Source organism: Gluconobacter kondonii (assembly GCF_002723995.1).
GTDB lineage: Bacteria > Pseudomonadota > Alphaproteobacteria > Acetobacterales > Acetobacteraceae > Gluconobacter > Gluconobacter kondonii.
Window position 1 is genome coordinate 115344 of sequence record NZ_BEWP01000004.1, and the last position, 57671, is coordinate 173014.

Below are 57671 nucleotides of genomic sequence, written 5' to 3' on the forward strand. Positions count from 1 at the left end.
CGCCGCCGCGCAGGAGCTCGGATATACCGGCCCCGATCCAGCCGCCAAACAGCTTGCCACCGGCCGCGCAGGCGCTCTGGGCTTCCTGTTCAGCGAAGACCTGCCCTACGCCTTCACCGACCCCGCAATCCTGAGCGTTCTCAACGGCGTCGCCCGGTCCTGTGACGATCTGGAAACCGATCTCGCCCTGATTTCCGCCGGCAGCAATCTGCGCAACCGCACCGCCCCCGTCTCGCTCGGCAACGCTGCCGTGGACGGCTATATCCTCTATTCCGTCGCTCCCGACAGTCGCTGCGTGCTCATGGCCCAGCAGCGCAATGTTCCGCTCGTCGTGGTGGACCAGCCCCGCCTCGATGGCGTGCCGTATGTCGGGATCGACGACCGCGGCTCCGCGTATCGCGCCGCCAAAACCCTCCTTGAGCTCGGACACCGGCATTTCGGCATTCTGTCGCTCAAAACAGCCCATGACGGCTATTTCGGCCCTCTGACGGCAAAGCGACGCGCCAATATCGCTCACAGCACGATCGCCATGCGCCTTGAAGGCTATCTTCTGGCGCTGCAAGAAGCGAAAATCGCTCCCGAAGACGTCCCCGCCTGGGAAATCCCGATTAATTCCGAAGACATGGGAGCGGAAGGCGTTCGCCACCTGCTGAACCGCGCCCAGCGTCCGACCGCCATTCTCGCCATGAGCGACCGCGTCGCCATCGGCGCCATGCAGACCATCCGTGCTCTGGGTCTGAACATCCCGCAGGACGTCTCGATCTTCGGCTTCGACGACATCCCTGCCGCCGAAGGCGCCGATCTGAGCACGATCCGCCAACCTCACGAACGCAAGGGAACGGAAGCCGTGCGTCTGCTGAGTGCAGCCAGCGGCAGCGAGAACGTCATCCTCGACACCGAACTGGTCCTGCGCGGCAGTATCGGCCCCGCCGCGCCCTGACCAGACGGCGGCGTTTCAGTTCCGAAGTGCAGCGGGTAGGTCGCTGAAAGACCTGATCCGCAGATCCGGGTCCAGTGCCGCGCACTGAGTGGCCGATCCGTGGCCGTAACTGGCCCAGCAGGATGCGATCCCGGCATTGCGGGCAAACTGAAGGTCGGCCACGGTATCGCCCACCATCAAAAAGTCCGAGCGCGGCTGCTTCGGAAACAGCGGCACAATGCGTTCATCCATCACGCGCGGATCAGGCTTGTGCGGAAAATGCGGTTCGGAGGCCACAACACCTGAAAAGAATGGCGTCAGGCCAAAGCGCGCGATGCTCGCACAGACGGTCGGCGCGTGTTTGTTGCTGAGAATGGTGAGGATGGTGCCCTGTTCTTTCAGCGCCGCCAGCGTGTCCACCACACCGTCAAACAGAACCGTCTCTTCCTCGTCCGCCGTCGGATAGAACGCCCGGTAATGACGTACGAACGCCGCCGCATCCTGTTCGTCACTTTCGGGAACAATCCCCTGAAACAGCGTCTGGAGCGTGCCGCCCCGCGTCAGTTCCTGTTTGAGCGCGTCCGACGTGGGCGCGGAAACGCCCACGGCATCGAATGCCTCTTTCAGGCTGCGAAGAATGGCCGGCTGCGTTTCCGCCAGCGTGCCATCATAATCGAGGAGGAGGATCGGAAAACGTGTCATGCTCCCCTTGTCCCCCGCCGCGCGCCGGAAATCCACCCCCAGAGGCGCAGATCCGAGACGCTTATCGCCCCCCTGCCGCAAGAAGTGCTTTGATTCCCGGCAGGATCGCAATCAGCAATCCTCCCGGCGGTTGCGGAGCATGGGCGGAGGCCAGCATACTGGCCGAATTCTCAAACGCCGCGTCCTGATCCTGAAGCAGACGGACCGCATCCATCCGCCATGCCGAGCCGCTCCGCCCGTTCAGAACATTCAACCCCGCGCGGGACAACTGCCCTACGGCATGCGAGACGGGCGCCACGGCCTCAAGCGCCGGAATTCCTTTCGCACTTGTCACGAACGCCGCGTCATTATCAGCCCAGCGCTGGAGTATCTGCCGCAGCGGGCCTGCCAGCGCCGTCTCGCCCTGCGCATAACGCTCCGCCATCGCATTGAACTGGGTCGCCACAAACGAATCAGGCTCCGCGACTGCCACAGGTGTCGACAGCATGGCCTCTCCGGTGGGGGCTGCAAGATGGTTGAGCGCATAATTGCGGACGGGAACTGTCACATCCGTCAGCACTGCCAGAGGCTCTGAACGTCCCGGCGCCATGGCTTCCCGCATGGCATGACGATGCTGCGTGGCCTGTAATCCCGTCGCTTCAAGCTCCGTCATCACGCCCGGCAAACGGCGCTCCAAATCAGGAACATCCCGCACGTCCTGCGCGGACCAGAACCGCTCGGCCAGTGCCGCCATCCGGGGCCAAAGCCGTGAATCGAGCATCGGTTCGGACACCATTTCCGCCCAGAGCGTCCCTTCCGCTCCCAGCACCAGCTTTTTCTGTGCGTCATCCAGAGGCGGGGCGTTCACGTCCAGTTCAAACGGCACGGAGAACTCGGGATGTTTGGGCGGGAACTTCGCCAGCTGCTCGGGCGTAATGCCGTCCGCCCGCGTATCGAACGGATCGACCGCATAATGCGTGGCGGCAGGACGCAGCAGATCGAGATAATATCCCGCCGACACCACGACCGGATGCCCGGCGCGCGTGGCCGATCCCGTCCATTTCGACGCACGCCACGGCTCGACGACCACGTTTTTCGGGATCGGGGCCTCGCTGACCTCGTCCCATCCCATCATCACATGACCTTGCGAGGCGATGATGGCCGCGACCTGCCCCGTGAAAGCAGCCTGAAGCGCTTCGGCGGTTTCGTAGCCATGCGCTTTCATATAGGCCGCGATCGCCGGATTTTTCGTCCACTGGGAGGACACAACTTCATCACCGCCCGCATGGATATAGCGGTCCGGGAAAAGACGCCCCATCTCGCCATACAGAACCCGTACGAAGCGCAGCGTCTGCGGATTGGTCGGGTCGAGGGCAGCATTGTTGAGGTTCAGCCCCTTGGCGCTCATATCCGGCAAAGGCTGTGCCGCCAGTTCCGGATAGGCGCGCACGATGGCCAACGCATGCCCCGGAACGTCGAATTCTGGCACAACACGAATACCGCGATCAGCCGCATAGGACACGACCTCGCGGATCTGCGCCTGCGTATAATACTGATCCGGGGCGGTCATGGCCTGAAGCTGCGGATATGTCCGGCTTTCGACCCGAAAGGCCGTTCCGTCACTCAGATGCCAGTGCAACACGTTAAGCTTGACCAGTTCCATCGCATCAAGCTGGCGCTCCACAGTTTCGACCGTATCGAAATGCCGCGACACGTCCAGCAGCAGACCGCGCCACGCAAACCGGGGCGCATCTTCGATATGGATCCGCTCGACAACCGCACCATCCGGGGTGGTGCGGACAAGCTGAAGAAGCGTCGCCAGACCGTGAATCACACCCGCCGGACCATCCGCCTCCAGCCGCGCGCCCTTGGCCGCCGTCGTGAGCGCGTAACGCTCCTTTTCATCCACACTCAGATAGGCCCGGTCCGGCCCAGCAGACACATGCAGCACATACGGATCACCCTGACCCGCAGGCCCGGCGATGGCCGCAAGACGTGTCGTGAACCGTGCAGCCGCCCGTTGCAGCAGGGGAGAGGGGCGTGTGTCCCACGCGATCTGCACCCCGCCACCGATCGGCGCCACACCATTGGGCACCGAAACGCTCTGCGGAACGGGCAGCAGACTCACTTCCGCTCGTGCTTTGCCGACAGAAATCCCCGCCAGAACGCTTCCCGCGAGAAGCAGCCCCACTGCGCCACGAACCCTGCGGCGAACGATCCGACCGCGTTGTGAAGCTGTCTGCGTCATCTGAAGCTGTCCCTGAGTATGAATTTCAGTGCGTATCGGACGCGGGAGGGCGCGCATCGAGCATCAGCTCCGCATCCCCGGCAGACAGCGCAATACCATAGAACTCATGATAGAAAGAGCGGATAGACCGGATCATCGCAGGCCGATCCACTTGTCCGGTCTGGACGATCTGCCGCGACCAGAGAACCTGAAGCAGAAGCTCCGGCCCGTAGCGATCCCAAGGAAACAGGCCGGTCGGATTGCGATAGACTCGCCCGGACTTTACGGCCTTGATTTTCGACCAGACCAGGTCCTGCGTCAGCGTCGCCGGATCGCCCGCATTGGCACCAATAATGACGATATCCGGGTTCCACGACAGGACCTGCTCGATCGAAACGGGCTGTTTGTTGCCATGAATGCCCTGTGCGGCGTTCCGTCCACCCGCACTGCGGATCCACTGGTCGATGATGCTGGCGTCACCATCCACCCTGAGCGGCTTGAGGGACTCCACATGCAGCACAAGCGGCCCCTGCGGATTGGTCGGGGCCTGCGAAACAGCCTGAAGAAACGCCAGACGATAGGCCTGCGCCCGCTTTGCTGCCAAAGGCGTCTGAAGCAGGGTCGCGGTTCCGTCCACGCAGTCGAGCATCGAATCAAACCGGTCGAACCCTTCAGGCACCACGTTCAGCCCGGCCCGCGTCAGGGCATCGGCGGAATGGCTCGAAGCCATCACGAATACCAGATCAGGATGAAGCGCCAGAAGCTCTTCCGCATTCAGATTGCCGGGGTCCAGCGTCTCGGCTCTGGACAGCGACGGCACCAGCTTGAACATCCAGGGCAGCATTGCCGGACGCGCCACGGTTCCCACGATCTGGTTCTGCGCCCCCAGCATGATGAGCATCGCATTATGGGCGTACCAGCCTTCCACAATCCGGGTGGGAGGGGCCGCGTAGGCGACCGGCCCCGTCAGCGCAATCGCACCCAGCAAAGCCGTCCCCAGAAATGTCAGGACCGAAAACCGCTTCAGAGTCCGTGACAATGTCAGTCCCAATGTCATTTCTCGTTCCTTTCCTGATGGAAAAAGCGGTTTCCGGCATGATCCATCTGCATCAGAGGCACCCCGTAAAGCGCTGACATCCGTTGTGCCGTCACGACGTCCTGTGGCGGCCCATCCGCTTCGATCCGGCCATGATCCAGAACCAGAACCCGGCTGGCATACGCATACAGCTCTTCCGGTCGGTGCGACGTGAGCATAACAAGCCGCCCCTCCCGCGCAAGTTCCGCCAGCAACGCCATCAGACGCAGCTGATACCCGTAATCCAGCCCCGTCATCGGCTCATCCAGCAACAGGCCCCGCGCATCCTGTGCGATGGCCCGTGCCAGAACGACCCGCTGACGCTCACCGCCGGACAGCTCCGTGACGGGACGATCGGCAAAACGCTCCAGCCCCATCCGCTCCAGCGCCGCCGCCACGGTCCTCCCGTCCTGCGGAGACAAACGCCCCATCAGGCCGGAATGCGGCACCCGCCCAAGCTCCACCATCCGCCGCACTGTATAAGGAAACGTCGCCACATGGCTTTGCGGCACATAGGCCAGATGCCGCGCAATGGCAGAGGCAGGCCACTCCCGCAGAGACCGCCCCTCAAGAAAGACCTCGCCGGTCGAGGGTGTGAGAAACCCCATCAGAAGCCGCAGCAGCGTACTTTTGCCCGCACCGTTCAGCCCCAGAAGCCCGACCAGTTCGCCTTCCCGCAACGAAAGATCGATATCCTCCAGCACAAACCCGGCCTGCCGTGGCTGGCGGAAGTCAAGATTGCGACACGACAGCAACGTCATGCCATCCCACCCCGCAGGCGCCGCAGAACCAGCACGAAAGCCAGAGCGCCGAACAACTGCGTGACGATCCCAAGCGGAACCTCGCCCGTTGTGAGGCTACGCGCGCAGGTATCGGCCAGCACCAGCCCCCCGGCCCCCAGCAGCGCCGTCACCGGCATCATGTTCCGGTGCTCTGCCCCGACGAGCAGGCGCGCCACATGCGGCACCAGAAGCCCGATCCAGCCGATGATCCCGGCCATTGAAATCGTCATGGCGCAGGCCAGCGTCGCCAGAACGATCAGCACCGGACGCATCACCCGCACGGAAACACCCAGACTCCGCGCCTCGTCATCGCCCAAAGACAGAACGTCCAGAACAGGCGCGCACAGAACAAGCGCCATTGTCAGGATAATGAGCGGGCCAGACACCCATGCCAGTTCGTGCCATCCGCTCGGCGCCAGACTGCCCAGAAGCCAGTCCACAATGGCCGGAAGCTGATCCATCGGATCGGCCAGATATTTCACCAGAGACAGCAAAGCCGTGAAAATCGCATTCCCGATCAGCCCCCCCAGAAGCAGGGCTAAAATCCCGCCCCCCGGCAAGGTTCTGCTGATCAGCAGCCCACACCCGACCGCCAGCAACCCGCCCCCGAAGGCGCCCATCTGCACCACGAACGCCGAGCCGCCACTCACGATCGCAAGCGCCGCCCCAAACGCCGCGCCACTTAGGACACCCAGCAGATCCGGCGAAACCAGCGGGTTACGGAACACCGCCTGATAGGTCGCGCCGCCACAGGACAATGCGCTTCCGACCAAGAGCGCCGCCAGAATACGCGGCAACCGCGCCTGCATCACCACCACCTGCGCAAGCGGGTCAACTCCGGCGGACAGATGCAGAAAATGCCCGAATACTCCCAACACCCGCAGCGGTGACAGCGGATAACGCCCCAGACAAAGCGCGCACAACACGCTCAGAACCACACCTGCCAGAGCAAGGGAACGGATCAGGGCAGGACGGACGAAAATGGCAGGTCCTCTCGGCAGAGCGACAGACGAAACCCGCCGCAGAAAAACCATAAGCCAAGCCTTCCTGCGCCGCCAGAACCCTCGCACAACGGCCTCAACCCAGTCTTCATATCTTTCACCGGCACCTGAAATGCCTCAAAAGCATAGGATTTTTTGGCACTCGGTGTCACAATAATTGTCATAAATCATACTTAAAATTGAAGACATTGTAACAATCTTTCAAACAATACCCTCAGTATCACCGTTATTGTCCGCAAGATCTTTATCCGGAAATACTCAAATCAGGACTGAAACAGTCCCGGATTTACGCTGCAACATCCGAAAACCTGTGTTATTTTCATGACTCTGATTGCATTTATTTTAGGAAACGCACGGTTTTGAGATAGCGCAATCTTCCCTTTCATGATCCGGTGCCTTAGGTTGCACGCAACAGCCGCCTTTTGTGGCAAATGATTTCAATCCTTCCGGGACAGTCCAACCATGCTCAAACGGATAGCTGCCGCTGTCATTGGCCTTGGTGCCGTGGGAGGCATCGGCTTTCTTGCCTATGCCTGGTACCCCGCCATCGCCCCGATCCCCCGGCCCGCCGCATCGTCGTTCTCCGCTGACGCCATCAGCCGTGGCGCCATCGTCGCGAATGGCGGCTATTGTGCGGAATGTCATACCCGCGTGGATGGCACCCCCGGCCCTGAACTGGCCGGTGACTTCAAAATGGCCACGCCGTTCGGCGATATCTTCTCGTCCAACATCACCCCGGACGAGCAGTGGGGAATCGGCAACTGGTCTCTGGCCGCCTTCAAGCGCGCCATGAACAAGGGCATCGCCCGCGACGGTTCCCAGCTCTATCCGGCGTTCCCGTTCGATCACTTTACGAAGGTCAACGATCAGGACGTCTCGGACCTCTACGCCTATCTGATGACGCGCCCGGCCATTCATCTCAAGCCTCGCGACAACACGGTTCCCTTCCCGATCAACATCCGCCTGATCGGACAGGGCTTCTGGAAACTGCTGTTCTTCACGCCGGGCCGCTACCAGAACGACCCCAAGCATGATGCCCAGTGGAACCGCGGCGCCTATCTCGCCGAGGGTAACGAACACTGCGGCGCCTGCCACACGCCGCGTAATCTTCTCGGTGCAGAGAAGATGAGCAAGGTCTATGACGGCGCAGTCATCGACGGCTGGATCGCGCCGCCCCTGAACGACCATAACCCGACGCCGGTCGTCTGGACCGAAGACGAATTGTTCCAGTATCTGCGCTTCGGCGTGGCTCCGCTGCACGGTTCGGCCGCTGGCCCGATGTCTCCCGTGCCGCATCGCTTCCTATCGAAAATCCCCGAGGAAGACGTGCGCGCCATCGCTCATTATTATGCAGATGTGGACAAAGCCGCACAGCGCAGCGGCGGCGATCAGACCGCGATTGCCCGCGCCATGCACATGTCCGGCATCAACCTGACCGGCCCGCTGACGCAGGATCCCGATGCCCGTCTGTATCAGGCCGCCTGTGGCGCCTGCCACTACAACTCCGGCCCGAACCCCGTGCTCGGCCGCCCGGAACTGGCTCTGAACAACGCGCTGTGGCTGGATGAGCCGAACAACCTCTATCAGGTCATGCTGCATGGCATCACCGCAGAGGAAGGTCAGGATCACATCTCGATGCCGAGCTTCTATTCCGGCCTGTCCGATCATGACATGGCCCGCATCGCCGCGTATCTGCGTCGCACACGCACCACGCTTCCCCCCTGGACGGATCTGGAAAAGAAGGCCGCCAGCGCGCGCGCCACGCTTGAAGCTCCGCCCATCACCGCTTCGCACTGATCCGGGCAGGACTGGGAATACAGGACATGACCACGAAATTTGAACTCAACGGACAGCCCGTTACGGTCGACGCCCCGGCAGACACCCCCCTGCTCTGGGTCATCCGTGACGACCTGAACATGACCGGCACCAAGTTCGGCTGCGGTATCGGCGAATGCGGTGCCTGCACCGTCCATGTCGGCGGCCGCGCCACACGCTCCTGCATCACGCCGCTTTCCGCCGTGGAAGGCGCTTCGATCACCACGATCGAAGGGCTCGACCCGGAAGGCAACCACGTCGTGCAGGTCGCCTGGCGGGATCAGCAGGTGCCGCAGTGCGGCTACTGCCAGTCCGGTCAGATCATGCAGGCCGCAAGCCTCCTGAAGGACTATCCGAACCCGACTGACGATCAGATCGACGGCGTGATGGGCGGCAGCCTCTGTCGCTGCATGACCTATATCCGCATTCGCAAGGCCATCAAGGAAGCTGCTTCCAAGCAGCAGGAAGGCGCCAACAATGGCTAAAATCGAACAGATTGCGAAAAAGAGCGACGCCGCGCGCCTCTCCCGCCGCAACTTCCTGATGACGGCCGCTGGCGGCGGACTGATGTTCGGTTTCGCCCGCAAGGCCGGTGCCGCCGTAACGCTGCCCTCCCCGATGCCGCCGGAAGCTGCGTTCGAGCCGAACATCTGGTGCGCCATCGCCCCTGACGGCGCGATCAACGTCAACATCGTGCGCGCCGAAATGGGCCAGCATGTCGGCACGGCCCTCGCCCGCATCATCGCGGACGAAATGGACGCGAGCTGGGATAAGATCAAGATCACCGAAGTGGACACCGCCCCCAAATGGGCCGGGAAATACGTCACCGGTGGTTCTTGGTCCGTCTGGGACACATGGGACACCTTCCGTCAGGCCGGTGCCGCAGCCCGCAGCGTGATGCTTGAAGAAGGCGCCAAGCTCCTCGGCACAACGCCGGAACGCTGCACCGTCAGCGAAAGCGTTGTTTCTGCTGGCGGCAAGAGCGTGTCCTTCGGCGACATCGTGGCCCGCGCCAAGCCGACCCGGACCTTCACACCCGAAGAAATGGCGAAGCTGCCGCTCAAGCCGGTCGCGGACCGCCGCCTCATCAGCAAGCCGGTCCCGGCGCTCGATATCCCGGACAAAACGACCGGCAAGGCCATTTACGGCATCGACGTCAAACTGGACGGCATGCTGTATGGCCGCCCGAAAATGCCGCCAACCCGCTATGCCTCGAAGGTCGTCTCCGTGGACGACAGCGCCGCGAAGAAAATTCCCGGCTATGAGCGCTATGTGGTTCTGGACGACCCGTCTGGAATCGTTCCGGGCTGGGTCGTGGCGCTGGCCAAGACCTATCCCGCAGCGATCCGCGCCGCCGACGCCCTGAAAGTGCAGTGGAATCCCGGCCCGACGATCCATGTCTCCGAAGCGGACATCATCGAACATGGCCGCAAGCTGACGCTCAATCCGAAGAACGGCGCCTGCGTCTTTAATGACAAGGGCGTGGACGAAGCGCTTGCGATCCATCCCAATCAGGTCTTCGAACGCCGCTATACCTGCGCATCCGTCGCTCATTACCAGCTTGAGCCGGTCAATGCCGTGGCGCGTCATATCGACGGCATGTGGGAAGTTCATACCGGCAACCAGTGGCAGTCCCTCATTCTGCCGCAGCTCGCCAAGTCGCTTCAGGTGCCCGAAGAGCAGGTCGTCATGCGCACCTATATGCTTGGCGGCGGCTTCGGGCGCCGTCTGAACGGCGATTACTGCATCCCGGCCGCTCTGGCCTCCAAGGCCATCGGTGGCGCTCCAGTCAAGCTGATCCTGACACGCTCCGACGACATGGAGCTGGACTCCATCCGCTCGCCGTCCTTCCAGAACATCAAGGTCGCGCTCGACAACGATCGCAAAAAGATCACGACCATGGACTATGTCGCGGTCGCGGGCTGGCCAACGCAGGTGATGGCTCCGGCCTTCCTCGCCACGGCTGAAGACGGGAAGAAATACGATCCGTTCGCCATCGCAGGCGCGGATCACTGGTATGACACAGGCCCGACGCGCGTCCGCGCCGTCAGCAACGACCTTGCCAACGCCACCTTCCGTCCCGGCTGGCTGCGCTCGGTCAGCGCTGGCTGGACGCCCTGGGCACTGGAATCCTTCCTCGACGAGGTTGCTCATTCCACGAAGCAGGACCCGCTGGAATTCCGTCTGTCCATGTTCACGGCGCAGGGCCGTAACGCAGGTCAGGCTCCGAATTCCGTGGGCGGCGCCAAGCGTCAGGCCGCCGTGCTCCAGCGTCTGGCTGACAAGATCGGTTACGGCAAGGAACAGCTTCCCGACGACACGGCCATCGGCATTGCTACCAGCTTCGGTCAGGAACGCGGCATGCCGACCTGGACAGCCGGTGCGGCGCAGGTTCATGTCGATCGCAAGACGGGCGTCGTCACCTGCCAGAAGCTCTGGCTTGTGCTGGATGCCGGAATTATCGTTGATCCGGGCGGGGCACTTGCCCAGACCGAAGGCGCGGCACTCTGGGGCCTCAGCATGGCGATGTTCGAAGGCACCGAAATCGTCGATGGCACGATCAAGGACCGCAACCTCAACACCTACACCCCGCTGCGTCTCCCAGACGTACCGGAGATGGACATCGAGTTCGTCCAGAACACCGAAAAGCCCACGGGCCTTGGTGAGCCGGGCGTTACGGTTGTCGCGCCCGCCATTGGCAACGCGATCTTCAACGCTGTCGGCGTCCGCCTGCGACACCTGCCGATGCGTCCAGCCGATGTGCGCCGCGAACTGCAACAGCACTCACGCTAAGCCGTCAGCCAATCAGGAAAAGGCCGTAGCCCCAGCCGGGACTGCGGCCTTTTTCATACAGGACCACAGACCCGAACCCGTCATCCGGGCAGGAGGGTCTTGCCAAGCCCCCCGAAAGTCGTGACAGACTGCAGTGTTCTGGACCCAACAGGCCCCGAACACTGCGCCGCCGGGAAAAGGACAAACTGTGAGCTGGTTTTACGAAGACCATGGCACCCGCAAGGGACCGGTGTCCGCAGACGGCATGAAAGCCCTCGTGACCGAAGGCATCATCGGGCATTCCACCCTGTGCTGGACCGAGGATTTCGGCGGTGAATGGCACCCTGCTGGAAGCTGCGCTTTCTGGCCTCCGCAACCCGAGGGCGTTCCTCCGGCCCTCCCGGCCAGCCTGATCTCGAACCGCTGGCTATGGCTCAGTCTGGTCGGGCCGTTTTTCGGCAGCATGGCGGTCAGTGTCCTTCAGGGTTTCGGACTCGTCCCCGATTTCGCCAGCAATTTCGCGTCCATGATCGTGAGCATCGGCATTTTCTATATGGCCCTTGTCATGGACCGTCGTAGCCTGCTCGCTGCAGGTTTTCGTCCCGGCACGATCCTGTGGATCCTGCTGCCACCGCTTTATTTCTGGCGCCGCATCCAAATTGTCGGACACGGCATGCTGCTCTTTTTCCTGTCGGTTCTGGTATTTCTGTGCGAGTTCGTTCCCGCGCTCACCACGGGGTGGCACATCTTTCCAGATGTCGGCCTGTCGGATTACGTCTCCCGCCGCTACTACGAGCTGTAAGGTTCAGCAGTACCGGCGGTAAAAAGCCTCGACGCTGCTTGCCGCCGTGGCGATCCGGTAACGGGACATATCCCACTGACGCGGCGCCGCAGTTTCAAGACGGCGCAACCCGGCCGTAAGTGCTTCCAGACAGTCAGACGGCAGCAAACATTCCGGTGCATCTGCCAGAATATCCTTCACCCCACCCGCCGCCGTCGCACAGACCGGCAACCCGGCCTCCATGGCTTCCAGCAGCACCAGCCCGAACGGTTCATGACGTGAGGGCACGACGAACGCATCAAACGCGGCCAGAAGATCGGGCATGTCCGTGCGATAGCCGGTGAAAAGAATGTCCGCCCGGCCCTGCGCCGCTTTTTGCAGCGCACACCGTTCCGGGCCATCCCCGACCAGGACAAGCCGGGTCTCGGGTCTGAGACCGGCCTGTTTCCAGGCCTTTATCAGAAGCTGGAAATTCTTTTCCTCGACCATCCGACCGGCGGTCCCGATCACGACCCCGCCCTCGGGAATACGCCATTCAAGCCGCATCCGTTCCCGCAAAGCCGCACGGCATGCCGCCGTAGATTGGGGAGGAACCGTCCAGTTGGGGATCAGCGCACAGGCTTCGCGCTGTCGTTCCGGCAGAACATCGCGCTGCCAGGACGCGATGCAGACCAGCCCGTCATGCGTGCCATAGCTGCGACCGCGATAGGAGGTGTGCAACGTCGCAACGACAGGCACCGACCCCGCAAGCCCCGCCCGGCGCAGCCAACTCGCCCGAGCAGAGGCCCGTCCAAGATGGGTATGGACGATATCGTGCCGCCCGCTGCGAAGCTCGGTAGCCAGTGCGGGCAGATAACCCGCACGCCCAGCCCGCACGATTTTCACATCAGGACACAGAAACCCCTGAATGTCCCCGCCCGTGCGCGCATCGGTCGTCCTGCGTTCCAGAAGCAGCGTGACGTCATGGCTCCGCGCCTGAATGGCGGAGAGTTCCGCAAGATGCCGCTCCGTTCCCGCAAATTCCCGGGTCGAGAGACAATGCAGAATTCGCAGTCGGGATGTCACGCGCGTGTTCCTTGAAGGGCGTGGCGAGGAAACTGGATGTCAGGAGTTCAACCGGCCCCCGGCCGTGCCCCAGACGCCTTCGATGATCGGGCCGCTACGGCTGGACATGCGCTGCAAGGGGGGGCGCGGCTGGCAGGCCACCAGATAAAGGCCAATGGTAAAGAGAAGCTGGGAAATCGTCGTCAGCTGCGTTACCAGCCAGACGAAATCGGGCTCCCCCAGCCCCCGGAAAAGCTGATACGCCAGAAAGGCCAGAGACAGCAGCCGCATGGCCCGCAGCAACGGTCGCAGCGGATTGAGCATTCCAGGCCGCACCATGGGCGCAGAACGTCGCATCCCCAGAAAGAACGCCAGACTGACGCACCAGATCAGCGTGCTGTCGATCATGTTGCCCAGACTGGCCCCGAACAGCAGCATCGGCAGCAAAAGGGACAGTCCCTCCAGCATCAGCGCCCCGAGCTGACAGCTCAGGCCGAGATGGAGGGGCGTCAGGCGCGCGGGAAGACGATCCGCCAGAGGCTGGAACAGCCGGTCGAGCAGCCAGTCATCCATTTGAGCAATGCGTTCAGGTAAAGTCATCACACATCTTTTATCCGCCTCTCCGCTCTGCTGCACATAATTTTTTCTTCATCCGACCGTCAGATACAGCGCTTCAGACACGGGTTACATATGGTGGACAGAAACCGGCGTAACAGCTTTACTCTTTTGTGAAGATACGTTTCTCCTCAGGAAAGTTCTGAACCGATGTCCGCACTCTCCCGCCTTTCCCGCCTGTCGCTGCTGGCAGCCACCATGCTTGCCCCTCCGGTTCTGGCGGGCGCGCATGCCGCACCTGAAGCGGCACCAGTGGCGAGTGCCGCTCCGGCGACGGTCACGCGGGCAACACTGTCCAATGGACTGCGGGTGATCGTGGTGCGTGACACGCTCGCCCCGGTCGTGCAGACCATGCTGAATTACGAGACGGGCTCCGTGAATGCGCCAAAGGGCTTTCCCGGTACAGCCCATGCGCTCGAACACATGATGTTCAACGGCTCAAAGACCCTCTCGCGCGACCAGCTTTCCACCATCAGCGCGCAGCTCGGCAACAACGACAACGCCGACACGACCTCGGACGTCACACAATATTACTTCAAGGCCCCCGCCAGCGATCTGGACGTTCTGCTGAAAATCGAAGCCGGACGGATGCGCGGCCTGAACATTACCGAAGCCGAATGGGCGCATGAGAAAGGCGCGATCGAACAGGAAGTCTCGCGCGATCTCTCCAGCCCGATCTACCGCTACCTCTCACAGATCCGCGCCGCCCTGTACGCGGGCACACCCTACGAACACGACGCGCTCGGCACGCGCCCGTCCTTTGACGCGACCACTGCTCCGCTGCTGAAAAAATTCTATGACACATGGTACACGCCCAACAATGCCGTTCTGGTCATCACCGGCGACGTGGACCCGCAGGAAACGCTGAAAAAGGTCGAGGCCGCTTTCGGCAGCATTCCGGCCAACACCCTTCCCGAACGCGGCACCGTCTCCCCGACCCCGGCCAAGGCCCAGAGCATTTCCCTCGACACCGACCTGCCGATTGGTCTCGTGACGATGGCATGGCGGATGCCGGGACAGCGGGACCCCGATTATGCGGCGACAACCCTGCTCGCAGACGCCATCAGCAGCCAGCGCGCCGCCCTGTTCGCCCTCGTACCTGAAGGCAAGGCACTCGATACGGGCTTTATGTATGATCCCGATGCGCAGGCCGGGCTGGGCGTCGTGTATGCCGGCTTCCCCAAAGGCGCCAATCCCGACGGACTGCGGACAGCCGTCGCGGCTATCATGGAGAATTTCCGCACGCACGGCATCCCTGCCGAACTGATCGAAGCCGCCCGCCGCAAGGAAATCGCAGCGCTTGAGTTCAACGCCAACAGCATTTCCGGCCTCGCCGAAAGCTGGTCGCAGGCCGTTGCCATCCAGCATCTGAACGACCCGCAGGACATGCTCGCCGCTTTCCGCAGCGTTACGAAGGAACAGGTCGACGCGCTGGCGAAAAAACTGCTCGACCCGGCCCATGCCATCAGCGCGACCCTGACGCCAAGCGCTTCGGGCAAACCCGTGGGCCAGAAGGGCTTCGGCGGTGCAGAATCCTTCAATACCCCCCCTGCGGGCAAAGTCACCCTGCCGGACTGGGCGCAGCAGGCTCTTGCCCGTCTGACGATCCCTGCCGCAGCACCTCTGCCCACGACATACACGCTGCCCAACGGACTGCATCTTCTCGTTCAACCCGAACATGTCAGCCATACGATCGAGCTGATCGGCAGCATCCGCCAGAACGCTGATCTCGAACAGCCTGCCGGTCAGGAAGGTGTGGCAGGCGTGACGGAGCAGATGTTCCTCTACGGCAGCAAGACGCATGACCGTCTGGCCCTCGCCCGCGCGCTCGATGACCTTTCGGCAGACGAAGAAGCCGGTCCGTCCTTCTCGCTGAGCACGCTGACGCCGAACTTCGAGAAGGGCCTCGCCCTGCTGGCCGATCACGAACTGAACCCGGCTTTCCCGGAAAAAGCGTTCCACGTCACCCAGCTACAGGCCGCGCAAGCACAGGCCGGTGAACTTCAGTCGCCCGGCTACCGCTTTGGCCGCGCCACCCGCAAGGCGCTCGTTCCCCCGCAGGACCCCACCCTGCGTGAAGCCACGCCTGCCACGATCAGCAAGCTCACACTGGCGGACGTTCAGGCCTATTATGCCCATACTTACCGCCCCGACCTGACCACCATCGTGATCGTCGGCGACATCACCCCCGAAGCCGCGAAGGCCGACGTCGAAAAGGCGTTCGGGGGCTGGAAAGCCGTGGGGCCCAAGCCTGACGTCGATCTGCCCGCAATTCCCCTCAGCCGCGCCTCTCAGGCCGTGGTCGCGGATCCGGGCCGTTCGCAGGACGAAGTCAAACTCGTCGAGACCATCGGCATGAAAGTGACCGACCCGGACCGTCACGCTCTTGCCGTTGGCAACACGATCCTCGGAGACGGGTTCTCCTCGCGCCTGATGCAGGATCTGCGCGTCAAAACGGGCTATGTGTACGGTGCAGGAAGCGGTTTCAATTATTCCCGAACCCGCAGCGGCTTCGGCATTACATTCGGCGCTGATCCGGACAAGGTCAGCAAGGCGCGGGCGCTTGCCGTCAAGGACGTAGAGGACATGCGGACCACTCCCGTCTCGCAGGAAAGCCTCGACCTCGCCAAGGCCACCCTTCTGCGCAGCCAGCCCATGTCCCGCGCCAGCTTCAGCGCCCTGGCCGGAAGCTATCTGTCCCTGATCGCGCTAGACCTGCCACTCGACAGTCAGGCCAAAGCCGCGCAGGCCATCTATGACATGACACCGCAGCAGGTGCAGGCTGCTTTCCGCAAATGGGTCCGCCCGACCGATCTCGCCCAGATCGTCATGGGGCCACAGCCGAACTGAACTGGCTTTCAAACACAAAAGGCCGCGGAAGCAGTTCCGCGGCCTTTTTTATGAGGGTCGTCCTGAAGGAGGGTCAGTCGATCAAGCCCTCGTCTTTCAGAACACGCAGCGCATACTGAATGCGGTGCCGGTACAGATGCTCAGCCTGCGTCCGCGCCTGCGCCTTGCGCGCCATCTTCACACGCAGTTCGTTGTTGTCGAGATAGGTTGCGACCAGCCGCTCAAAATCAACACGGTTCGAGAAAACCGGGATTTCATCAGCCGAATAATAACGGCGGATTTCATGGGTGTCCTCATGGAACACCTGAAACGCCCCGGCCAGCGCAGCCTCGAATGTCCGCGGCCCCGGCGTGGAAGGCGCAATGATGAAGCGCTTGTTCTCAAAGCTCAGCGAGCGCCCCAGATTCAATACCAGTTTGGAACGGCGATACAGCTCGACAAGCTGGGACTTCTCGATCCGGGCATCAGAAAATCCGATCCCAAGTTCTCCCCAGCCCGGGCCAACGATCTTAATGTTCAGATCCCGCAATGCTGGCAGGAGATTGCGGACGATATCCTTGCGATTGGTGAAGGCAACACCACAGAACAGGACGTCGATCGTCTTTTCCGCATGATCTTCGATCTCGCCGTAATGCAGCTTGGGGCAGGCCGCCAGCGGCAGATGGAACACCCTATCGCGCTGGTAGAAATTATGGCCCCAGCGATCACAGGAGAAAATCACATCGAAATCGTCGGCAATGCGATAGTTCGCATCCTGCTCGTAGGGGTCTTCCGTCGCCCAAAAGACCGTTACAGCGCCGATCTTCTTCGCTTCACGACAAACCTCACCGAAATAGGTGCTTTCGGGAAGATAGGAGCCGATGGCAAAGACGATCGTCGGCTTGAGGAACCGGATGGAGCTGGCTGCGGCCGAGATATGAACGGCCGTGACATTGTCCTCGCCAAAACAGTCCGCCCAGCCATCCATGATGGACTCACGGATCTGGGTGTTGGCCTGACTTTCATAGCGCCCACCGCTACAGACGAGCACACGTCCGCTCATTCCGGCTGTTGCGCTGTTCAGCACACTGGCGTTTTCGATTTCCACGACCGCGTCATTCACTGCGTCCATAACCTTCCCGCTCTCCCCAAACTTTTAAAACCGGTCGTATCCGGTCCGTCATGCCATGCAGCTTTGAACAATTTCTGACAGTGCCTGTCGGAAATCGGTCGGAGAACAGTCCCGCTCGACCGCCGTGAGGGCGCCGTGGCGGAGAGTCTCCCACAGTTCTCCGTCCTGATAAAGCCGCTCTACAGCCGCCGCGAAAGCCTGCGGATCATCCGCCGGGGCCGCCAGAATCTCGACACCCTCAGCCCACCCAACCTGCTCCTGAAGAAGCGTGGTCACAACCTGCGGCAGACCATAGGATGCCGCTTCATGAACCTTAAAGGGAATTCCGCCTGCAAACCGCGTCGGCGCGACAAAAACCCTGTGCCGGTCGAACAACCCTCTCGGGTCCCCGACAGGTCCCACGATCTCGACCCGGCTATTCGTCGAAAAGACCGTCATATCCACATCCGGCCCGACAAACCCCGCGATCGTAAAATGAACCTCCGGCGGCAGAACACTGTCCAACAGAGGCAGGACACTGTTCACGAACCAGACAAGACTGTCATGATTGGGAGCACCCTCATCGTGGATCGCGCCAAAGAAAAGGATATTATGGCGGCTCTCGAAGGGTGCAGGCGTCGACTGGGGGGGCAGTTCATGCCCGAGCACCGAGACATTCACACACCCTGCGCGACGCGCCAGTTCAGCATCATGATCCGTGACCGTGATGACCTTCTGACAGAAACGGGCACAGTCCAGCTCCTGCTGGAGCATCTCGTCAAAACTGATTTCCGGCGCCGGAAGTTCCAGAACACGTATCCGCTCCAGCGTCCGGGGCGTCGCGATCACTTCCGTATCCAGAATCGGCCCTGCGGCAGGCAGGTAGCGGCTCGATTCATTGAGCAACGGCAGGAGGCGCTCCAGATTATGCGTACGGCCAATCCAGACCAAGTCGTAATATCCGACCCGTTCCAGAATGAAATCGGCAAAGCTGGAAAAATTCCGGTCAACGATCAGTTCCACCGTTTCGGGAAAATCTCCGAACAGATCAATGGATGTCTGATCTCTGGCCAGAACAGGAAAAACAGTAACCTGATAACCCAGAGCCGTCATTCCGCGGATAATATCGTTGGATCGGACATAGCCTGAGCCCAGACGACGCAGCGGCAGACGGTCCTCAATGAAAAGGATTTTTCTGCGCTGGCTGATGCGGTGCTCGCGGCCGAGCACCGCATTGCGGATATGGGCTGGCTGCTGATTCCGCAGAAAGTCCTGTTGCAGGCGCGCGAAGGTTTTCAGGTTACCCCGGATCAGGGCATGCGAACCTGCCGCACCGGAACTGCCAAATTCCAGATGTTCAATAACCACGCTCGGGTCATAGACGATCCGCATCCCGGCCTTGAGAATACGCACACACAGATCAGTATCCTCGAAATAGGCCGGCATGTAACGCGGATCATATCCTCCAAGACGACGCAGCAGCGCAGTCCGCACCATCAGGAAAGCGGCCGAGCAATAATCAACATCCCGGACAAAATTGGCACTCGTCAGGTTTGGATCGTCCTCACGCAGATAGCCGTAAGTCGCGCCGTCCCGCCAGATGATCGACCCTGCTTCCTGAAGAAGCATGTTCGTGCGGATCAACTTGGCGCCGACAGCCCCGATATCCGCTTCCGCATGCAGACGCTTCAGAGCATGGAGAATGGCGTCAGGATACAGACGAACATCATTGTTCAGATACAGGGTCAGCGGCGCTTCCGCTTTTTCCAACGCAAGATTGCACCCCTGAAGATATCCGATGTTATGCCGATAGCGCAGGATCGTGGCACCACGCACCATCCGGCCGATATGGCGCGTTTGGTCATGCGATCCGGAATCAACGAGGATGAGCTGGATGCCCCCGCCGTAATTGGCACGAAGCGACGCGAGCGCCTGCGCCGTCAAGGCAACCCGGTCATACACCACCATCAGCACGCTGATTTCGGGTACACCATGAACTGTGAAATCCAGCGGATGTCGCACCAGCGATGGCAGAATTGCCTCAGCTTCCCGCTCGAACAGGATCCGGGACTGCTCCTCAGGGATTTTGGAGACAGCCGCAAGCGCCGCCATTCGCCCTTCGCCAAGTCCCGTACGCCCTGCGACAAGATGGGCAAAGGCACTGTCATACAAGCGGTTACGCACATCATTGCGGACCTGCGCCTGCGACATATGAGCAGCAAGATCCACATCAGTCTGTGGAATACGACCTTCCTGCGCACCATAACGGACGAAATGATCGTAGCCGTTGCGAAAAAATCCATGTTCCAAAGAAGGAAGGATATCGGGATGCGCCGTGCCGTAGACCTGTTCCGAAAAAAACTCCTGAGGATCGAAAAGTCTGGGCGTTTCGTTCGTCAGGTAATGATGCAGGGCACTCGAATAATGTCCGGCGGCGATATCCTGACGCACTTCGGGATATCGCGTCAGATACCAGACCGGATCGAAATACCAAGAAACACGACCAGAATCGGCGACATGGGCAGGCAAACCAAGCCAGGACCCAAACAGGCCGATCCGGCTGTCAAAATGATCTGGAAATGTCAGAGCAAGGTCTCGGCAAAGCTCATCGTCGAAGAAATGATGGCCCCGATAATAATGGCTTTCACCAATTTCAAGGAAATGGTCGTAACCGTTGCGAAATCCGTTTTCAGTCAGGAAACGCTGCGTCAGCTCCGGGTAACGGCGGCGATAACCGGGTTCATCAAATAACCAGTGCGGCGAGTGGGTTTTGTAACCCGTAGCGATATAATGCTCAAAGCCCGAAGCCCATTCTTCCCGAATCAGACCCCGACGAACATCCTTGTGGGCATCGCGATACCATATCTCGTCAAAATACCGATTTGGAGAATGTCCGTAACGCTGCCCCGTCTGCTGATAGAACACATACGGATCTTCCTGCCCTTCCTCCCGCATCCAGTCACGGACTTCAGGATAGCGCAAGAGATACCATTGCGTATCAAATCGGGACCATCTGGGGTCCCGTAGATCTGGTAACGGGGCGGCAATACTCTCGGCCATGACAACAAGCCTCCCTCTGGCAGATCAGGAAATGATTTTTTCTGCAAGAAGGCGTTCAGCTCGTTCGATCTCATGCGAATGCACTTCAATATGCTCGACAGCCAAAACTGCTCCATTGTCAAAAGTGACGGCAATATTGGTCATTCTTGACCCGTAAACATCCCCTACAACATTCACAAGAATGAAGCGGTAGACACCGTCAAGCGGGCGAGCATAGCCTTCACGCGGCATGAACGCTCCTTTGAAGCCCACAAAAAGGGGCGCGTCACGGTGAATCTTGCCGACATCAGCACGAGCCACACGTTCCATCGCAAAGAATGTGATCTCTTCCCGGCTTTCCGAGACCAGTCCGCCATAGACCTGCCCTGAGCGGGACAAATTATGAAAGAACGCCCAACCCTCAACCATAAGAGGGCTTGCCGGATCAGAATCAATCGGAAGATCGCCAGTCAATCCGCTGAACTGGTCAACAAAGTAATCCAGGACGCCTCCTGTATACGGATGCATCTGATGTTTGCCGACACCGGACAGCTTTACTCCCCGCATCAGGCCATCACTATGAGAGACGCGACGGAAATCAGACAGGATAAGATCGTTGGACGGTGCGCTGCGGACAATGCTCCGAATCTGGCCTCCTTCGACCTCAATCTGGATCGGGGTTAACTGGAATGCACCCTGCCCATTGACCACATTGATCAGGCCCACCCGGAAGCGCCCCTCACACCATTTCCCACGCAGAGCAACTTTTCCTGAAAAACCGGAACGGCGAGGAGCATCAACAAACAGCTCCGCAATATCGCCTCGGATTTCGCGCTGACATTCCAGAAAAATCATTGGACTGTCCGGCTCTTCACCCACAAGAACCGTGAACATCTGTCCCGCAGAGCTTACACCGGGAAGGATCATCCACCCCCGGATATGAAACTCGGCAGCGCCCTGAAAAGACTGCTCATCCAGATTGGAGAAGACGTGATGGCAGATATCGTCAATGTAGCATTCAGCGCCCTGCACCGAAAACCAGTCCAAAATCATAACCGGCAGTTCTACAGACAGATCACGGACAGTCGGTGGATCGAAAATATGGCGCGGCGGAGCCTGATGCCGCCAGGTAGCATGAGGCAGCAAATGAACCTGCCCAACATCCAGACGCAATTCCGATACGCCCATTTCACGTCGTGGAGCCGTATCATGATAAAGCGCCAGCAGTTCATCCGCGTAGTCACGCGCATGCGTCCAAAGCGCAGGGGTAATATTCTGCATGATCTGACGGCGCAAAGGCTCGGAAGAACGCAGCAACTCCAGACGTTCGAGCACCATGCTTGGACGGCTGATAGGCACTTTGAAGCCATTGACGCCATCTTCGACGCGATCGTGCAGAGCACCAACATCCGTCACGATCGGAATCAGGCCATTCTGCCAGGCTTCAGACAGGGAGATGCAGTACGTCTCGGGCCAGATTGAAAGGTTCAAAGCGACATCCGCAACCTTCAGCGCTTCGATGTCTCCCATTTCATAACGGCCGTAAACCTTAACATTTGCACGAGGCACCGACGTCAGAACAGCTTCATATTCCGGGTTCAGATATCCGAAAATATGAAAAACGAAGTGGTCCGGATGGGCAATCTCAATCAGACTGAGAATCGTGTCTGCACCCTTGGTCCGCAGAAAATTCCCTACAATGGCGACACCAAGCGGGCGGTCCCCAAGAGGTTGATACGCTTTTCTTAAAACCGGAACCGTATTGTCAGGACTGGGAATACCCATCACCAGACTACGCTTGTTATCGAGAACCGGATAAATCTCGTGCGTCAGATCCCGTGAATGAACCGTCCCGAACAGGATGGCATCGACCGAGTGCAGCATCTTTGCCACGAAAGCGCGGCGGGTCTGTTCTCCGCCGTGGTCCACATTTTCTGACGCCTTGAGCACGATATCAGCAGCAAGAACTGAACGGACTTCATCTTCCACATACCGTAGCTCATGATTGAGCAGATTGTAGCGTGCGGACAGCAGCCAGAAATCATGGGCGGAGAAAATCACGCCCGTCCCGTTTGCCTTGGCAATGATTGGCAACGAGAGGGCATGATGGCCCAGATGCTGGAAATGGACGAGATCAATATTGTACTGGCTGAGTACGCTGGAAAACGCCATTTCTTCCGGCGCATCGCAAAGCGCGTCCTGCCAGCCCACTTCTGGAACATCAAAACGCTCAAGCTCATGACCATTGGCCGTCGTCAGGCGACAAAAATTCCCGCGACGCAACCAATAGAAATACTCTACATCCCGCGCCAGAAGCGTACAAAGCCCCTGCTGATAAACCTCAACACCACCCCAGGCCTGCTCGTGAATAGTGGAATGTGTGCACATCAGCACACGAAGGCGTCTGCGCCGCGGCATAGGAGCGATCGCATGGGTGCGGCGTCCAAAGTCAGCACCAGTGATGCTCCGGATCTTCTCAAGACGATGTTCGTACAGATGCTGCGACAGAACTGACTGCTGGGCAGCCATTGCAGCATCACGACGCGCCTCTGCCTGCTGAAGCAATATGGCAATCGCATCCACAACCTGATTGGCGTCTCGGGCCAGCGAGATGCCGTTCACCGTTTCGAAATGCGCGGCGTCCATGCTCTCCGGGGCTTCCACGACCTGAGCAGCACCGGCGAGAGCGAGCTCAAAGAAACGCGGACCAGGCGCCGTAGCCTGACTGACTTCGCCGTGACTTGCATAGTCACGGAACATGGTCAGGGTAACGGCGCTGACATTCGCAAAATCAATGAACGCTTCATGACTGATGGGACGCTGGATGGCGAGAGACGCCAGATCGCTCGGCAAAGGCGGCAGAAACTCGTTGGTCGGACAGACCAGCTTGAGACGGGCATCGGGAAACGCCGCAATAACCTTGCGTAACGTGTGAACACGATTGGGCCACATCGTTCCCGCAAAGAAAATATCGTATTCCAGTTCGTCAGCCGAAAGAACGCTGCGTTCATGGATCGACGGACTGGCGGCCAGAGGGAGGTAATGACCCTTGCCATGATAATGGTCTGCGCAGGACGGATCATTCGTAAAGACGAAATCAAAAAGCTCGGCATTCTCGACATTGAAGTCCCGCATAAAAGGATCTTCGAACGTCCAGAGGATCATGGTTTTAAAAGCCGGACGGACCCGACGGATGAGCGGAAGGTTGATGCGTTGGGCATCAAGGCAAATCAGAACATCATGCTCACCAGAAACAGCGATGCCCGCCAAACTCATATTATCAGCAACGGTGACCTGATCTTTACCGAAAAGTGCCTCTGCCGCTCGCTGTACGGCCAATGTCAAATAGGAATTGGGATTGTGGGTGTAATTCGTATTGTAAATGACCGCCATCAATCTCCTGGGCGCTAACGCCCACTCCCATATTCAATATTGGCCAGTCGCCCGGATTTTAGCAGGGCATGCTCTCCGTTTACGACATTTTTGTCTCGAAGCATCTTCTTGTGTAGCGGATGGCACGAGCAAGAAAAAGCCCATCAGAAAAGAATGAATTCTTAATAAAAAAAGGGCCGCCGAAGCGACCCTTTTTCCGACCGCAAGAGAAAAACCTCTTGCGGTTCACCAAAGCAGATACTCAGGCGTCCGTGTTACGACGGCGGATAGCGGCACCCAGGATGTCACCCAGGGACGCGCCGGAGTCAGAAGACCCGTATTCGTTGATGGCTGCCTTGTCTTCCTCGACCTCACGGCCGCGGATCGTCAGGGCCAGCTTGCGCGACGCGCGGTCAACGGAGACGACCTTGGCGTCAACCTTTTCACCGACTGCGAAACGCTCCGGACGCTGCTCGGCCTTGTCACGGGCCAGTTCAGCGCGACGGATGAAGCCCTGCAGGACGTCATCAACCTTCACTTCGATCCCGTTGCTCTGAACAGCGGTCACGACGCAGGTCACGACAGCACCCTTCTGAACGCGGGACAGGGTGTCAGCTGCCGGATCTTCCTGAAGCTGCTTGATGCCCAGGGAGATACGCTCTTTCTCGGGATCCACGTCGAGAACCTTGGCCTTGACGATCTGGCCCTTCTCGTAGTGCGCCATGGCTGCTTCGCCGGCTTCGTCCCAAGAGAGATCGGACATGTGAACCATGCCGTCGATGTCTGCGGAAAGACCAACGAACAGACCGAACTCGGTGATGTTGCGGATCTCGCCTTCGATGATCGAACCGACCTTGTGCTCTTCCTCGAACTGTTCCCAAGGGTTGCGCTGAACCTGCTTGAGACCGAGGGAGATGCGGCGCTTGGAGCTGTCCACATCCAGAACCATGACGTCGACTTCCTGCGAAGTGGCGACGATCTTGCCCGGATGGACGTTCTTCTTCGTCCAGGACATTTCCGAAACGTGCACCAGACCTTCGACGCCCGGCTCCAGTTCCACGAATGCACCGTAATCGGTGATGTTCGTGACGCGGCCCGTGAAGCGTGCTCCTGCCGGATACTTGATGGCGACGTTTTCCCAGGGGTCAGCTTCAAGCTGCTTCATGCCCAGGGAGATACGCTGCGTATCGGAGTTGAAGCGGATGACCTGCACGCGAACCGGCTGACCGATCTGCAGCGCTTCGGACGGATGGTTGATGCGCTTCCAGGCGATGTCCGTGACATGCAGGAGGCCGTCAACGCCGCCGAGGTCAACGAACGCACCGTAGTCGGTGATGTTCTTGACGACGCCGTCGAGGATCATGCCTTCCTTCAGGCCCTGGATCAGCTCGGAGCGCTGTTCCGCACGGGTCTCTTCAAGAACGGCACGACGCGAGACAACGATGTTGCCACGGGCGCGGTCCATCTTGAGGATCTGGAACGGCTGCGGATGACCCATCAGGGGTCCGACGTCACGAACCGGGCGGATGTCGACCTGGCTGCCCGGAAGGAACGCCATGGCGCCACCGAGATCAACCGTGAAGCCACCCTTGACGCGACCATAGATCGTGCCGTTGACGCGCTGGTTGTTGCCGAATGCGCGCTCCAGAGCGGTCCATGCCTCTTCGCGGCGAGCCTTCTCGCGCGACAGGACGATGGAGCCGTCACGGTCTTCGTAACGCTCGACATAAAGCTCGACAACGTCGCCCGGCTTCACGTCCGGGGCAACGCCGGCCGGACCGAATTCCTTAAGGGAAACGCGGCCTTCGCTCTTGAGGCCGACATCGACGATGGCGAATTCATCGGTCAGGCGGACAACACGGCCCGTGACAACCGAGCCTTCAAAGCCGGTATCGCGACCCAGGGTCTCGTCGAGAAGGGCTGCAAAATCCTCGAAACCGCGATCGGTCGAGGTGTTCTGAGTGGCTGAAGCCATGTAAATACGATATTCCCGGACGCCCGTTCCGTGACCGGAGCGGATGTCCACGTCTGCGCCAGACCCAGTAATGGACCGGACGTCTCCCCGCCGCCGCTAAACGGTCAGATCGGGTTGTTGGCTGTAAGACCTGCCCGCCAGACGCAGGACAGACCATCCCCCTCCCCTTCGGGGTGGGCGATACGCTGCACCAACACCCTGCGGGGGCGTGGTGTCAATAAAAAAAGCCGTTTTTTGGCTGTTATCGCGTCGCTTCAGCGCCGCGTGTGACGCAGGGCCACGATTTCGCAGGCTTTATCAAGAACCTCTGCGGCAGAAAGCCCGTCCGTTTCGATCAGAACGGCATCCGCGGCCTGAACCAGCGGAGCCGTTTCCCGCGAGGAATCACGTGCGTCCCGTGCCACGAGCTCGGACACGGCCGCCTCAAGGGCAGAGCCTTCCAACGGAGTCTCGCCCGCCACCTGACGATGTCGACGCAGAGCGCGGGTGCGCGGAGAGGCCGTGATGAAAAACTTCACGTCCGCATCCGGGAAAACGACAGTCCCGATATCGCGCCCGTCCACGACTGCACCGGTTTCGGACGCAAAAACGCGCTGACGGTCCAGCAGGGCCGCTCGAACAGCAGGCTGTGCCGCCACCAGAGACGCCCCACGATCGATCTCGGGAACACGCAGGTCCGTCCGGGCCAGATCTTCCTGTTGCAGAGCCCGCGCCTCAGCGGAAGCATCACCAGCCGGGTCCAGCCCGGCATTCACCATCCGGCGGGCAACAGCACGATACAACAGCCCGGTGTCGAGATAGGGCAGCCCCAGTTTCGCAGCCAGAGCTTTGGCGAGCGTCCCTTTACCGGCCGCCGCAGGCCCATCGACAGCGATGACAAGCGGACTAGCCGTCACGCCGCCAGCCCTGCACCGAGAGCGTTCATCAACTCCACGAAGCCGGGGAAGCTGGTTTCAATGAAAGCCGTATCGTCCACATTCACAGGCTTTGCAGCCGCAAGACCAAGCACAACGGCACTCATGGCAAGGCGATGGTCCATATGGGTCTGGACTGTGCCGCCACCGAGAGGCGCATCAGCTCCCTTCACGATGAGGTCGTCTCCAATCACCTCGGTCTCGGCGCCATTCACATTGAGCAGGGCGACGGTAGAGGCCAGACGGTCACTTTCCTTCACCCGCAGTTCTTCAAGACCACGCAGGCGGGATGGCCCCTCCGCAAAAGCGCAGGCCACGGCGAGGACCGGGTATTCATCGATCATGGACGGTACACGCTCGGGCGGAACGTCCACGCCTTTGAGCTGGCTGTGACGGACATGCAGATCGCCAACCGGCTCTCCACCTTCCACGCGCTCGTTTTCGATGGAGAGGGACGCCCCCATCTCGATCAGCGTCGTAAACAGCCCCGTCCGCAGCGGGTTGAGACCCACGCCCTCGATCCAGATATCCGAACCCGGCACCAGCAGAGCCGCGACGATCGGGAAAGCCGCCGAAGACGGGTCTCCCGGAACCGTCACATCCCGCGCAGTCATGACGACCGGCCCCGTCAGGGCGATTCGGCGTCCACCCGCATCAAGACGCGAGACATCCACCTCAACCCCGAAATGCCGGAGCATGTTTTCCGTATGATCGCGCGTGGCGACAGGCTCTTCCACGATCGTGGTGCCATGCGCGTTCAGACCCGCCAGCAGAATGGCGGACTTGACCTGCGCGGATGCGACCGGAAGGCGGTATTCGATCGGTTTCGCCTCTCCCGTCCCACGAACGGCCATCGGCAGACGACCGCCTTCACGCGTCAGGAACTCGGCGCCATTGGCCGCCAGAGGCGCAGTCACGCGGCGCATGGGACGAGACCGCAACGAAGCATCGCCCGTCATGACGCTGTTGAACGCATGGGACGACAGAATACCCGACAGCAGGCGGGCCGCCGTGCCGGAATTGCCCATATCCAGAACGTCCGCAGGTTCGGTCAGAGCGCCCACGCCACGGCCTTCAATGGTCCACTCCGTGCCCTCCCGCGTGATGGTCGCGCCAAGTGCGCGCATGGCATCGGCGGTCCGCAGCACGTCCTCGCCTTCGAGCAGGCCGGTGACACGGGTGCGGCCGGAGGCGAGGGCGGCGAGCATCAGCGAACGGTGGCTGATGGATTTGTCACCCGGAACACGGGTACGGCCGGAAAGTCCCTTAAGGGACGCGGAGACGGTCAGGGGGCGCGAGACTTGCATGAAGATGTTTTTGCTGGGGTGCCCCATACCTGTCAATCGCATCTTGAAGGTGCAGTCATGCGCCTGAAAACTGTCAGGAATCATGCGATGGGATTTGACAGGACGCGCACAAGCTGGCATGGCCGCGTTCCTTATTCGAGGCATCAGCAGGTTCCCGCACAATGGCAAAACCCGAACTCGGTCTGAAACGGACATGCGTTGAATGCAACGCCCGCTTCTATGACCTGAACCGCGTCCCGGCGGTGTGCCCGAAATGCGGCACGACCCAGCCGGACGATTCCCGTCTCAAGCGCAGCGAAGTTCCGCTGCCGGAAGAAAAAGATCCGAAGCCCCAGGCCAACGAGCATGAGGACGACGTGGATCTGGAAGTCGCCGATGACGAGGACGATGACGATGTGATCGCCCCGGACGACGATCTGGACGACGACGACGATCTCAGCAACGACATCGAAGTTCCGAATGACAAGGACGACCGCGACGACAACTAAAGTTGTTGCAAGGCTCCTTTGTGCCGTTCTTCTGGCGGCACTGATGAACGGCTGCTCTGATCCGGAAGGCATTTTCGCCCCGGACAGCGCAGCCGTTCGCGCATTCAGGGCCCGGCTCGACAGCCATCCCAGCGCAACGGCGGTTCTCCAGTCCCGCTGCCCGTCTCCAATCCGTGTCCTGCGCCTGAGCGTGGACCGGCCCGTGACGGAAGACATCCTGAGCCTATTGCAGGTGACGGAAACGCATCAGGTCAACACGCGACGTGTCCGGCTGCTGTGTGGCGAGACCGTGCTCTCGGATGCCTGGAACTGGTATGTGCCGGAGCGGCTGTCCCCGGCAATGAACACACTGCTGGAACAGACCGACACACCGTTCGGACGCGTCGTGCAACAGACAGCGTTCAGGCGGGAAAGACTGGAAACCCGTTTCCCGGGGAAAGCCTCCGGGATCGTTCTGGAGAACAGGGCGCTTCTGCGCCGGGGCACGGATGACGCACCGATTTCTCTCGTGGTGGAAGACTATCTCCCCGCAGCCCTCCGTCCCTGAGCCTCAGGAGGCCGGAGACCAGTTCAGATGCTGCCCGCCATCCAGCGCCAGCATCTGCCCTGTCACCGAAGGAAGCGCAAACAGCGCCAGTGCGGCCTGAGCGATTTCTTCGGGGGAGGAGCCATGCTGCAGCGGTGTGCGGGCGCACATGCTGTCAAAATGCTCCTGCGTTTGTCGTACGGCAGGAAGAACCGGGCCGGGCCCGATGGCGTTCACCCGAACCCGCGGTGCGAGCGCGAGCGCCATGGTCTGTGTCAGGGTCCAGAGCCCCGTGCGGGACAAAGTATAGCTGACGAAATGCGGCGTCAGGTTCCACACACGCTGATCCAGCATATTCAGAATCAGGCCCTCGGCCCCATCAGGAAGCGCCTTTGCCATAGCCTGCGAGAGGACAAAGGGCGCGCGAAGATTGGTTTCGAGATGCAGATCCCAGCTTTCGCGGGTAACGCTGCCCATCTCGTCACGAATGAAAGCGGACGCGTTGTTAATGAGGATGCCAACCGAGCCCAGAGCGGCCTGCACACGCGGCAGCAAGACCTCAACCTCATCTTCGCAGTGCAGATCGGCCTTTAAAACGCAGCCTTTGCCGCCAATCCGCTTCAGAAGCTCTTCAGCTTCATGGGTACTGTCGCGACAATGGATAGCGACCGCAAATCCCTGCCCGGCCAGCATTTCCACCAGTGAAGCCCCGATACGCCGGGCGCCGCCCGTCACAAGAGCCACACGGGGGACACGCGGAGAAATCTGAAACGACGCCATTCTCAGAGAGACCGCCGAGCCGTCAGCGCCGCAGCAAGCGTCCCGTCATCCAGAACGTCCAGCGCGCCCCCCATAGGCACACCGTGGCCCACACGCGTCACACTCACGCCCGTAGGAAGCAGACGCTCCTGAAGCCAGTGTGCGGTGGTCGCCCCCTCAACGGTGGCGCTCAGGGCGAGAATGACTTCCCTCACCCCGCCTTCCTCGATCCGCTCAAACAGCGGGCGGACATTCAGATCATCCGGCCCTAGCCCCGCCAGCGCAGACAGGGTCCCGCCCAGAACCTGATAGACGCCGCGATGCACACCCGCACGTTCCAGCGCCCAGAGATCACCCACCGTCTCGACCACGCAGATCAGCCCCTGATCCCGCGCCGTGTCCGTGCAGATATGGCACGGATCGACCGTATCCAGATTGCCGCATTGCGTGCAGGTCTTTACGCTCGTGGCCGCACGCTCCATCAGATGGGCGAGCGGCAGCATACGGCTTTCCGGCTGGCGCAGAAGCGCCAGCGCGGCCCGACGGGCCGAGCGTGGCCCCAGCCCCGGCAGACGCGCGAGCATCGTAATCAGTTGGTCGATATCACCGTGGCCCATCATGGGCGTCATATCCCTGCCCGGATCAGAACGGCAGCTTCAGGCCTGCAGGGAGATCAAGGCCACCGGTCACGTCGCGCATGGCTTCGGAGCTTGCAGCCTCGGCCTTGGCCTTGGCGTCCGTATAGGCCGCCACGATCAGGTCCTGAAGCGTTTCGATATCGGTCGGATCGGCCAGTTGCGGATCAATTTTCAGGTCACGCATTTCGCCCTTTCCCGTCAGCTTGACCGTCACCAACCCGGCGCCAGCGGAACCCTCAACCACAAGAGACGCCAGATTGCTCTGCGCGGCTTCCATCTTGGCCTGCATCTGGCTGGCCTGCTTCATTAGTCCGGCAAGGTTTTTCATGGGTATGTCCTTCAGTTCAGGTTCAGATCGTCTTCATCAAGGAAATCGGCATCCAGCGGCGCGAATTCCAGATCGGGTGGCGCATCATCGGTCAGCGGCACGGTGATTTCGGGTGGCAGGCCGTATTCATCAAGGGAGTGATCCTGAACATCCCCGATTTTCGCACCGGGAAACGCTTTTAGGATGGCCTGTACCAGCGGATGCTCCTCCACCGAGGCCTGATTGATCGCCACGACCTCGGCACCCTGCTCGTCCAGTGTCGGCTCACCCGGAGCGGTCGAGGCGCTGATCCGCCACTGACCGGGATAGACACGGTCGAGCAGTTTTTGCAGCTGGCGTTCGATACGGGCTTGCGGCTCTTCGGCGCGGATCTGAACGTCAGGCGGCGAAAAGCGCACGAGGTGGACGGCATTGCGGAGCATACCGTGCAGAACGGGCTCGCGCTCCCGCGCCACCATCGCCACCATCTCGCGCCATGTCCGGGGCGGCGGCGGAAGTTCGGGTTCAGGCTCCGGAGCCACTTCGGCATAACCGGTGCCGGGCTCGAGAATCGTTCCACCATTCGCAACCAGCCGCACGTGCGCCCGAGGTGCGGGACCGCCGGAGCTTTCGCTGACATTAGTCGAACCGATACCGCTCACTGCACCCGACTGCACGGGCGAAGACGCCCCACCTGTCGGCGTGAGAGGCCCGGCTGACAGAGACAGGTCCTGCCCCCCTTCCGTCAACTGGCGGATCAGCCGGTCCGGCGTCGGCAGAAGACTGGCATGACACAAACGGATCAACACCATCTCAGCCGCCTGACGACGATCCGGAGCCGTCTCGATTTCCTGCACACCCTTCAGCAGGATCTGCCATGCGCGACCCAGAACCGCATTGGACAGGCGATCAGCCAGAGCTCCGCCGCGTGTGCGCTCAGCCTCCGGCAGATCCCGGCCTTCTCGCAGGGACGGAATGGCCTTGAGACGCGAGATCAGATGCAGCAGATCCAGCAGATCTGCCAGCAGCACACCCAGATCCGCACCGCGGGCATAGGCCTGATCGGTCAGGTCCAGCGCTTCGGCAGGTTTGCCCGCCATGAGCGCATCCAGCAGATCAAAGACCAGACCGCGATCCGCCAGACCCAGCATGTCGGCAACAGCATCAGCATCGCTGGCCCCCTGCGCGATGGCCTGATCGAGCAGTGAGAGCCCGTCACGCACAGAGCCATCCGCCGCACGGGCGATCAGGGCCAGCGCGTCTTCCGAAAGGGTCGCCCCTTCCTTCAGCGCGATATTATGGAAATGCCCTGCCAGCAGAGACTGCGGAACGCGACGCAGATCGAAACGCTGACAGCGGGACAGAACCGTGACCGGAACCTTGCGCAGTTCGGTCGTGGCGAAAATGAACGTGACCTGCGGCGGCGGCTCTTCAAGCGTTTTGAGCAGCGCATTGAAGGCATTACGCGACAGCATGTGGACTTCATCGATGATGAAGACCTTCATCCGCGCCTGCATCGGACGAAAGCGCGTGGCTTCGATGATTTCGCGCACATCATCCACGCCCGTGCGGGAGGCGGCATCCATTTCCAGCACGTCGGGATGACGATCCGCCAGAATGGCAGTGCAGTTGGCGCAGACACCGCAGGGATCGGCGGTCGGGCCACCGTTACCGTCCGGACCAATGCAGTTCAGGGCGCGGGCAATGATACGGGCAGTCGTCGTTTTACCCACACCCCGCACGCCGGTCAGCATGAAGGCATGAGCCACACGATTGAGCTCAAATGCGCGGCGCAGGATTCGAACAAGGGAGTCTTGCCCGATCAGATCATCGAAAGTCTGCGGCCGGTATTTGCGGGCCAAAACGCGATAAGGCGCGGCCTCGGCAGGTGGTGGTGACGCAGGGATGTCCTGTGCTGGTGCGTCTCCGAAAAAACCGCCACCAGTGTCGGGCGGCAGAGGGAGATCGTCGTTTTCGTCTGTCATGGAAATGTCGAACCCTCAGCACGGAGGATGGGACCGTCCGGAAACGGTCGGGACGCTGCATGAAAAAGAGCGTCCGGTAACTGTGTGAGGTAGGAGGCCGGACATTCAACCCGGATAAAACTCACTGCGGCTGCTTCCTTCCGGACCTGACCGGGTTGGCAAGGTATCCGTCCAAAGCCGACCTCCCGGCGTTCTCCTAACACGGAGACAGGGGTGTCTGACAACCCCCAATCATCAGAGTGCGCCCTCATTCCAGCGTCTTATTCGCCGACAGCCGCACCGCCCATGTGCCGCGGGTCGGCTGCACCATAGATCAGACCGGTCTTCGGGGCCTTCAGGCTCGGACGATCGGCAAGGATGCCTTCCGCCACACCCCACGGGCGATGGGGCGACAGGGCATACCCTTCGGCCTTGAGAGTCTGCATAGCCGTGTCAGACAGCGCGCCCTGCTCAAGCTCAACAGCGGAGGGCTCCCACTGTTCATGGATTCGCGGCAGGTCGATGGCCTGACGGATATCCAGCCCGTAATCGATCACCCCGAGAATGGCGGAGAGCGTAATTGTCGGAATGCGCGAACCACCTGGGCTGCCGATTACCATAACGACCTTGCCATCGCGCGAAACGATGGAGGGCGACATCGAAGATAGCGGCGTCTTGCCCGGCGCAATCGCATTGGCTTCCGAACCGACAATGCCGAACATGTTGGGCGCACCCGGTTTGGACGAGAAATCATCCATCTCGTCGTTCATCCAGATGCCAGTATGGCCACCCATCACACCCGCGCCGAACCAGCCATTGAGCGTATAGGTTGCCGAAACGGCCGTCCCCTCATGATCGAGCACGGAAAACTGTGTCGTCTCGTGCTTTTCCTGCGTGTCCGGGGCCGCCTGCGCGACAGGTGCGGGGAGCGCTTCTCCTGCTCTGAGGGTACTGGACGCAAGAGCATGATCGGTCGGGATGCCCTGTCGGATCTGATAGGCGTAAGCCGGGTCGATCAGATGCTCGACGGGATTATGCACGAAATCCGGATCGCCCAGATCGCGCCGGTCGGAATAGGCATGACGCATGGCCTCGACCTCGCGCTGTACGGCGGGCGCCGTGTGCAGGCCGAGCGCATGCATGTCATAGCCGGAGAGAATGTTCAGGATTTCGCAGAGCGCAACGCCACCACCGCTCGGCGGGGGAGCCGTATCGATCGTATAGCCCCGATACGTGCAGCGGATCGGCTCAAGATGACGGATATGATAGTTCTGGAAATCGGAAAGCTGAAGAATCCCGCCGCCTTCGGTGCTGGCGCGTACGATCTCTTTCGCGATCGGACCATCATAGAACGCTTTCGGCCCCTCTTTCGAGATCAGCTCCAGCGAGTCCGCCAGATCCTTCTGGACCAAACGGTCACCCACCTGAAGCGGAGTGCCATCAGGACGCAGATAGAACGCGCGGGCATAGGGGTCATGCTGGAAATAGCGCGTCGAGGTGTGCAGAAGGTCTGCATCGCCCTGGTTCAGAACGAAGCCATCCCGGGCCAGTGCAATCGCCGGTGCCATCACCTTGGCGCGCGGCAGATGTCCCCATTTCTGCAGAATGGAATCCAGTCCGGCGACCGTGCCCGGAACCGCAACGGCTTTCCAGCCTTCAGTGGACAGACCCGGAATGACCTTACCCGAAGCGTCCTGATACATCGTAGCGGTGGCAGCGGCAGGCGCATGTTCACGGAAATCGATGAAGATCGTCTGACCGGTTTTCAGACGCAGGGTCATAAACCCGCCGCCCCCGATATTCCCTGCTGCGGGATAAACCACGGCCAGAGCATAACCGACGGCCACGGCCGCATCGACGGCATTGCCACCCTGAGCAAGGATTTTCGCACCGGCATCGGAGGCGAGATGCTGCGCCGAGACCACCATGCCATGACGGCCTGATGTCAGCACACCCGCGCTGACATTATCCGGACCGAAAGCCAGCGGATCATGCGCCGAACTCAGCGCCTGCGGAGCCGCATTGGCAAGCGTCGTGCCACTGATCAGGGCCGTGGCGAGAAGAAGCGAAAACGCTCTCATGCGGTCTCTCCATAAGGGGGCTTGGTGTAGCCTTTGGGGGACAGGGTGAAAATTTCGCAACCATCAGCCGTCACGCCGACCTGATGCTCGAACTGGGCAGACAGGGTGCGGTCACGGGTTACGGCTGTCCAGCCGTCATCAAGAATTTTTACGTCCGGACGGCCGATATTCAGCATGGGTTCGATCGTGAAAACCATGCCCTCCACAAGCTTCACACCCTCACCCGGACGGCCGTAATGCAGGACATTCGGCTCGGCATGGAAATCCCGTCCGATGCCATGACCGCAGAAATCCCGCACGATGGAGAAACGGTTGGCTTCCGCATATTCCTGAATGGCATGACCGATATCGCCAAGCGTCTTGCCGGGACGCACCTGAGCAATCCCGCGCATCAGGGCCTCATACGTCACATCGACCAGATTTTCGGCCTTCTTCGGCGCCTTGCCCACGACATACATGCGTGAACTGTCGCCGTACCAGCCATCCAGAATGGAGGTGACGTCAATATTCACGATGTCGCCGTTGGACAACTTCTTCGGGCCCGGAATGCCGTGACACACGACATGGTTGATCGAAATACAGCAGGATTTCGGATAACCGCGATAGTTCAGCGGAGCGGGGGTCGCGCCATGGGCAAGCGTGAAATCATGAATCAGCTGGTTCAGCTCTTCCGTGGTCACGCCGGGCTGCACATGGGGCGTGATCATGTCCAGCGCCTCTGCCGTCAGACGGCCAACACGATGCAGATGTTTGAAATCGTCCTGATCGTAGAGAACGATACCCCGTGCATGATCCATACCTGCTGCCCGATCCTTCAATCTTCAAAAAGCCCGGACAAAATGCGTCTGTCCGGGCTGGATCGCAAGGCGGCAGGTCAGATTTTCAGGATCAGCTGTGCCGGGAGTGCTTTTTGTGAGCAACGACATGGCGCACGCTGACCATGCGTACAGCAGCCCCATGGTGCGAAATCCGGCCATAACGACGCGGCGTCGTCGGCGCATCTGCGACCTCCATAGGGCGCGAAGACGCCAGCAGGAAACCATGGTGGAAACGGCCACGACGACGGGCAGATGCCATCAGGATACCGGAGGGTGCAGCCGGATGAAGCAGCGGCTGAGGCGCGACACCTTCATCAGCAAACCCCTTGTCGAGCAGTGCCACCATTTCCATGGAACGACGCGCATTACTGGAAGACCCCATGACCACACCGATCAGGCGAACATTGCCGCGCTGGGCAGAGGTAATGAGATTGTGGCCAGCCAGATCGGTGTAGCCCGTCTTGAGACCGTCAGCACCCGCATAGATTTTCAGCATCGGATCATGATTCGGAACCATGCGGCGATGGAAATAAAAGGAGGGAACGTTGAAATAGTGATAGTACTGGGGAAAATCCGCAATCAGATGCTGCGACAGCAGGGCCAGATCATGAGCTGTCGTAACCTGGTCCGGGTCAGGCAGACCGGAAGCATTGCGGAAGGTCGTATTGACCATCCCCAGCGCCCGCGCCTGCTGCGTCATGAGCTGGGCGAAACGCACTTCGTCTCCACCGCCAAGGAACTCACCGAGAGCACAGGCAGCATCATTGGCGGATTTCGTGACCAGCCCCAGAATGCCCTGCTCCACCGTCAGCTTCGTTCCCGGCACAAGACCCAGCTTTGATGGAGCCTGAATGGAGGCGTGGATGGACACCGGAACCTGCTCGTCCAGCGTAATCTGATGCGCCTCAAGGGCACGGAATGTCAGATAGAGCGTCATGAGCTTTGTCAGGGACGCGGGGTACCGTTGCAGTTCGGCATCCGTCGCAGACAGAACGGCACCTGTCTTGGCATCCATCACATAGCTTGAGACGTGTCCGGCATATTGCGCCTTCGCCGATCCCAGCCCCATGGTTGTCATGGCGCATAACAGAAAAGCTTTCTGGAACGGGAAACGCATCTACTGACAGCCTCTGAACGGAACGTCGTCTCGGGAAGGATTTCTGGCTCTGGAGCCACCTGCATGACAGGCAGTCTAGGCGCATTGAAAACTTCCCGTCCACCAGCTTTGAAGGACTTTCCTTAATTTTTCGTAAGCAGGGCGGAAAGGAGGCAGCATCGTGGCACCCGACGCATAAAAACCTTATTTCAGGGGCTTGCAGCCCTTCTCAAGACCGAAATTCGCACCATATCATACCCGTCATGTCTTCTTACGATCTTCCCCCCTGTCCAAACGGCCTTTCCGGTGTCGCGTCTTTACGGAGTCCAGCCCGTATGGGGCCGGAGTCTCCCGACTCCATTCCCCCTCATGGGCCGGACAGGAGAGACGGGGATCAGGACCTTGACGTCAGCGTGGTGGTGCGCCCCAGAACCCGGACGCGCAAACCTTCCATGTACAAGGTTCTGATGCTCAACGACGACTACACGCCCATGGAGTTCGTGGTGCATGTGTTGGAGCGCTTCTTTGCCAAGACCCGGGACGAGGCAACGTCCGTCATGCTTCAGGTTCACCAGCGCGGCGTCGGAGTCTGCGGGGTGTTCACCTATGAAGTGGCTGAAAGCAAGGTAACACAAGTGATGGATCTGGCCCGCCAGAACCAGCACCCCCTTCAGTGCACGATCGAGAAAGACTGATCCGTCTGACAGGCAGAAAGGCCCGGATGCAGGATAATTTCTTGTTTCCATCTGCGTTTCTGACTGGCGTTACACGTTACTCCGCGACAAGATACCTTTCCCACGAGAGGTCGAGAGGAGCGCCATCACATGCTGTCCCGTACGCTCGAACAGACACTCCACCGCGCCCTGACATTCGCAGGTGACCGGCGTCACGAATATGCAACCCTCGAACATCTTCTGCTCGCGCTGACAGAAGACGACGATGCTCTGACGGTCTTCCGGGCCTGCGGCATCGATCTCGACAAGCTGCGCTCCGATCTGACGGATTTCCTGGACAAGGATCTGGCCGGACTAGCGGCGGAACGTCCGACGGAACCCAAACCGACCGCTGCTTTCCAGCGCGTGATCCAGCGCGCGGCCATCCATGTGCAGAGCACGGGGCGCGACGAGGTTACGGGCGCAAACGTGCTTGTGGCTCTGTTTGCCGAACGTGAAAGTCACGCCGTCTATTTTCTGCAATTGCAGGACATGACGCGACTTGATGCGGTCAACTTCATCTCGCACGGCATTGCCAAAGCACCTGATCGTGGCGCAGGGCGTCGTCCGGCGGCGGCTTCCAAAGACACATCTGAACGCGAAGAGCGTAAGGAAACGACCAAGGAAGGCGCTCTGGCGACCTATTGCGTCGATCTGAACGAACGTGCGCGTGAAGGGCGGATCGATCCGCTGATCGGTCGCGATCAGGAGATCGAGCGCACCATCCAGATCCTGTGCCGTCGCACGAAGAACAACCCGCTTTATGTAGGCGATCCCGGCGTCGGCAAGACGGCGATTGCCGAAGGTCTGGCAAAGCGGATCGTGGAAGGCGAAGTGCCGGACGTTCTGCTGAACAGCACGATCTACTCGCTGGATATGGGCTCGCTTGTGGCCGGCACGCGCTATCGCGGCGATTTCGAAGAGCGGCTGAAAGCCGTGGTGACGGAAATGGACCAGACACCTGGCGCCATCCTGTTCATCGACGAAATCCACACCGTGATTGGCGCAGGTGCGACTTCGGGTGGGGCAATGGATGCGTCCAACCTGCTCAAGCCTGCCTTGGCTGCGGGGACGCTGCGCTGCATCGGCTCGACAACCTATAAAGAGTTCCGTCAGCATTTCGAGAAGGACCGGGCGCTTGTCCGCCGCTTCCAGAAAATCGATGTGCCGGAGCCCTCGGTTGAAGACGCAATCAAAATTCTCCGCGGCTTGAAAGGCACATACGAAAAGCATCACAAGGTCCGCTACACGGAAGAAGCGCTCCGTGGTGCAGTCGAACTTGCGGCCAAGTACGTCCATGACCGCAAGCTGCCAGACAAGGCGATCGACGTGATCGACGAAGTTGGTGCTGCACGGATGCTTATCCCCGAGAACAAACGCCGCAAGACCGTGACGCTGAAGGACGTAGAAGAGGCCATCGCCAAGATCGCCCGCATCCCGCCCAAAAGCGTTTCGGCCGATGACCGCGAGACCCTTCGCCATCTGGAACGGGACCTGCGGAACATGGTCTTCGGACAGGACAAGGCGATCGACGCACTGGCCGCGGCGATCAAGCTGTCCCGTGCCGGACTGCGCGATGCGGAAAAGCCGATCGGCAATTATCTGTTCTCCGGCCCCACGGGCGTCGGCAAAACAGAAGTCGCCAAGCAGCTTTCCAACTCGCTCGGGATTGAGCTGATCCGCTTCGACATGTCCGAATACATGGAGCGTCATTCGATCTCGCGTCTGATCGGTGCGCCTCCGGGCTATGTCGGGTTCGATCAGGGCGGCCTGCTAACGGATGCGATCGACCAGCATCCGCATGCGGTCCTGCTGCTGGACGAAATCGAGAAGGCCCATCCGGACCTGTTCAATGTCCTGCTTCAGGTCATGGATCATGGTCGCCTGACGGATCACAACGGCAAGGTCGTTGATTTCCGCAACGTGATCCTAATCATGACCACCAATGCGGGCGCAGCGGACCTATCCAAGGAAGCAATCGGGTTTGGACGGACGGCGCGGAGCGGCGAGGACGAAGAGGCGGTTAAACGCCTGTTCACACCGGAATTCCGTAACCGTCTGGACGCGATCATTCCCTTCGCCAACCTGACGCCGGAGACCGTAGGCCGCGTGGTCGAGAAGTTCGTGCTTCAGCTCGAAGCCCAGCTTGCCGACCGCCATGTGACGATCGAGATTTCCTCGAGCGCCAAGGAATGGCTCGCCGAGCGCGGTTATGACCGCCTGTATGGCGCGCGCCCGCTGGGACGCGTCATTCAGGAATACATCAAGAAGCCTCTGGCCGAAGAACTGCTTTTCGGACGGCTGGCTCAGGGCGGTGCCGTTCGGATCGGCATGAAGAACGGCGCACTCGACTTCGATATTCTCGAAGGCAAGGATGACACCAAGGGCGAGGATGGCGCTTCGAAGAAAGACGAAGCGGCAAGCTGAAGCCTTGCACCCCAGAAAAGGCCCGTGAGACAGTGTCTCACGGGCCTTTTTTGTTACTGGTAGCGGGTACCGTTCACCACGACATAGCCGGACCAGGGCCATTTGCGACCTGTGCCATGATGGGTCCAGTCCACGCCCTGGCGGCGCAGGCTGTCGTAATAGTAACGCCCCTGCACCTCAACCTGATCGCCCTTGCTGACCCAGGGCCATTGTGGCGCGTTCATCTGGTCCAGATCGGAGACGATCCGGATGGAGACCCCCTGCCCGACCGACAGATAGAAATAGCCGTGCCAGCCGCTGCGGGTGCGTTTTGCTCTGGGGGAGACCGCCAGAACCTGCCCGCACAGATGCTCGGGCAGGTCGATGCCAGTCGGGCCGCTCTGTTCCAGTCCCTGCTGATCGGCGAGGAAACGCGCATTGTCACACTGTGCTGGCATGCCATGCGTGCTGTGGGGTGCAGTATTCTGACCGAAAAAGCCCTGAGCAGATGCGGCTAATGGCGCGCATAGCAGTGCCACAGCAAACGTGGAGAGCAGACGGGATGTCATGAAGGGGATTTCTCCTGTCGGGGCGGCCCTGTCTGTTGCTCTGCCGCCGGAAGGTCCGGACCGGACACAAAAAAGCCCGTCCCGATGAGGGAACGGGCCTTTCTGCTGGTCCGCGATAACGGATCAGGGGGCTTCGCTGGCACCTTCACCGGCGGCAGGCTCAGCCTTGGCGGCCTCGCTCACAGCCGGACGTGCCGATGCGCCATCCGTGATCATTTCGAGCTGGCCCGTGATCTGACCTCCATCTTCAACCTGAAGGCGGCGGCACTTCACCTTGCCAATAAGGCGACCGGTCGCGCGGATCGTGAGGCTTCCATTGACGGTCAGGGTGCCGTCGATCGTGCCAGCCAGTTCCGCGTCTTCAACCTCAACGCCGCCCCGGAACACGCCGCCATGCGTGACCTGAAGCTCGGCAGCATGGATCATGCTGGACTCGACCGTGCCTTCAACAACGAGGCGTTCGGCGTCCTGCACGGAGCCCTGAACGCTGATGCCACGGCCGACAACAAGCGTACGACGCTCTGGGCCGGTCTGGCGCGGTGCGCCCGGAACGGCGGCCACACCGGGGCGCGGTGCCCCTGCCGGCGTTACGCCCGTCGGAGAATTGGAAGACGGCGGTGCCGGGAAAGGGGTACGACCCATGGGCGCGGGGTCCTTCTGCTGGTTGGGCTGCTGGGCAGGTTTGGCACTGGAGGGCGATCCGGATCCTGACGCGGGAGCCGTCTGGCTGGGAGCGTCCGGCCGGTTGGGGAAAATGGGCTGACCTGCAAGTTTGCCGTTCTCGACAGGCTTGGAGTCATCTTCCGGTTTGCGTCTTCTGAACAAGGAAACCCCGCTGCGGATCTGGAAAAGAACACTCTAATTCTGTCTCGGACGTCTCCCGGAAAATCCATTGCGAGAACTGGACGCTCGCAGACAGAGCATTCGGGAGCCGGTCTTTCGACAAGGCTACACGCTCACGACCCGGCGGGACAAGACGCGCATTTCCATAAATGTGACAAAATCTCACGGATGAAAACGGCGTCGGGGTCACCGGGAGTTGGCGTGAACCAAGAGGGCACCTATGATCGTGTTGATTTAATGGCGCAGCCTGCCCGTTAAATGTTTTTTTCTGAAGTTTTCAGCGACCTGACCGGAGTTCCAATGTCTGCACCCCAGCATGACCTTCTGTGTATCGGCAATGCCATCGTCGACGTTCTCGCCCCTGTGGGCCAGGACCTGATCGACGGGCTTGGCGCTGCTGCCGGGAGCATGACCCTGATCGACGCTGCCACGGCGCATGCCATCGAAAGCCGCGTAGATATCGAAAACGTGACAGGTGGCGGCTCTGGCGCCAACACGGCCGTCGTGGCGGCCCGTATGGGGGCAAAAGTGGCCTATCTCGGCAAGGTCACGGCTGATGAAACTGGTGACCATTTCACGCGCGACATCCGCGAACAGGGCATCACCTTTCCGTCCGAGCCGCTTCCGGCCGCCGATGGCACGCCGACCGCACGCTGTATCGTTCTGGTGACGCCCGAAGGCCAACGCACGATGTTCACCTATCTCGGCGCCTGCACGGAGTTCACCCCCGAGGACGTGCATGAATCCGTCGTGGCGGATGCGGCCATCACCTATCTGGAAGGCTATCTGTACGACAAACCGCAGGCTCAGGAAGCATTCGAACACGCAGCCCGTCTGGCCCGCAAGGCTGGCCGTCAGGTCGCCCTGACGCTGTCCGACACGTTCTGCGTGGAACGCCATCGCGCGGCCTTCCACGAGCTTGTGGCGGGCCATGTGGACATCCTGTTCGCCAACGAGGCCGAACTTCTGGCTCTGTACGAAGTCACGGATTTCGAAGAAGCCGTCACGCAGGTTGCCGCTGAAACCAAGCTGGCCGTCATCACGCGCAGCGAAAAGGGTGCGGTCGTGATTGGCGAAGGCGAGCGCCATGACGTTCCGACAACCGAAGTGAAGGTCGTGGACACCACGGGCGCTGGCGATGCGTTCGCAGCAGGCTTCCTGGCCGGTCTGAGCAAGAAGCACGACCTCGTGACCTGCGCGAAGCTGGGCAATCAGGCTGCCGGTGAGATCATCACCCGTTACGGCGCCCGCCCGACCGAGACGTTCACGCTGACGGCCTGAGACGTGTCATTGGGCCGGTCTTAGAGATCGGCCCAGCCAATGCGGGTGATCCCATACCGGTCGAATGCCTCCCGCACAGCCGGGTCCAGAAGCGCGGCCAGTTCGCCCTCCTGCTCATAACCCGGCATGAAGCGCTTCATCATGGCGTCCTGAGCCGTGGCGGGGTGAAAATAGATTTCACTCGTGCCCACTGGCAGACGCGGAATGAGTCCGCGGATACGCTCCGGCGTCATATGGCCGGACCAGCGCAGCCCGAAACACCAGTCATTGGTTTTCAGCCCTGCCTTGCGGATCTGGTGACGCAGTACGCCGATCCAGTGACGCAGGGCGCGGTCTCCCAGCGTGTCGTTGGCTTCGACAGGCTCTGGCGGCTCAAATGGCGAGCGGACCGCCCGTACCCGATGCTCCAGACCTGACTCGATCAGAAAGCGCCCCACGGTCGGATGTAGATGCATGTGTTTGTGGGCATTGGCATGATCGAGCGTCAGTCCGCTTGCCGTGAAAGCCCGGAACTGAGATTCGATTTCCCGACGCAGAGCGCTTCGGGCCTGCGGGCTGAAAAAATACTCCACACCCAGACGAAGCTGGTTCCGCCCGAACCATCCCTGCTCGTCCGTAATGGCAGGCTGATCGAGCACGGACTTACCCTCGATCGCCACCACATGCAGCCCGACTTTCAGATCCGGCATCGTCTTCGCTCGCCGGATGGCATCCTCGGCGGCATCTCCGGCAACCATCAGACTGGCCGTGGACAGGATGCCGTTGCGATGAGCCTGTTCGATAGCCTCGTTGACTTCGAGGCTCATGCCAAAATCATCGGCAGAGACGATGGCGCGACGCAGGGAACTGGATGTCATGGCAGATCTCACAAAAAAAGGGGTCATGACATGCGCCATGACCCCTGAAAAATAATACGTCAGGCGCGCGCCGCTCAGGCGGCGTGACGGTCCTTGAGGAACTGGAAGAACTCCACACCTTCGCGCAGACGACGCTTCATCATCTGCGGGCTGCGGATCATCTCGTTGACGATGGAAGCGATCTTGGAGCCACGGAAGTAGAACTTACGGTAGAACTCCTCGACGCTTTCGAAGATTTCCGTATGCGACAGATGCGGATAATGCAGCGGTGCAATCTGCACGCCACTCTCATCGATCAGTTCGGCTTCCGCCTCGTTCAGCCAGCCATTTTCCGTCGCCTGCTTGTGCAGGAACGTGCCGGGATACGGCGCGGCCAGAGAAACCTGCAGGGTATGCGGGTTGATCTCTTTGGCGAACTGGATCGTCTCCTGAATGGTCTCCTTCGTCTCGCCCGGCAGGCCGACGATGAAGGTGCCGTGGATCTTGATACCCAGCTTGTGGCAGTTGCGCGTGAATTCCTTGGCCGTTTCGACCAGCATGCCCTTCTTGATGTTGTGAAGGATCTGCTGGTTGCCACTCTCATACCCGACGAGCAGCAGGCGCAGGCCGTTTTCCTTGAGAACCTTCAGGGTGTCGTAAGGAACATTGGCCTTAGCGTTGCAGGACCATGTGACGCCGAGCTTGCCCATTTCGCGGGCGATGGCTTCGGCGCGGGGCAGATCGTCCGTGAAGGTGTCATCATCGAACATGAATTCCTGCACTTCGGGGAAGTACTGCTTGGCCAGACGCACTTCGGCAGCCACATGCTCGGGGCTGCGGGTGCGGTAGCGATGGCCGCCAACCGTCTGCGGCCACAGGCAGAACGTGCAGCGCGACTTACAGCCACGGCCCGTATAGATCGAGATGTAGGGGTGCTTCAGATAGCCGATGAAATAGTCGTTGATGTTGAGGTCACGCTTGTAAACCTCGGTCACGAACGGCAGGCTGTCCATGTCCTCGATCATCGCGCGATCCTTGTTCGCGATGATCTCACCCTTCTCGTTGCGCCAGGTGATGCCGTCCACTTCCGCGAGCGGCTTGCCTTCGGCGATTTCCTTGATGGTGAAATCGAACTCGTTGCGAGCGACGAAGTCGATCGGGCTACCCTTCTCCATGCTCTCGGTCGGCTGAACGGCAACCTTGGCGCCAACCATGCCGATCATGATCTTCGGATTGGCATCCTTGATCATCTGCGCCACGCGAACGTCAGACGCGAAGGACGGCGTGGACGTATGGATGACGACGAGGTCGCGGTTTTTCACGTCTTCAAGGATGGGATCCATGCCCATCTTGGCGGGCGGCGCATCAATCAGACGCGATCCGGGAACGAGCGCAGCGGGCTGGGCCAGCCAGGTCGGAAACCAGAAGGACTTGATCTCGCGCTTCGCCTGGTAGCGGGAGCCCGCGCCACCGTCGAAGCCGTCAAAGGAGGGAGGCTGGAGAAAAAGGGTTCTCATCATGATCGGACACTCTTTCGGGTGGCGCCGGCCTGGAGCGAGGGGGCGCAGGACACGGAATTACGTTTTCTTCGGGCGATATGGACCGTTCTGCCCCGCCATGCAACGCGCGATCCGCGCGCACTGCCCACCATAATGGCAGCAGACAGCCAGTCACGGACGACAAGAAGCGGGATGACACTCGGGAGCGGACAGTCCGTGGCACGGTCCATGATGCGGCTTCCAATGGCGCGGAGCAGCCATGTCAGAAGCAGCAGGAGCCATGTCCACCAGGCATTCGGACGGAACAGCACGGCCGTTACCGCCCAGAACAGGGGAAGCTGAATGGATGACAGACCATAGCCAACCGGCGCGACATTCTTGACGGTCCGCCCCCAGCGCAGCTCATGCGCCAGAAGTTCGCCGATCGAATGTTCGCCCACGGTCGTATGGGTGAGTGTCGGGGCGATGGCGATGTTTTCACCCCGCGCCCGGATGAGCTGACCCAACTCGGCATCATCCGCCACATGATCGACCAGTGCCTCAAGACCACCGATTTCTTCAAGGGTCTGACGCCGCAGGGCCATCGTGGCGCCCAGACAGTCCTGACGCCCGAGAAAACGGGACATCATGACGCCGGGCAGGAAATTATGATTGATCTGACAGGCACCAAGCTGCTGTACGAGCGTCCCGGCAGCAGGGCGGCCAGAATACAGGGTCGTCACCAGACCGGTCCCCTGCTCTTCCAGACTCGTCACAACATGACGCAGATAATTGGGGCTGGCGTGAATGTCCGAGTCGGAAATCACGATAATGTCATGACGGGCCTCCCCGTACATGTTCATCAGATTCCCGATCTTGCGGTTCGGACCATATTCGCGCGGATCGACCACCACGCTGACCGGAACCTGCGGGTAACGCAACCGAAGGCGTTCAATAACGGCCAGAGCCGTGTCCTGCGCGTCCTGTACGCCAAAGACGATCTGAAAATCGGAATAGTCCTGTGTGAACACGCTTTCCAGCGCATCCTCCAGCAACGGCTCGTTGCCGTGCAGAGGCTTCATGACCGTGACGGAAGGCCATGTCCGATCCGACAGGCGCAGCGCGTCATCCGCTCGGCGCTCCGTGCGACGAAACCGGGCGAGCAGGAGAGCGCCAGTCAGCGCCTGTAGGTTTCCAGCGGCAGAAACAAGGGCACAGACGCTGGCTGCGATGGTAAGAGGTAAGGGCACGACGGTGTTCTAGCCTTCCCGAACGCGTTTGGGAAAGCCTGCCATCGTGGGACTGTGCTCAGTCATGCAGGAAATGGGCTGTCTTGTCGTCTAGGTGATCGGCCAGACCGTTGGCGCCGCCCTGGCTAAGAGCTCCTCCGAAATCGGAACGCTGCGCAGCGACCTGACTGATATGGGCGTTCAGCAGAACGTCCGTAATCCGCCAGCCCGATGCACTGTTCGTCATGATATAATCGATGGGAACGGCCTCTGCGCCATCTGTCCCGCCGATCGTCGTATCGACAATCACACCTCCGGTTGGATTCGGTCGCGTCTGTGGTGAGACGGTGAAAGCCGCCTGCGCCTGAGGCTTAAACGACGCAGCATAATGGGCGATCGTGAACTGACGGAACGAACCCAGCAGACGCGCACGGTCTGAGGGGCTGAGATTGTTATAACGCACACCGACTGAACGACGGAGAATTGCTTCCAGATCAAAGGCATGATCCACGGCAGGAGCGATCATGGTCGCACGCTGCTGGGCGGTTTTCCCGGCCTTCTGGGCAGCCTTCAGAGCATCATACAAAGCTGCAACAGGCGCCACGGCAGCGGCGGAATCCGCCGGCATGGCAACAGTCGCTTCATCGGCCCGTGCTGCCGGAGAGAACGCCGTCAACGCAACAGGTCCCACCAGAAGGCAGGAAGACAGAAGGGACAGAGTCACTTTCGGGGAAAAACGGCAAATCATGATCGTACTTTCGTCCTGGTAGACAATTCCGGGCATAGAGATCAGGTTCATGACACAATGTATCAAGTTCCCTGTATCAGGTTCTGGCATCCATAAAGCCATCTGTGCTCGATTAGCCACAGGGGCGGTACGAAATATGCCGTCTGACATTGAGGCGAACACGACAATGGGTCTATAGGCAGTCAATCTAACGCCCGATGGTCCTTCACGTTTTCCGGTTTTCAACACCGGGGCAGAAAAGGAGGCCACGGGCCATCCACGATGTGCAAGGCCCCGGGCGCCCTGATGGACGCACCTTCCGGAGGCTAGAACCAGAGGATTATAATGGCCGTTCCTTTGATGCAGGCTGTCCGAGTCGGACGGTACGTTGTCAAGCAGCACCTCACGGGCCGCAAGCGATATCCGCTGGTCCTGATGCTCGAACCGCTGTTCCGTTGCAATCTGGCATGCGCCGGTTGCGGCAAGATCGACTATCCCGCGCAGATCCTGAACCAGCGTCTCAGCCTTCAGGAATGTCTGGATGCCGACACGGAAGCCGGTGCTCCTGTCATTGCAATCGCCGGTGGTGAACCCCTCCTGCACAAGGAAATGCCCCAGATCGTCAAAGGTTTGATCGGGCGCAAAAAATACGTCTATCTGTGCACGAACGGCCTGCTGCTTGAAAAGAAGCTCGACGATTACGAGCCCTCCCCGTTCTTCTCCTGGGACGTGCACCTTGACGGCGATCAGGTGATGCATGACGCCTCGGTGTGTCAGGACGGCGTGTATGACCGTGCCGTAGCCGCCATCCGCCTTGCAAAATCCCGTGGCTTCCGCGTGTCGATCAACTGCACCGTCTTTGACGGAGTTGTGCCCGAACGTCTCGCAGCCTTCTTCGATGAAGTCATGGCCCTCGGCGTTGACGGCATCATGACGGCTCCGGGTTACGCCTACGAGCGCGCACCGGATCAGGAGCACTTCCTGAACCGCCAGAAGACAAAGCAGCTTTTCCGCGACGTTTTCCGCCTTGGAAAAGGCAAGAAATGGCGCTTCACGCAGTCCCCGCTGTTCCTGAACTTCCTGGCCGGCAATGAAAACTATCACTGCACGCCTTGGGGCAAGCCGCTGCGTACGGTCTTTGGCTGGCAGCGTCCGTGCTATCTGCTCGGCGAAGGTTATGCCAAGACCTTCAAGGAGCTGATGGAAGACACAGCCTGGGAGCAGTACGGCACAGGCGCATATGAGAAATGCGCCGACTGCATGGTGCATTCCGGTTACGAATCCACAGCCGTCATGGACGCTGTCGCACGCCCCTGGCACATCGCGAAGGTCGCCCTGTTCGGCCCCGAGACCGAAAAGCCGATGGTTCCGGAAATCTCACTCGCCAACCAGCGCCCTGCCGAATACGGCTATGAAGCGCAGGTCCAGCAGCAGATGGAACGTATTTCCACAGGCGCTAAGCCCGCCCGTGGCCCGCGTGTCCGCGTCAACGGTCGCCCCGCTGCCAATACAGTTTCAGAAGCTGCCGACGCAGCAGACTGAAAACGGATCTGCTTAATCCGCACGAAAAAACCGGCTCCCTGTGAGCCGGTTTTTTTATGGACAAGCCTCGCGTCTACACTCAGCAAATGAAGGGCATGGCATCCGTCAGTCGTCCTGTTATGATTGACCATTCATTATTCCGGCCGGACCATGCTGACCCCTATTCTTGTTATCTGCCTGCTCATTTTCCTCAATGCCGTGTTTGCCATGGGAGAAATGGCTCTCATTTCGGCGAAACGGCCACGGCTTGAGGTTTTGGCCAAGCAGGGAGTCCGGGGAGCAACAACTGCAATCCGTCTGGCGGAAGATCCGCACAGCTTCCTGCCGACTGTTCAGGTCGGCATGACGTTGGTTTCCATTCTTGAAGGTACGTTTGGCGGCAGCCAGATGGAAAGTACCGTCACACCCTGGATTGCAGATATTCCCTCACTGCGCCCGATTGCCAGCGAAATCTCGATGGTTCTCGTTGTCGCAATCATCACCTTCGCCATGCTGGTTTTCGGTGAACTGATTCCCAAACAGATTGCCCTGCAACAACCGGAAGCCATTGCTTCACGTCTGGCCTGGCTTCTGGTTGGCGTCGCGCGCGTGGCGCAGCCGATTGTCTGGCTGCTGAGCGGCACATCCTCACTGGTTCTCCGGGCGCTTCGGATCGGCCCCCTGACGCGCGCTGCCGTGACGGAAGAAGAACTGAAAGCCGTTCTGGCCGAAGGCGCACGAGCAGGCGTACTCGAGACTGACGAGCAGGCCATGATCGAACGCCTCCTGCGTCTGGCGGACCGCCCGGTGAGAGCCATTATGACGCCGCGCAATGAGCTCTTCTGGATCGACAGACATGCGGATCAGGAAACACTGATCCGCAAGCTGCGCCAGACTTCATATGCCCGAATCGTGGTCTGTGAAGGCGATGTCGATCATCCGGTCGGCGTCATTCTTGCCAAGGACATCATGGATCGGCTGCTTCTGAAACTGCCTGTTTCCGTTGATGCAGTCCTGCGTGAGCCTCCTGTCATCCCGGACAGTCTCAGTGCACAGGACATGATCGAGCGTATGCGCGGGGTCAATCTCGGAATTACGTTCGTTCTGGACGAATACGGTTCGTTCGAAGGTATCGTGACGCCGTCAGACGTTCTGGAAGCAATCGTTGGCGAAGAAAAAACGGAGTCCTCTTCATCTGAACTGCAGGCCGCCGAAGGCGAAGACGATTATGTCTTTGAGGGCTTCATGCCTGCGGATGAACTGCGGTCGCGCCTCAACCTACCGGAACTCCCCGGCGCTGGAGGGTACCATACCCTTGGCGGTGTCATGCTGGCGCTTCTCAGGCGCGTTCCTGCACGTGGGGACAAAGTCGCGTTTGGCGGATGGCTGTTCGAGGTTCTGGAAATGGACCGCCGTCGCGTCGGAAAGGTGAAGGTCAGTCGGCAGATCCTCGCCGAAGACTGACCGGACGGTTTCAGGCCCGGCTCGTGAAAAAGGCCTGCTTTTCACTGATCGGCGAGTAGGTTCCCTGATTTCCGTAGTTCTGAGGTAAAGTTGTCGCCGGAGCTGAGGTTAACAGTTCAATCACGCGCTTCTGTGCCGTAATCGCCCGTTGCAGAAGTTCGCCATTGCGCCTGCCCAGTTCCGTCATCTGTTCCAATAAATCGCGATAAGGAAGCGCTGACGACTCCAGTTGCTCTTCACTGTCTTCATCATCCGGGCGGCAGAGGCAAAGCTCTTTTTTGCGATCATTGGCGACCGTGACTTCCTGCTCCAGCGTTCTGGCGGCATTCTGCTTGTCGGGCAAGAGCGCCAAAGCATCCGGAATGCGTGCTTCTTCCAAGGCAGAGTTTTCTGCTTCCAGAATGGCGATCAGCCGCTGCATGGCGGGAATAATGGACGCGCTCATTTCTGCTCCTGCATGGCCAGCATCTGGCGATTGATCGCATCCGTCATGCCGATACCACCATTATTTTCCATCTGTTTGGCGATCTGCTCCACCAGCATGGGCCGGAACTGCTTTTCTCCGGCTCCGCCGCTGAACATGTTGTCACTGTCGTCTTCCGTAGCGAACATGGGCTGAAGCATCTGGTTGATGGCCATGGATTCGAAATCCTGAGCGGACTTCAAGGTTTTGGCTGCATCTGCCTTCTGCCCGTGTAACGGAAATCCCTGCGATATCGTGTTACTGGTCGAAGATATGGTCATCAACGCATCTCCAGTTCTGCCTGTAGGGCGCCATCAGCTTTGATGGCCTGCAATATGCTGATCATGTCTCTTGGTCCCACGCCCAGAGCATTCAGGCCCGCAACAAGCTCTCTGAGCGTTGTCCCGCCCGGCACAACCGCCAAATGCTGGTTTTTGCCCGTATCCACCTTGACGTTCGTGCGCGGCACAATAGCCGTCTGACCGTTGGAGAATGGGGCAGGTTGAGAGACTTCCGGCGTTTCAGTCACCTGCACGGTCAAATTCCCCTGTGCCACGGCAACCGTGCTGATCCGGACATCTGCTCCCATGATGATAGTTCCGCTGGCCTCATCGACCACCACCTTGGCAGGTGTATCAGGCGTCACCAGAAGATCACCGATTCGCGAAAGTGTAGGCACAGGATCATGGCTGCTCAGATCCAGCAGGACCGTCCGCGGATCCTGAACATTCGCAATCGGCCCGAAGGTCCGGTTGATGATCGCCGCGATCCGACTCGCCGTCGTGAAATCAGGATTCCGCAGACTCAGATGCAGGTTGGCACGATGGCTGAGGTCGAAAGGCACCTCCCGTTCGACAATACCGCCATTCGCAATGTGCCCGCTTGTCGGCACGTTGCGGGTAATTGAGGCTGCCGCACCCCGCGCGGAAAAAGCGTTTGTCGCTAACGATCCCTGAGCCACAGCATAGACTTCACCATCCGCCGCCATCAGGGGCGTGACCAGCAGTGTGCCTCCCGTAAGAGAGGACGCATCACCTGCAGCAGACACCGTCACGTCAATTCGGTTTCCACCATGCGCAAAAGCCGGGAGATCTGCTGTCACCATGACTGCGGCAACGTCATGTGTCTGAAGCTGGGTTTCCTGATCGCGGATGTTGACGCCCAGACGATTCAGCATGGAAATCAGCGTTTCACGGGTGAAAATCGTATTGGTCAGCCGGTCTCCAGTACCATTCAGCCCCACCACCAAGCCATAACCAATCAACTGGTTGCTTCGCACGCCTTCCATATCCGTGATGTCCTTGATGCGGACACTAGCTGCCAGAGCGAAACCCGGAAGCAAAAGCAGCCCAACGCAAACAAGCGCAGTAAGCCGCTGCCTCAGAATGCGAAAAGATGACGGAGATCGCAGAATAAAACGCATAGGCGACGGGGGGTATCCTGATGCCTGCTAGACAGGTCTGGGGGGCTCAGGTGTTGAGGATGGCCTTACAGGGTAAAGAAACCCCTAACGGAGACGCAGATTTCCGCGCTTTCCAAGAAACAGACAAAGCATCTTCGGGGTTGGCGGATGCGCCTTGGGTAGTTATAAGCCGCGCGTTATCGCCTGCGGCTGTTGGAAGCGGACGTCGGCGGATCAGCCAGGGATTGGATGCGCATGATTACGCTGCCACCGGATTATAGGCCTTCCGACAACGAAGAGTTCATGAACCCGCTTCAGGTCGAGTACTTCAGGCAGAAACTTCTGCGCTGGCGTGTCGATCTTCTGAAAGAAGCAGATGGAACGCTTGCGAGTCTCTCGGAAGGAGGAATCCATGAATCCGACATTACCGACCGCGCCAGCGTCGAAACGGATCGGGCTTTCGAGCTTCGGACCCGTGACCGGGCACGCAAACTGATCACCAAGATCAATATGGCGCTCGAGCGGATCGAGGATGGAAGCTACGGCTTCTGCGAAGAGACGGGAGAACCGATCGGCCTGAAACGGCTCGAAGCCCGTCCGATCGCTACAATGTCCATTGACGCACAGGAGCGTCATGAGCGGATGGAAAAAGTCCACCGCGACGATTAAGGCTTGCGCTTGGCGCGCTGACCCGTTACGAAGCGCGCCAAGGCAACGGTATGCTGCTGTAGCTCAGTGGTAGAGCACTCCCTTGGTAAGGGAGAGGTCGACAGTTCAATCCTGTCCAGCAGCACCATTTTTCCTTATTTTCCAGAAATTCAGAATACATTCTAGCACTCGTAAGAAATGACGCGACACTGCGGCATTCATGATGCTGGAAAGCTAAAACACTGATCTGAAATGACCAGCCCGCTATCTTCCGGGCTCCCAGAAAATCCGTCATGCAGACGCATTCTGTATTCTATGGAATATCCTGTTGCCTTGTGCTGCTGATCCGAACGCGACCAAGATTCGCACCATGCTGGCAACGACCACAAAGCTTATTCTGGGGCTTTGATCACCCTCCAATTTTTTTGGAAAAAAATTCCAGTCTTCATCATAAAAAAAGCCGCCCTCCCGAAGAAGGTACGGCTTTTCTTTACGATTATCGCGGCTGTAATCAGTCGCGGCGGTCGCGGATTTTAACGTAGGCGATCGCGGCATGCTCGGCGCAGTATGGTTTTCCGGGAAGCGGTGTCGCACCACAGAAATGAAAGCCCGGTGTACCGGGATCGCCAATCGGCCAGCAGCACGAAGGACCGCGTCGCGTAGGACGGTCGATGCCAGCTGTCGAAAAGCGCGGTGGCACGGCTGGACGGGGCGCAGGAGCGACACGGGGCTCTGGTTTGGGGGGCGTGATGGGAGCCTCCCTGTGAGGCGCAGCAGCAGCCTCTTTCTGAACCGGAGAGACGACACGGGCCGCCGCGACAGGCTGGACAGGAGCCTTGGGGGCTTCAGGAGCCGAAGGGGCCTTACGGGCAGGCGTTTCGGCGGTTTTTTCCACAACGCCTGAAGCAGCCTTTGCCGGAGCAGCATCCTTACCCTCGGCGAACAGGTCCGATCCGGCAGCCTCTACGGCCTTTGCCTTAGAGGGGCTTTTGCGACGGGGCGCGGCTTCCGTCGTTCCTGCTTCACCATCCGCGGCCTTGCGATTACGGATAGGAGACGGGCGGGGAGGCAGGCCCAAACGGTGGGCCTTGCCGACAACGGCATTCTTGGTGATGGAGAGCTGGCGGCCGATTTCGGCGGTCGAAAGTCCCTGACTCCACAGATCGCGAAGTCTGGCGATCGTCTCGTCCGTCCACTCCATATGTTCGTTTCCCTGTCCCGCTTCGGTGCCTGACGTGGCCCGATATGCTGTTGATTTGCAGTCCCGGCCCACCGGACCCGAAACATCTTCGGGAGGCTTCTTACCAGAAACTCCCCGCTACGTCGAAGGCGCTTCTTACGCGGCCGTTTCCGCGACCCGCTGAAGCTCCACAAGACCGTTCACAACGGCCAGCGCGATCTCACCGCGCACCAGCGCCTGAGCATCCAGACCGAAAAGTTCGCGACGCCAGCCGCGCAGGGCGCCAACATCGGTCTCTCCAAGAGCAATCAGATCCAGATCCTCCGAAGAGGCGACCAGACGGGGGGCCACTTTGTGCTCTTCGCATTTGGCAGCCAGCAGGACCCGCAAAAGCGCGACAAGGGCGGCGGAAGGGCGCGCCCGTTCGGATTTCGACGGCGCTTTCGGAAGTTCGGATTCCGGGCATTCCTGAGCAGTGCAGATGGCCTCAAGCAACCCTTTGCCCATCTTGCCCTCGGCAAACCCACGGGTCACGCCACGGATACGGGAAAGCGCCTCAACCGTATCCGGATGGACGGCTGCGATTTCCAGGAGGCTTTCGTCCCGAATGACGCGCTGACGGGGAATATCGGCGTTCTGCGCTTCCTGCTCACGCCAGGCGGCCACTTCCCGCAGAATAGCCAGCATCCGGCGGTTGCTCGTGCGGGCTTTCAGCTTTTCCCACAGACGGCGGGGATCAGGGCGGAACGTCTTTTCTTCGGTCAGGACGGCCTGTTCGGAGTCGGCCCAGTGCAGACGGCCCTGCTCAGCAAGCTGTTTGCGCAGGGCCTCATAGACCGTGCGCAGATGGGTCACGTCGGCGGCGGCATAGGCAATCTGTGCATTGCTGAGCGGACGGGCCGACCAGTCGCTGAAACGATGCGCCTTGTCGATGCTACGCCCTGTAATCGCGCCCACCAGACTGTCATACCCGACCTGATCGCCAAAACCGGCCACCATGGCGGCGACCTGAGTGTCGAAAACCGAGGCCGGAAGACGGTCGAAAATATGAAGGAAAATCTCAAGATCCTGCCGAGCGGCATGGAAAACCTTGATGCAGTCCGGCTTGGCCAGAAGATCACCCAGCGGTGCAAGATCAATGCCGGGAGCGAGCGTGTCGATCAGGACGACGTTTTCAGTTCCGGCCAACTGAACGAGGCAGAGCTCCGGCCAGTAGGTCTTTTCCCGGACGAACTCCGTATCGATAGTGACGAAAGGCTCGTGCTGCAGTTTTTCGCAGATACGGGCCACCTCCTCGCTGGAGGTCAGGAGAACGGGGGTCGGGAAGGTCGGAGCTTTCGAGCGCATGACACGATCCTACACAAAGCGCAGGATCGTGACCACGCCCCTCACGTCCTTCCCTCACCCGTTTTCCGGGCTTCTCAGGGGAAAACGATCAGAGAGACTGGTCGATCCATGCCTTGAGCTGGCTCTTGGGCAGAGCGCCCATCTGCTGGGCGACCGGCTTGCCATCCTTGAAGACGATCAACGTCGGGATGCTACGGACACCATACTTGGTCGGGGCTTCGGGATTGGAGTCGATGTTGACCTTCGCAACCTTCAGGCGGCCCTGATACTCGGCGCCGATTTCTTCAAGCGCCGGTGCGATCATCTTGCACGGGCCGCACCATTCCGCCCAGAAATCAACCAGAACCGGACCTTCGGATTTCAGGACGTCTGCGTCGAAGCTGCTGTCGCTGACGGCAACGGTGTTTGCGCTCATGGGTATGTTCCTTGTGACGAATGAAGTTTCTGAAAAATGATATCGGCTGCCGTGCCCCTCACCGCAAGGGGGCTTTTGATCTGCATCAAACTCCAGACCGCACCTGATCCAGTAGAGTGACCGGGAGTGTGACAACGGCTGGCCCTTCCGTCCAGACCAGCGAACAGTGAATGTCGTAGCCCGGATGAAGTTGCGCCAGCACGGCACGATAAGCCGCCATCTGACGCAGATAGACGACGGGCGTGCGATCGGCGCGAAGCTGCGGATTACGGTTCGTTTTGTAATCGCAGATCCAGATCTGCTTGTCCCCGATCCGCAGACGATCAACCTGCCCGAGCACGACACGCCCATCACTGACGCCCGAAATCGGCTGCTCGGCACGGCTTCCGGGCGCGAAGAGCGGTGCGAGATCCGGGTGCGAAAGAACGCCCAGAACCTGTCCGGCCAGACGTTGGATGTCCGGTTCCGTCAGACCCAGTGCCCGACGGGACAACCAGCGCACGGCCACGGCCTCGCGCTCTGCCACCGGGGTTTCCGGCAGAAGCTGAAGCAGACGGTGAATCATGGTGCCGCGTCGCATGGCCTGTTCGCGGACCGGCGTGGAGCGACCGGCCAGAAGCTCCAGCGGGGAACGGGCCGCGGGGAGTTCGCCGAACTCGGCCCCATCCGGACGGCTGGGCGCGAGCGGACGCGTCATGGCATCTTCACGCTGGGCAATGACAGGCTTCCAGTCCGGAGCGCGCCCCATCCAGTCTGGCAGCGTCGCACAGGGCGGTTCGGTATCTTCGGCCCGGAAAGCAACGGGCGCGAGTGTGCGCTCCTCTTCCAGCACAAGCTGCTCCCCTTCCCAGCCAAGATCCAGAGATTCCGAACGGGCATTGGCCAGTTGACGGAACCCGGCCTCGCACTGCCGGTACCAGCTTGTCTCGACAGGCTCCCGCTTGCCCGCAGCCCCGCAGATCACCAGCCAGTCACTGGCGCGGGTGAGAGCGACGTAAAGCAGGCGGTTGCTTTCGGCACGCGCCTTCTCCGCGTCTCGCTCGGACAGGGTCGCCGTGATATCCGTGCCCATGCCTTTTTTCGGAACCCAGAGCGGAAGTTCGAACGCTCCCGCCTCTTCCCATAGAAAATCGCTGCCCGGCGGCGGTTTGGACAGCGTATCCGGCATGACGACCAGACGCGCCTGAAGGCCTTTGGAGCCATGAACCGTCATGACCCGGACGGCTCCCAGATCGCTCTCGGCCTCGCGCTTGCTGGTAATCTCGCTGGCTTCGAGCCAGTGCAGAAAGCCCTGAAGCGACGGCGGATGCAGCCCCTCATAGCGCAGGGCCGCCGTCAGCAGTTCGTCAACTGGTTCAGCCGCTTCCGGCCCCAAACGACGCAGCAGGCGTGTGCGGCCACCATGCTGGCCCAGCGTTTCCGCCAGCAGACGATAAGGAGAGGCATAATCGACGCGCGCATAAAGCGTGGACAGCATTTCCCACGCCGCCCGCCAGTCCTCCCGTTCCCGATGCCGTTCGCGCAAAACGGTCCAGAGCGGCTGGCCTTTCGGGCCGAGGGCATGGGCCGTACCATTGCGGGTGGCGAGCGCCATCAACGAGTCGTCCGTTAGCCCACCGAGCGGGGATGTGAGAACCGACGCGAGCGTCAGATCATCCTGCGGCAGAAGCAGGGCCGCACAGAGCGTCATAAGATCGCGGACCGCGACCTGCTGCGTCAGCCCGACCCGCACCAGCGTCGCGACCGGCACATTGCGCGATTTCAGCGCCCGGATCAGCGAGCGCAGGAACGGCGAGCGACGGGGAACAAGGATCAGCACGTCCCCAGCCGTCAGAGGCGCCTGCCCCGGCTGGGGCGGACGGCCGATCTGCCGGTCGATCCAGTCCGCAAGGGCTTCGGCAAGGCGCTGGGGCGCGCTGCGCTGTCCGGTATTGGCGGAAGGGGCGCGCCAGGGCGTCAGGCCCTCGTCATCGTCTTCGCCCTGAACGACGGGAACAAGCGGCCACAGTTCCACACGCCCCCCCTGCCCCGGACGCGCCGAGACATGCGGGCGGAGCATCTTTTCGCCTTCCTGCAACAGGCCATGCGCTGCCAGAGGCTGGGAAAACACTGCGTCCACGAACGACAGAACAGGCGGGACCGAACGGAAGGAGACGTTCAGTTCCGGATCACGCCACAGCAGCCCGGCATTGCGAACCCTGTCCGCGAACTCG

Annotated in this window: 47 protein-coding genes, 1 tRNA gene and 1 other RNA gene (2 of these 49 cut by a window edge); 15 read left to right on the forward strand and 34 right to left on the reverse strand. The window is 60.2% G+C overall.

The features are described 5' to 3' along the window. Positions 1–940, forward strand: partial view of a LacI family DNA-binding transcriptional regulator gene (locus tag GKO01_RS05935; protein ID WP_228125383.1) — the 3' portion only. Its footprint begins 197 nt before the window's first position; only the last 940 of its 1137 coding nucleotides appear in the window; the start codon falls outside the window, past its left edge; the stop codon is at positions 938–940. A 15-nt stretch (positions 941–955) separates the two neighbouring features. Here the strand turns inward: GKO01_RS05935 and GKO01_RS05940 are convergent, their stop codons facing one another. The 5 genes from GKO01_RS05940 to GKO01_RS05960 all read right to left on the reverse strand — a co-directional run bounded on the left by GKO01_RS05940 (position 956) and on the right by GKO01_RS05960 (position 6718). Beyond that, positions 956–1621, reverse strand: coding sequence for an HAD family hydrolase (locus tag GKO01_RS05940; protein ID WP_099286335.1), 666 nt, complete (start codon positions 1619–1621; stop codon positions 956–958). 61 nt (positions 1622–1682) lie between these two features. Further along, on the reverse strand, positions 1683–3848 hold the full coding sequence (locus GKO01_RS05945; RefSeq protein WP_099286336.1) for a family 20 glycosylhydrolase: 2166 nt from the start codon (positions 3846–3848) through the stop codon (positions 1683–1685). 25 nt (positions 3849–3873) lie between these two features. Beyond that, a complete protein-coding gene (locus GKO01_RS05950; RefSeq protein ID WP_099286226.1) occupies positions 3874–4884 on the reverse strand; it encodes an ABC transporter substrate-binding protein in 1011 nt (336 codons plus the stop codon). Beyond that, positions 4881–5663: an ABC transporter ATP-binding protein gene (locus tag GKO01_RS05955; protein ID WP_099286227.1), complete on the reverse strand. Its 783-nt coding sequence runs from the start codon at positions 5661–5663 to the stop codon at positions 4881–4883. Before GKO01_RS05955 ends, GKO01_RS05950 begins: the two co-directional genes overlap by 4 nt. After that, positions 5660–6718: a FecCD family ABC transporter permease gene (locus tag GKO01_RS05960; protein WP_099286228.1), complete on the reverse strand. Its 1059-nt coding sequence runs from the start codon at positions 6716–6718 to the stop codon at positions 5660–5662. Before GKO01_RS05960 ends, GKO01_RS05955 begins: the two co-directional genes overlap by 4 nt. A 429-nt stretch (positions 6719–7147) precedes the next feature. Here GKO01_RS05960 and GKO01_RS05965 point away from each other — a divergent pair, with 429 nt between their 5' ends. The 4 genes from GKO01_RS05965 (at position 7148) to GKO01_RS05980 (ending at position 12074) form a co-directional block, all read left to right on the forward strand. Next, complete coding sequence (locus GKO01_RS05965; protein ID WP_099286229.1) at positions 7148–8482, forward strand: cytochrome c; 1335 nt, start codon at positions 7148–7150, stop codon at positions 8480–8482. Positions 8483–8508: 26 nt separating this feature from the next. Next, positions 8509–8985 (forward strand): (2Fe-2S)-binding protein, encoded by a 477-nt coding sequence (locus GKO01_RS05970; protein ID WP_062031771.1) that lies wholly within the window; start codon positions 8509–8511, stop codon positions 8983–8985. Further along, positions 8978–11293 (forward strand): xanthine dehydrogenase family protein molybdopterin-binding subunit, encoded by a 2316-nt coding sequence (locus GKO01_RS05975; RefSeq protein WP_099286230.1) that lies wholly within the window; start codon positions 8978–8980, stop codon positions 11291–11293. Before GKO01_RS05970 ends, GKO01_RS05975 begins: the two co-directional genes overlap by 8 nt. Before the next feature lie 187 nt (positions 11294–11480). Further along, positions 11481–12074 carry a DUF4339 domain-containing protein gene (locus tag GKO01_RS05980; RefSeq protein ID WP_099286231.1) on the forward strand — a complete coding sequence of 198 codons (594 nt, stop codon included), beginning with the start codon at positions 11481–11483 and terminating at the stop codon, positions 12072–12074. Between the two features lie 3 nt (positions 12075–12077). On the opposite strand, the gene GKO01_RS05985 is transcribed toward GKO01_RS05980, so the two are convergent. Continuing rightward, a complete protein-coding gene (locus GKO01_RS05985) occupies positions 12078–13118 on the reverse strand; it encodes a glycosyltransferase (RefSeq protein WP_174694250.1) in 1041 nt (346 codons plus the stop codon). Positions 13119–13157: 39 nt separating this feature from the next. Continuing rightward, positions 13158–13697: a hypothetical protein gene (locus GKO01_RS05990; protein WP_099286232.1), complete on the reverse strand. Its 540-nt coding sequence runs from the start codon at positions 13695–13697 to the stop codon at positions 13158–13160. Positions 13698–13862: 165 nt separating this feature from the next. On the opposite strand from GKO01_RS05990, the gene GKO01_RS05995 reads away from it, so the two are divergent. Then, positions 13863–16562: a M16 family metallopeptidase gene (locus tag GKO01_RS05995; RefSeq protein ID WP_099286233.1), complete on the forward strand. Its 2700-nt coding sequence runs from the start codon at positions 13863–13865 to the stop codon at positions 16560–16562. Between the two features lie 73 nt (positions 16563–16635). On the opposite strand, the gene GKO01_RS06000 is transcribed toward GKO01_RS05995, so the two are convergent. From GKO01_RS06000 to aroA, 6 genes are all read right to left on the reverse strand, one after another. Then, on the reverse strand, positions 16636–17604 hold the full coding sequence (locus GKO01_RS06000; RefSeq protein ID WP_099286338.1) for a CgeB family protein: 969 nt from the start codon (positions 17602–17604) through the stop codon (positions 16636–16638). 117 nt (positions 17605–17721) lie between these two features. Then, the gene (locus tag GKO01_RS06005) at positions 17722–20712 is read right to left on the reverse strand and encodes a glycosyltransferase (RefSeq protein ID WP_099286234.1); all 2991 of its coding nucleotides are present in this window, start codon (positions 20710–20712) and stop codon (positions 17722–17724) included. A gap of 24 nt (positions 20713–20736) precedes the next feature. Next, positions 20737–24084 (reverse strand): glycosyltransferase family protein, encoded by a 3348-nt coding sequence (locus GKO01_RS06010; protein WP_099286235.1) that lies wholly within the window; start codon positions 24082–24084, stop codon positions 20737–20739. Positions 24085–24325: 241 nt separating this feature from the next. Then, a complete protein-coding gene (gene rpsA, locus GKO01_RS06015; RefSeq protein WP_099286339.1) occupies positions 24326–26038 on the reverse strand; it encodes a 30S ribosomal protein S1 in 1713 nt (570 codons plus the stop codon). Positions 26039–26292: 254 nt separating this feature from the next. Continuing rightward, positions 26293–26934, reverse strand: coding sequence for a (d)CMP kinase (gene cmk, locus GKO01_RS06020; protein ID WP_099286236.1), 642 nt, complete (start codon positions 26932–26934; stop codon positions 26293–26295). Continuing rightward, a complete protein-coding gene (gene aroA, locus GKO01_RS06025) occupies positions 26931–28259 on the reverse strand; it encodes a 3-phosphoshikimate 1-carboxyvinyltransferase (RefSeq protein ID WP_099286340.1) in 1329 nt (442 codons plus the stop codon). The genes cmk and aroA overlap by 4 nt, the downstream gene beginning before the upstream one ends. A 161-nt stretch (positions 28260–28420) precedes the next feature. Between aroA and GKO01_RS06030 the strand changes: the two genes are divergently transcribed. Both GKO01_RS06030 and GKO01_RS06035 read left to right on the forward strand, forming a co-directional pair. Further along, positions 28421–28747 (forward strand): TIGR02300 family protein, encoded by a 327-nt coding sequence (locus GKO01_RS06030; RefSeq protein WP_062031788.1) that lies wholly within the window; start codon positions 28421–28423, stop codon positions 28745–28747. Then, the gene (locus GKO01_RS06035) at positions 28719–29294 is read left to right on the forward strand and encodes a chorismate--pyruvate lyase family protein (protein WP_244901348.1); all 576 of its coding nucleotides are present in this window, start codon (positions 28719–28721) and stop codon (positions 29292–29294) included. Before GKO01_RS06030 ends, GKO01_RS06035 begins: the two co-directional genes overlap by 29 nt. Before the next feature lie 3 nt (positions 29295–29297). On the opposite strand, the gene GKO01_RS06040 is transcribed toward GKO01_RS06035, so the two are convergent. From GKO01_RS06040 to GKO01_RS06075, 8 genes are all read right to left on the reverse strand, one after another. Then, the gene (locus tag GKO01_RS06040; protein WP_099286238.1) at positions 29298–30053 is read right to left on the reverse strand and encodes an SDR family oxidoreductase; all 756 of its coding nucleotides are present in this window, start codon (positions 30051–30053) and stop codon (positions 29298–29300) included. Positions 30054–30055: 2 nt separating this feature from the next. Continuing rightward, the gene (recR, locus tag GKO01_RS06045) at positions 30056–30652 is read right to left on the reverse strand and encodes a recombination mediator RecR (RefSeq protein WP_099286341.1); all 597 of its coding nucleotides are present in this window, start codon (positions 30650–30652) and stop codon (positions 30056–30058) included. Positions 30653–30674: 22 nt separating this feature from the next. Next, positions 30675–30998: a YbaB/EbfC family nucleoid-associated protein gene (locus GKO01_RS06050; RefSeq protein WP_099286239.1), complete on the reverse strand. Its 324-nt coding sequence runs from the start codon at positions 30996–30998 to the stop codon at positions 30675–30677. Positions 30999–31009: 11 nt separating this feature from the next. Further along, on the reverse strand, positions 31010–32962 hold the full coding sequence (locus tag GKO01_RS06055) for a DNA polymerase III subunit gamma/tau (RefSeq protein ID WP_099286240.1): 1953 nt from the start codon (positions 32960–32962) through the stop codon (positions 31010–31012). 89 nt (positions 32963–33051) lie between these two features. Beyond that, an RNA gene (ffs, locus tag GKO01_RS06060) (signal recognition particle sRNA small type) lies at positions 33052–33148 on the reverse strand. 74 nt (positions 33149–33222) lie between these two features. Then, positions 33223–35022: a gamma-glutamyltransferase gene (gene ggt / locus GKO01_RS06065; RefSeq protein WP_099286241.1), complete on the reverse strand. Its 1800-nt coding sequence runs from the start codon at positions 35020–35022 to the stop codon at positions 33223–33225. After that, positions 35019–35819 (reverse strand): type I methionyl aminopeptidase, encoded by an 801-nt coding sequence (gene map / locus GKO01_RS06070; protein ID WP_099286242.1) that lies wholly within the window; start codon positions 35817–35819, stop codon positions 35019–35021. The genes ggt and map overlap by 4 nt, the downstream gene beginning before the upstream one ends. Before the next feature lie 91 nt (positions 35820–35910). Further along, the gene (locus GKO01_RS06075) at positions 35911–36957 is read right to left on the reverse strand and encodes a D-alanyl-D-alanine carboxypeptidase family protein (RefSeq protein ID WP_099286243.1); all 1047 of its coding nucleotides are present in this window, start codon (positions 36955–36957) and stop codon (positions 35911–35913) included. A gap of 242 nt (positions 36958–37199) precedes the next feature. Between GKO01_RS06075 and clpS the strand changes: the two genes are divergently transcribed. Together clpS and clpA are read left to right on the forward strand one after the other, a co-directional pair. Beyond that, complete coding sequence (clpS, locus tag GKO01_RS06080) at positions 37200–37631, forward strand: ATP-dependent Clp protease adapter ClpS (RefSeq protein WP_244901349.1); 432 nt, start codon at positions 37200–37202, stop codon at positions 37629–37631. A gap of 129 nt (positions 37632–37760) precedes the next feature. After that, entirely contained in the window at positions 37761–40076 is a 2316-nt protein-coding gene (gene clpA, locus GKO01_RS06085; protein ID WP_099286244.1) for an ATP-dependent Clp protease ATP-binding subunit ClpA, read from the forward strand. A 53-nt stretch (positions 40077–40129) separates the two neighbouring features. On the opposite strand, the gene GKO01_RS06090 is transcribed toward clpA, so the two are convergent. Further along, positions 40130–40624, reverse strand: a complete 495-nt coding sequence (locus GKO01_RS06090; RefSeq protein WP_099286245.1) for a DUF3465 domain-containing protein — start codon at positions 40622–40624, stop codon at positions 40130–40132. 123 nt (positions 40625–40747) lie between these two features. Then, positions 40748–41449: a bactofilin family protein gene (locus GKO01_RS06095; protein WP_241009576.1), complete on the reverse strand. Its 702-nt coding sequence runs from the start codon at positions 41447–41449 to the stop codon at positions 40748–40750. A gap of 318 nt (positions 41450–41767) precedes the next feature. On the opposite strand from GKO01_RS06095, the gene GKO01_RS06105 reads away from it, so the two are divergent. Further along, positions 41768–42748: an adenosine kinase gene (locus tag GKO01_RS06105; protein WP_099286247.1), complete on the forward strand. Its 981-nt coding sequence runs from the start codon at positions 41768–41770 to the stop codon at positions 42746–42748. 20 nt (positions 42749–42768) lie between these two features. Here GKO01_RS06105 and hpnK read toward each other — a convergent pair whose 3' ends face one another. The 4 genes from hpnK to GKO01_RS06125 form a co-directional block, all read right to left on the reverse strand. Continuing rightward, entirely contained in the window at positions 42769–43605 is an 837-nt protein-coding gene (hpnK, locus tag GKO01_RS06110) for a hopanoid biosynthesis-associated protein HpnK (protein ID WP_099286343.1), read from the reverse strand. 74 nt (positions 43606–43679) lie between these two features. After that, positions 43680–45104 (reverse strand): hopanoid biosynthesis associated radical SAM protein HpnJ, encoded by a 1425-nt coding sequence (gene hpnJ, locus GKO01_RS06115; protein ID WP_099286248.1) that lies wholly within the window; start codon positions 45102–45104, stop codon positions 43680–43682. Next, on the reverse strand, positions 45101–46312 hold the full coding sequence (gene hpnI, locus GKO01_RS06120; protein WP_099286249.1) for a bacteriohopanetetrol glucosamine biosynthesis glycosyltransferase HpnI: 1212 nt from the start codon (positions 46310–46312) through the stop codon (positions 45101–45103). The genes hpnJ and hpnI overlap by 4 nt, the downstream gene beginning before the upstream one ends. Positions 46313–46370: 58 nt before the next feature. After that, positions 46371–47090: an ABC transporter substrate-binding protein gene (locus tag GKO01_RS06125; RefSeq protein ID WP_244901350.1), complete on the reverse strand. Its 720-nt coding sequence runs from the start codon at positions 47088–47090 to the stop codon at positions 46371–46373. A 273-nt stretch (positions 47091–47363) separates the two neighbouring features. On the opposite strand from GKO01_RS06125, the gene hpnH reads away from it, so the two are divergent. Both hpnH and GKO01_RS06135 read left to right on the forward strand, forming a co-directional pair. Further along, positions 47364–48560 (forward strand): adenosyl-hopene transferase HpnH, encoded by a 1197-nt coding sequence (hpnH, locus tag GKO01_RS06130; protein WP_099286250.1) that lies wholly within the window; start codon positions 47364–47366, stop codon positions 48558–48560. A gap of 150 nt (positions 48561–48710) precedes the next feature. Then, positions 48711–50003: a hemolysin family protein gene (locus GKO01_RS06135; protein WP_099286251.1), complete on the forward strand. Its 1293-nt coding sequence runs from the start codon at positions 48711–48713 to the stop codon at positions 50001–50003. A gap of 10 nt (positions 50004–50013) precedes the next feature. Here GKO01_RS06135 and GKO01_RS06140 read toward each other — a convergent pair whose 3' ends face one another. The 3 genes from GKO01_RS06140 to GKO01_RS06150 are packed head-to-tail and all read right to left on the reverse strand — an operon-like array spanning position 50014 to position 51889. Next, entirely contained in the window at positions 50014–50448 is a 435-nt protein-coding gene (locus tag GKO01_RS06140; protein ID WP_099286252.1) for a flagellar protein FlgN, read from the reverse strand. Further along, positions 50445–50747, reverse strand: coding sequence for a rod-binding protein (locus GKO01_RS06145; protein WP_174694251.1), 303 nt, complete (start codon positions 50745–50747; stop codon positions 50445–50447). The genes GKO01_RS06140 and GKO01_RS06145 overlap by 4 nt, the downstream gene beginning before the upstream one ends. Then, complete coding sequence (locus GKO01_RS06150) at positions 50747–51889, reverse strand: flagellar basal body P-ring protein FlgI (protein WP_099286253.1); 1143 nt, start codon at positions 51887–51889, stop codon at positions 50747–50749. Before GKO01_RS06150 ends, GKO01_RS06145 begins: the two co-directional genes overlap by 1 nt. A gap of 234 nt (positions 51890–52123) precedes the next feature. On the opposite strand from GKO01_RS06150, the gene dksA reads away from it, so the two are divergent. Both dksA and GKO01_RS06160 read left to right on the forward strand, forming a co-directional pair. After that, positions 52124–52537: an RNA polymerase-binding protein DksA gene (dksA, locus tag GKO01_RS06155; RefSeq protein ID WP_099286346.1), complete on the forward strand. Its 414-nt coding sequence runs from the start codon at positions 52124–52126 to the stop codon at positions 52535–52537. Positions 52538–52589: 52 nt separating this feature from the next. Beyond that, positions 52590–52664, forward strand: a tRNA-Thr gene (locus GKO01_RS06160). A gap of 363 nt (positions 52665–53027) precedes the next feature. On the opposite strand, the gene GKO01_RS06165 is transcribed toward GKO01_RS06160, so the two are convergent. The 4 genes from GKO01_RS06165 to addA all read right to left on the reverse strand — a co-directional run. After that, positions 53028–53717, reverse strand: coding sequence for a GcrA family cell cycle regulator (locus GKO01_RS06165; protein WP_099286347.1), 690 nt, complete (start codon positions 53715–53717; stop codon positions 53028–53030). Between the two features lie 135 nt (positions 53718–53852). After that, complete coding sequence (gene rnd, locus GKO01_RS06170) at positions 53853–55043, reverse strand: ribonuclease D (protein WP_099286254.1); 1191 nt, start codon at positions 55041–55043, stop codon at positions 53853–53855. An 88-nt stretch (positions 55044–55131) separates the two neighbouring features. Then, positions 55132–55458, reverse strand: coding sequence for a thioredoxin TrxA (gene trxA / locus GKO01_RS06175; RefSeq protein ID WP_062029874.1), 327 nt, complete (start codon positions 55456–55458; stop codon positions 55132–55134). Positions 55459–55543: 85 nt separating this feature from the next. Next, on the reverse strand, positions 55544–57671 hold the 3' portion of the coding sequence (gene addA, locus GKO01_RS06180; RefSeq protein ID WP_099286255.1) for a double-strand break repair helicase AddA. The gene runs 1448 nt beyond the window's last position; only the last 2128 of its 3576 coding nucleotides appear in the window; its start codon lies beyond the right edge, outside the window — the gene reads right to left on this strand; it ends in the stop codon at positions 55544–55546.

Bases quoted from the DNA above. Each gene is read 5' to 3' on its own strand.
- dksA (WP_099286346.1), top strand. From the start codon at position 52,124: ATGATTACGCTGCCACCGGATTATAGGCCTTCCGACAACGAAGAGTTC.
- clpA (WP_099286244.1), top strand. From the start codon at position 37,761: ATGCTGTCCCGTACGCTCGAACAGACACTCCACCGCGCCCTGACATTC.
- GKO01_RS06050 (WP_099286239.1), bottom strand. From the start codon at position 30,998: ATGAAAAACCTTGCCGGACTAATGAAGCAGGCCAGCCAGATGCAGGCC.
- GKO01_RS06140 (WP_099286252.1), bottom strand. From the start codon at position 50,448: ATGAGCGCGTCCATTATTCCCGCCATGCAGCGGCTGATCGCCATTCTG.
- GKO01_RS06105 (WP_099286247.1), top strand. From the start codon at position 41,768: ATGTCTGCACCCCAGCATGACCTTCTGTGTATCGGCAATGCCATCGTC.
- GKO01_RS05960 (WP_099286228.1), bottom strand. From the start codon at position 6,718: ATGGTTTTTCTGCGGCGGGTTTCGTCTGTCGCTCTGCCGAGAGGACCT.
- GKO01_RS05965 (WP_099286229.1), top strand. From the start codon at position 7,148: ATGCTCAAACGGATAGCTGCCGCTGTCATTGGCCTTGGTGCCGTGGGA.
- hpnK (WP_099286343.1), bottom strand. From the start codon at position 43,605: ATGACATCCAGTTCCCTGCGTCGCGCCATCGTCTCTGCCGATGATTTT.
- GKO01_RS05950 (WP_099286226.1), bottom strand. From the start codon at position 4,884: ATGACATTGGGACTGACATTGTCACGGACTCTGAAGCGGTTTTCGGTC.
- hpnH (WP_099286250.1), top strand. From the start codon at position 47,364: ATGGCCGTTCCTTTGATGCAGGCTGTCCGAGTCGGACGGTACGTTGTC.
- GKO01_RS06150 (WP_099286253.1), bottom strand. From the start codon at position 51,889: ATGCGTTTTATTCTGCGATCTCCGTCATCTTTTCGCATTCTGAGGCAG.
- ggt (WP_099286241.1), bottom strand. From the start codon at position 35,022: ATGAGAGCGTTTTCGCTTCTTCTCGCCACGGCCCTGATCAGTGGCACG.
- GKO01_RS05940 (WP_099286335.1), bottom strand. From the start codon at position 1,621: ATGACACGTTTTCCGATCCTCCTCCTCGATTATGATGGCACGCTGGCG.
- GKO01_RS06055 (WP_099286240.1), bottom strand. From the start codon at position 32,962: ATGACAGACGAAAACGACGATCTCCCTCTGCCGCCCGACACTGGTGGC.
- GKO01_RS06000 (WP_099286338.1), bottom strand. From the start codon at position 17,604: ATGAGCGGACGTGTGCTCGTCTGTAGCGGTGGGCGCTATGAAAGTCAG.
- GKO01_RS06040 (WP_099286238.1), bottom strand. From the start codon at position 30,053: ATGGCGTCGTTTCAGATTTCTCCGCGTGTCCCCCGTGTGGCTCTTGTG.
- aroA (WP_099286340.1), bottom strand. From the start codon at position 28,259: ATGCAAGTCTCGCGCCCCCTGACCGTCTCCGCGTCCCTTAAGGGACTT.
- GKO01_RS06135 (WP_099286251.1), top strand. From the start codon at position 48,711: ATGCTGACCCCTATTCTTGTTATCTGCCTGCTCATTTTCCTCAATGCC.
- GKO01_RS06165 (WP_099286347.1), bottom strand. From the start codon at position 53,717: ATGGAGTGGACGGACGAGACGATCGCCAGACTTCGCGATCTGTGGAGT.
- trxA (WP_062029874.1), bottom strand. From the start codon at position 55,458: ATGAGCGCAAACACCGTTGCCGTCAGCGACAGCAGCTTCGACGCAGAC.
- GKO01_RS06090 (WP_099286245.1), bottom strand. From the start codon at position 40,624: ATGACATCCCGTCTGCTCTCCACGTTTGCTGTGGCACTGCTATGCGCG.
- GKO01_RS05975 (WP_099286230.1), top strand. From the start codon at position 8,978: ATGGCTAAAATCGAACAGATTGCGAAAAAGAGCGACGCCGCGCGCCTC.
- GKO01_RS05955 (WP_099286227.1), bottom strand. From the start codon at position 5,663: ATGACGTTGCTGTCGTGTCGCAATCTTGACTTCCGCCAGCCACGGCAG.
- clpS (WP_244901349.1), top strand. From the start codon at position 37,200: ATGTCTTCTTACGATCTTCCCCCCTGTCCAAACGGCCTTTCCGGTGTC.
- GKO01_RS06145 (WP_174694251.1), bottom strand. From the start codon at position 50,747: ATGACCATATCTTCGACCAGTAACACGATATCGCAGGGATTTCCGTTA.
- GKO01_RS06005 (WP_099286234.1), bottom strand. From the start codon at position 20,712: ATGGCCGAGAGTATTGCCGCCCCGTTACCAGATCTACGGGACCCCAGA.
- rnd (WP_099286254.1), bottom strand. From the start codon at position 55,043: ATGCGCTCGAAAGCTCCGACCTTCCCGACCCCCGTTCTCCTGACCTCC.
- rpsA (WP_099286339.1), bottom strand. From the start codon at position 26,038: ATGGCTTCAGCCACTCAGAACACCTCGACCGATCGCGGTTTCGAGGAT.
- GKO01_RS05990 (WP_099286232.1), bottom strand. From the start codon at position 13,697: ATGACTTTACCTGAACGCATTGCTCAAATGGATGACTGGCTGCTCGAC.
- recR (WP_099286341.1), bottom strand. From the start codon at position 30,652: ATGATGGGCCACGGTGATATCGACCAACTGATTACGATGCTCGCGCGT.
- GKO01_RS06010 (WP_099286235.1), bottom strand. From the start codon at position 24,084: ATGGCGGTCATTTACAATACGAATTACACCCACAATCCCAATTCCTAT.
- GKO01_RS06030 (WP_062031788.1), top strand. From the start codon at position 28,421: ATGGCAAAACCCGAACTCGGTCTGAAACGGACATGCGTTGAATGCAAC.
- GKO01_RS06125 (WP_244901350.1), bottom strand. From the start codon at position 47,090: ATGAACCTGATCTCTATGCCCGGAATTGTCTACCAGGACGAAAGTACG.
- GKO01_RS05945 (WP_099286336.1), bottom strand. From the start codon at position 3,848: ATGACGCAGACAGCTTCACAACGCGGTCGGATCGTTCGCCGCAGGGTT.
- GKO01_RS05970 (WP_062031771.1), top strand. From the start codon at position 8,509: ATGACCACGAAATTTGAACTCAACGGACAGCCCGTTACGGTCGACGCC.
- GKO01_RS06035 (WP_244901348.1), top strand. From the start codon at position 28,719: ATGACAAGGACGACCGCGACGACAACTAAAGTTGTTGCAAGGCTCCTT.
- hpnJ (WP_099286248.1), bottom strand. From the start codon at position 45,104: ATGATGAGAACCCTTTTTCTCCAGCCTCCCTCCTTTGACGGCTTCGAC.
- map (WP_099286242.1), bottom strand. From the start codon at position 35,819: ATGGATCATGCACGGGGTATCGTTCTCTACGATCAGGACGATTTCAAA.
- GKO01_RS05995 (WP_099286233.1), top strand. From the start codon at position 13,863: ATGTCCGCACTCTCCCGCCTTTCCCGCCTGTCGCTGCTGGCAGCCACC.
- GKO01_RS06075 (WP_099286243.1), bottom strand. From the start codon at position 36,957: ATGCGTTTCCCGTTCCAGAAAGCTTTTCTGTTATGCGCCATGACAACC.